At 70.9% G+C, this 56598-nt stretch carries 49 protein-coding genes and 2 tRNA genes (1 of these 51 only partly in view); 12 read left to right on the top strand and 39 right to left on the bottom strand.

Features of this window, described 5'->3' with window-relative positions; genetic code table 11:
- From murA to leuC, 3 genes are all read right to left on the bottom strand, one after another.
- Positions 1–995, bottom strand: the 5' portion of a protein-coding gene (gene murA / locus VF289_RS12520) for a UDP-N-acetylglucosamine 1-carboxyvinyltransferase (RefSeq protein WP_330884224.1). It extends 328 nt beyond the left edge of the window; only the first 995 of its 1323 coding nucleotides appear in the window; it begins with the start codon at positions 993–995; the stop codon falls past the left edge of the window.
- Positions 996–1110: 115 nt separating this feature from the next.
- Complete coding sequence (leuD, locus tag VF289_RS12515) at positions 1111–1725, bottom strand: 3-isopropylmalate dehydratase small subunit (protein ID WP_330884223.1); 615 nt, start codon at positions 1723–1725, stop codon at positions 1111–1113.
- A gap of 32 nt (positions 1726–1757) precedes the next feature.
- On the bottom strand, positions 1758–3197 hold the full coding sequence (leuC, locus tag VF289_RS12510) for a 3-isopropylmalate dehydratase large subunit (RefSeq protein WP_330884222.1): 1440 nt from the start codon (positions 3195–3197) through the stop codon (positions 1758–1760).
- A gap of 141 nt (positions 3198–3338) precedes the next feature.
- On the opposite strand from leuC, the gene VF289_RS12505 reads away from it, so the two are divergent.
- Positions 3339–4073: an IclR family transcriptional regulator gene (locus VF289_RS12505; RefSeq protein ID WP_330884221.1), complete on the top strand. Its 735-nt coding sequence runs from the start codon at positions 3339–3341 to the stop codon at positions 4071–4073.
- A 33-nt stretch (positions 4074–4106) separates the two neighbouring features.
- On the opposite strand, the gene VF289_RS12500 is transcribed toward VF289_RS12505, so the two are convergent.
- The 5 genes from VF289_RS12500 to VF289_RS12480 form a co-directional block, all read right to left on the bottom strand.
- Positions 4107–4925, bottom strand: a complete 819-nt coding sequence (locus VF289_RS12500) for a universal stress protein (protein ID WP_330884220.1) — start codon at positions 4923–4925, stop codon at positions 4107–4109.
- 82 nt (positions 4926–5007) lie between these two features.
- Positions 5008–5080 (bottom strand) — tRNA-Glu (locus tag VF289_RS12495).
- A 35-nt stretch (positions 5081–5115) separates the two neighbouring features.
- Positions 5116–5187, bottom strand: a tRNA-Gln gene (locus VF289_RS12490).
- Positions 5188–5369: 182 nt separating this feature from the next.
- Complete coding sequence (gene gltX / locus VF289_RS12485; protein ID WP_330884219.1) at positions 5370–6899, bottom strand: glutamate--tRNA ligase; 1530 nt, start codon at positions 6897–6899, stop codon at positions 5370–5372.
- Positions 6900–6946: 47 nt separating this feature from the next.
- Positions 6947–7723, bottom strand: coding sequence for a fumarylacetoacetate hydrolase family protein (locus VF289_RS12480; RefSeq protein WP_330884218.1), 777 nt, complete (start codon positions 7721–7723; stop codon positions 6947–6949).
- Positions 7724–7845: 122 nt separating this feature from the next.
- On the opposite strand from VF289_RS12480, the gene VF289_RS12475 reads away from it, so the two are divergent.
- A complete protein-coding gene (locus tag VF289_RS12475; protein ID WP_330884217.1) occupies positions 7846–8721 on the top strand; it encodes a hypothetical protein in 876 nt (291 codons plus the stop codon).
- 4 nt (positions 8722–8725) lie between these two features.
- Here the strand turns inward: VF289_RS12475 and VF289_RS12470 are convergent, their stop codons facing one another.
- Complete coding sequence (locus VF289_RS12470; RefSeq protein ID WP_330884216.1) at positions 8726–9775, bottom strand: hypothetical protein; 1050 nt, start codon at positions 9773–9775, stop codon at positions 8726–8728.
- Positions 9776–9932: 157 nt separating this feature from the next.
- Between VF289_RS12470 and VF289_RS12465 the strand changes: the two genes are divergently transcribed.
- Positions 9933–10457, top strand: coding sequence for a PH domain-containing protein (locus VF289_RS12465; RefSeq protein WP_330884215.1), 525 nt, complete (start codon positions 9933–9935; stop codon positions 10455–10457).
- Between the two features lie 63 nt (positions 10458–10520).
- Here VF289_RS12465 and VF289_RS12460 read toward each other — a convergent pair whose 3' ends face one another.
- A complete protein-coding gene (locus VF289_RS12460; protein WP_330884214.1) occupies positions 10521–10844 on the bottom strand; it encodes a DUF4333 domain-containing protein in 324 nt (107 codons plus the stop codon).
- 270 nt (positions 10845–11114) lie between these two features.
- On the opposite strand from VF289_RS12460, the gene VF289_RS12455 reads away from it, so the two are divergent.
- Both VF289_RS12455 and VF289_RS12450 read left to right on the top strand, forming a co-directional pair.
- A complete protein-coding gene (locus VF289_RS12455; protein ID WP_330884213.1) occupies positions 11115–12188 on the top strand; it encodes an LLM class flavin-dependent oxidoreductase in 1074 nt (357 codons plus the stop codon).
- Positions 12189–12343: 155 nt separating this feature from the next.
- On the top strand, positions 12344–13300 hold the full coding sequence (locus tag VF289_RS12450) for a 3-methyladenine DNA glycosylase (RefSeq protein ID WP_330884212.1): 957 nt from the start codon (positions 12344–12346) through the stop codon (positions 13298–13300).
- A 50-nt stretch (positions 13301–13350) separates the two neighbouring features.
- On the opposite strand, the gene VF289_RS12445 is transcribed toward VF289_RS12450, so the two are convergent.
- Together VF289_RS12445 and VF289_RS12440 are read right to left on the bottom strand one after the other, a co-directional pair.
- The gene (locus VF289_RS12445) at positions 13351–14322 is read right to left on the bottom strand and encodes a trypsin-like serine peptidase (RefSeq protein ID WP_330884211.1); all 972 of its coding nucleotides are present in this window, start codon (positions 14320–14322) and stop codon (positions 13351–13353) included.
- A 135-nt stretch (positions 14323–14457) separates the two neighbouring features.
- On the bottom strand, positions 14458–14715 hold the full coding sequence (locus VF289_RS12440) for a hypothetical protein (RefSeq protein ID WP_330884210.1): 258 nt from the start codon (positions 14713–14715) through the stop codon (positions 14458–14460).
- A 76-nt stretch (positions 14716–14791) separates the two neighbouring features.
- On the opposite strand from VF289_RS12440, the gene VF289_RS12435 reads away from it, so the two are divergent.
- Positions 14792–17353 carry a DEAD/DEAH box helicase gene (locus VF289_RS12435; protein ID WP_330884209.1) on the top strand — a complete coding sequence of 854 codons (2562 nt, stop codon included), beginning with the start codon at positions 14792–14794 and terminating at the stop codon, positions 17351–17353.
- 108 nt (positions 17354–17461) lie between these two features.
- On the opposite strand, the gene VF289_RS12430 is transcribed toward VF289_RS12435, so the two are convergent.
- From VF289_RS12430 to VF289_RS12380, 11 genes are all read right to left on the bottom strand, one after another.
- Positions 17462–17740 (bottom strand): hypothetical protein, encoded by a 279-nt coding sequence (locus VF289_RS12430; protein WP_330884208.1) that lies wholly within the window; start codon positions 17738–17740, stop codon positions 17462–17464.
- 221 nt (positions 17741–17961) lie between these two features.
- On the bottom strand, positions 17962–18507 hold the full coding sequence (locus VF289_RS12425) for a glycine cleavage system protein R (RefSeq protein WP_330884207.1): 546 nt from the start codon (positions 18505–18507) through the stop codon (positions 17962–17964).
- A gap of 49 nt (positions 18508–18556) precedes the next feature.
- On the bottom strand, positions 18557–20206 hold the full coding sequence (cimA, locus tag VF289_RS12420; RefSeq protein ID WP_330884206.1) for a citramalate synthase: 1650 nt from the start codon (positions 20204–20206) through the stop codon (positions 18557–18559).
- Positions 20207–20210: 4 nt separating this feature from the next.
- Positions 20211–21302, bottom strand: a complete 1092-nt coding sequence (locus VF289_RS12415; RefSeq protein ID WP_330884205.1) for a branched-chain amino acid aminotransferase — start codon at positions 21300–21302, stop codon at positions 20211–20213.
- A 50-nt stretch (positions 21303–21352) separates the two neighbouring features.
- Positions 21353–22429, bottom strand: coding sequence for a 3-isopropylmalate dehydrogenase (locus VF289_RS12410; RefSeq protein ID WP_330884204.1), 1077 nt, complete (start codon positions 22427–22429; stop codon positions 21353–21355).
- A gap of 28 nt (positions 22430–22457) precedes the next feature.
- Complete coding sequence (serA, locus tag VF289_RS12405; protein WP_330884203.1) at positions 22458–24065, bottom strand: phosphoglycerate dehydrogenase; 1608 nt, start codon at positions 24063–24065, stop codon at positions 22458–22460.
- A gap of 178 nt (positions 24066–24243) precedes the next feature.
- Positions 24244–25275, bottom strand: a complete 1032-nt coding sequence (gene ilvC / locus VF289_RS12400; RefSeq protein ID WP_330884202.1) for a ketol-acid reductoisomerase — start codon at positions 25273–25275, stop codon at positions 24244–24246.
- A 102-nt stretch (positions 25276–25377) separates the two neighbouring features.
- Positions 25378–25893, bottom strand: coding sequence for an acetolactate synthase small subunit (gene ilvN / locus VF289_RS12395; protein ID WP_330884395.1), 516 nt, complete (start codon positions 25891–25893; stop codon positions 25378–25380).
- Positions 25894–25967: 74 nt separating this feature from the next.
- Positions 25968–27725: an acetolactate synthase large subunit gene (locus VF289_RS12390; RefSeq protein ID WP_414644481.1), complete on the bottom strand. Its 1758-nt coding sequence runs from the start codon at positions 27723–27725 to the stop codon at positions 25968–25970.
- A 363-nt stretch (positions 27726–28088) separates the two neighbouring features.
- Positions 28089–29921 carry a dihydroxy-acid dehydratase gene (gene ilvD, locus VF289_RS12385; RefSeq protein WP_330884200.1) on the bottom strand — a complete coding sequence of 611 codons (1833 nt, stop codon included), beginning with the start codon at positions 29919–29921 and terminating at the stop codon, positions 28089–28091.
- 79 nt (positions 29922–30000) lie between these two features.
- Positions 30001–30498: a GyrI-like domain-containing protein gene (locus VF289_RS12380; RefSeq protein ID WP_330884199.1), complete on the bottom strand. Its 498-nt coding sequence runs from the start codon at positions 30496–30498 to the stop codon at positions 30001–30003.
- Here VF289_RS12380 and VF289_RS12375 point away from each other — a divergent pair.
- Positions 30497–30979 (top strand): hypothetical protein, encoded by a 483-nt coding sequence (locus VF289_RS12375; protein WP_330884198.1) that lies wholly within the window; start codon positions 30497–30499, stop codon positions 30977–30979. The genes VF289_RS12380 and VF289_RS12375 overlap by 2 nt on opposite strands.
- A 199-nt stretch (positions 30980–31178) precedes the next feature.
- Here the strand turns inward: VF289_RS12375 and gatB are convergent, their stop codons facing one another.
- From gatB to VF289_RS12355, 4 genes are all read right to left on the bottom strand, one after another.
- On the bottom strand, positions 31179–32690 hold the full coding sequence (gatB, locus tag VF289_RS12370) for an Asp-tRNA(Asn)/Glu-tRNA(Gln) amidotransferase subunit GatB (protein WP_330884197.1): 1512 nt from the start codon (positions 32688–32690) through the stop codon (positions 31179–31181).
- Positions 32690–34201 carry an Asp-tRNA(Asn)/Glu-tRNA(Gln) amidotransferase subunit GatA gene (gene gatA, locus VF289_RS12365; protein ID WP_330884196.1) on the bottom strand — a complete coding sequence of 504 codons (1512 nt, stop codon included), beginning with the start codon at positions 34199–34201 and terminating at the stop codon, positions 32690–32692. The genes gatB and gatA overlap by 1 nt, the downstream gene beginning before the upstream one ends.
- Positions 34202–34218: 17 nt before the next feature.
- Complete coding sequence (gene gatC / locus VF289_RS12360; protein ID WP_330884195.1) at positions 34219–34515, bottom strand: Asp-tRNA(Asn)/Glu-tRNA(Gln) amidotransferase subunit GatC; 297 nt, start codon at positions 34513–34515, stop codon at positions 34219–34221.
- Positions 34516–34690: 175 nt separating this feature from the next.
- A complete protein-coding gene (locus VF289_RS12355; protein WP_330884194.1) occupies positions 34691–35509 on the bottom strand; it encodes an N-acetyltransferase in 819 nt (272 codons plus the stop codon).
- Positions 35510–35619: 110 nt separating this feature from the next.
- Between VF289_RS12355 and VF289_RS12350 the strand changes: the two genes are divergently transcribed.
- Positions 35620–35838: a hypothetical protein gene (locus VF289_RS12350; RefSeq protein WP_330884193.1), complete on the top strand. Its 219-nt coding sequence runs from the start codon at positions 35620–35622 to the stop codon at positions 35836–35838.
- A gap of 27 nt (positions 35839–35865) precedes the next feature.
- On the opposite strand, the gene VF289_RS12345 is transcribed toward VF289_RS12350, so the two are convergent.
- The gene (locus tag VF289_RS12345; protein ID WP_330884192.1) at positions 35866–36768 is read right to left on the bottom strand and encodes a hypothetical protein; all 903 of its coding nucleotides are present in this window, start codon (positions 36766–36768) and stop codon (positions 35866–35868) included.
- Positions 36765–37343 carry a hypothetical protein gene (locus VF289_RS12340; RefSeq protein ID WP_330884191.1) on the bottom strand — a complete coding sequence of 193 codons (579 nt, stop codon included), beginning with the start codon at positions 37341–37343 and terminating at the stop codon, positions 36765–36767. The genes VF289_RS12345 and VF289_RS12340 overlap by 4 nt, the downstream gene beginning before the upstream one ends.
- 185 nt (positions 37344–37528) lie before the next feature.
- On the opposite strand from VF289_RS12340, the gene VF289_RS12335 reads away from it, so the two are divergent.
- On the top strand, positions 37529–39760 hold the full coding sequence (locus VF289_RS12335; RefSeq protein ID WP_330884190.1) for a RecQ family ATP-dependent DNA helicase: 2232 nt from the start codon (positions 37529–37531) through the stop codon (positions 39758–39760).
- A gap of 43 nt (positions 39761–39803) precedes the next feature.
- Here the strand turns inward: VF289_RS12335 and VF289_RS12330 are convergent, their stop codons facing one another.
- From VF289_RS12330 to VF289_RS12285, 10 genes are all read right to left on the bottom strand, one after another.
- Entirely contained in the window at positions 39804–42278 is a 2475-nt protein-coding gene (locus tag VF289_RS12330) for an NAD-dependent DNA ligase LigA (protein ID WP_414644491.1), read from the bottom strand.
- Positions 42279–42543: 265 nt separating this feature from the next.
- Complete coding sequence (locus VF289_RS12325; RefSeq protein ID WP_330884188.1) at positions 42544–43668, bottom strand: hypothetical protein; 1125 nt, start codon at positions 43666–43668, stop codon at positions 42544–42546.
- Positions 43665–44762: a tRNA 2-thiouridine(34) synthase MnmA gene (mnmA, locus tag VF289_RS12320; protein ID WP_330884187.1), complete on the bottom strand. Its 1098-nt coding sequence runs from the start codon at positions 44760–44762 to the stop codon at positions 43665–43667. The genes VF289_RS12325 and mnmA overlap by 4 nt, the downstream gene beginning before the upstream one ends.
- 123 nt (positions 44763–44885) lie before the next feature.
- Positions 44886–46103, bottom strand: a complete 1218-nt coding sequence (locus VF289_RS12315; RefSeq protein ID WP_330884186.1) for a cysteine desulfurase family protein — start codon at positions 46101–46103, stop codon at positions 44886–44888.
- The gene (locus VF289_RS12310; protein ID WP_330884185.1) at positions 46097–47056 is read right to left on the bottom strand and encodes a hypothetical protein; all 960 of its coding nucleotides are present in this window, start codon (positions 47054–47056) and stop codon (positions 46097–46099) included. Before VF289_RS12310 ends, VF289_RS12315 begins: the two co-directional genes overlap by 7 nt.
- Positions 47053–48048, bottom strand: a complete 996-nt coding sequence (locus tag VF289_RS12305; RefSeq protein WP_330884184.1) for a vWA domain-containing protein — start codon at positions 48046–48048, stop codon at positions 47053–47055. The genes VF289_RS12310 and VF289_RS12305 overlap by 4 nt, the downstream gene beginning before the upstream one ends.
- Positions 48048–49070: a hypothetical protein gene (locus VF289_RS12300; RefSeq protein ID WP_330884183.1), complete on the bottom strand. Its 1023-nt coding sequence runs from the start codon at positions 49068–49070 to the stop codon at positions 48048–48050. The genes VF289_RS12305 and VF289_RS12300 overlap by 1 nt, the downstream gene beginning before the upstream one ends.
- Positions 49061–49591: a hypothetical protein gene (locus VF289_RS12295; protein WP_330884182.1), complete on the bottom strand. Its 531-nt coding sequence runs from the start codon at positions 49589–49591 to the stop codon at positions 49061–49063. The genes VF289_RS12300 and VF289_RS12295 overlap by 10 nt, the downstream gene beginning before the upstream one ends.
- Positions 49578–50474 (bottom strand): DUF58 domain-containing protein, encoded by an 897-nt coding sequence (locus VF289_RS12290; protein ID WP_330884181.1) that lies wholly within the window; start codon positions 50472–50474, stop codon positions 49578–49580. The genes VF289_RS12295 and VF289_RS12290 overlap by 14 nt, the downstream gene beginning before the upstream one ends.
- Before the next feature lie 41 nt (positions 50475–50515).
- A complete protein-coding gene (locus VF289_RS12285) occupies positions 50516–51664 on the bottom strand; it encodes a MoxR family ATPase (RefSeq protein WP_330884180.1) in 1149 nt (382 codons plus the stop codon).
- 258 nt (positions 51665–51922) lie between these two features.
- Between VF289_RS12285 and glgX the strand changes: the two genes are divergently transcribed.
- The 3 genes from glgX to VF289_RS12270 all read left to right on the top strand — a co-directional run.
- Positions 51923–54175, top strand: coding sequence for a glycogen debranching protein GlgX (glgX, locus tag VF289_RS12280; RefSeq protein ID WP_330884179.1), 2253 nt, complete (start codon positions 51923–51925; stop codon positions 54173–54175).
- A gap of 63 nt (positions 54176–54238) precedes the next feature.
- Positions 54239–56266: an alpha-1,4-glucan--maltose-1-phosphate maltosyltransferase gene (locus VF289_RS12275; RefSeq protein WP_330884178.1), complete on the top strand. Its 2028-nt coding sequence runs from the start codon at positions 54239–54241 to the stop codon at positions 56264–56266.
- A 3-nt stretch (positions 56267–56269) separates the two neighbouring features.
- Positions 56270–56598 (top strand): GlgB N-terminal domain-containing protein (locus tag VF289_RS12270; RefSeq protein ID WP_414644480.1); only part of this gene is annotated, 329 nt, incomplete at its 3' end.

Raw genomic sequence — 56598 nt, 5'->3', positions numbered from 1 at the left:
GTCTCGTGGAGGATCGAGATGCCGTCGGCCTGGGTGAGGGCGACGACGAGCGGCTGCTGCCAATCGGTCATGAACCCGGGGTGGACGTCCGTCTCCAGGGCGATCGCCTTCAGCGGCGTGCCGGGATGGTAGAAGCGGATCCCGTCCTCGCGGATGTCGATTCCGCCGCCCACCCGTCGGAAGACGTTCAGGAAGGTCGCCATCGGCTTCTGCTGGGCGCCGCGCACGAAGACGTCGCCCTGGGTGACCAGTGCCGCGCAGGCCCACGATCCGGCCTCGATCCGGTCCGCGAGAGCGGTGTGCTGGTAGCCCTCGAGGCGGTCGACGCCCTCGATGGTGATCGTGCGGTCGGTCTGCAGGGAGATGAGGGCGCCCATCTTCTGCAGCACCGCGATGAGGTCCTCGATCTCCGGCTCGACCGCCGCATTGGTGAGCTCGGTGATGCCCTGGGCGCGGACCGCGGTGAGCAGCACCTGCTCGGTCGCGCCCACGCTCGGGTACTCGAGGTGGATCTTGGTGCCCTTGAGGCCGTTCGGCGCGGTGATGTAGATGCCCATCTCGCGCTTGTCGACCACGGCGCCGAAGCTGCGCAGCACATCGAGGTGGTAGTTGATGGGGCGGTCGCCGATCCGGCAGCCGCCGAGGTCGGGGATGATCGCCTCGCCCAGCCGGTGCAGCAGCGGCCCGCAGAACAGGATCGGGATGCGGGAGCTGCCGGCGTGCGCGTCGATGTCCACGACGTGCGCGCTCTCGACGTTCGACGGGTCCAGCTCCAGCGTGCCGCCGGCGACATCGTGCTCGACCTTGACGCCATGGATCGAGAGCAGGTTCGAGACGATCCGCACGTCACTGATGTCGGGCACCGAGCGCAGCACGCTCGCGCTCTCCCCCAGCAGTGCCGCGACCATCGCCTTCGAGACCAGGTTCTTGGCACCGCGGACGGTGATCTCACCGTCGAGCGGGCGGCCTCCGCGCACGTGGAAAGTCGAGCTCATGGTGTCCTCACCTCGAAGGTGGGGCGTGCTGGACGCCCGCATCTGACCGGGTCACCATACCGGAGCGACCTCCACGACGACCGGGCCGGGCGGCGTCGGCTCAGGCGGTGTCAGCTCAGGCGGTGTCGGCGGTGCGGGCCGGGAGCGTCTTCGGCATCCAGGAGGGTCGCTTCGCCTCGAAGTCGGTGATGTCCTGCTCATGGCGCAGAGTCAGGCCGATGTCGTCCAGGCCCTCCATCAGGCGCCAGCGCGTGTAGTCGTCGACCTCGAAGCGGAACGTCGCATCCCCGGCGTGCGCCTGGCGGTTCTCGAGGTCGACGGTCACCTCGGTGCCCGGGTTCTCCTCGAGGATCTTCCACAGCTGCTCGAGGTCGTCCTGCGAGAGGATCCCGGCGACCAGTCCCTGCTTGCCCGCGTTGCCGCGGAAGATCTCCGCGAAGCGGGTGGAGAGCACCGCCTTGAAGCCGTAGTCGCGCAGGGCCCAGACGGCGTGCTCGCGGGAGGATCCGGTGCCGAAGTCGGGACCGGCCACCAGGACCGACCCCTTCGTGTAGGCGGGCCGGTTCAGCACGAAGTCGGGATCGTTGGTGCGCCAGGCGTTGAACAGGCCGTCGTCGAAGCCGGTCTTGGTGACGCGCTTGAGATAGACGGCGGGGATGATCTGGTCGGTGTCGACGTTGCTGCGGCGCAGCGGGACGCCGATGCCGGTGTGGGTGGTGAAGGCTTCCATGGCGGTGCTCCTGGTGCTCCTGGTACGGCGGGTCAGGCGACGGGCTGGAGATCGGACGGGGCGGCGTCCGCTCCGAGGTCCGACGGGGAGGACAGGGTGCCGCGCACGGCGGTGGCGGCCGCCACCACGGGCGAGACCAGGTGGGTGCGTCCGCCCTTGCCCTGGCGGCCCTCGAAGTTGCGGTTGGAGGTGGAGGCGGCACGCTCGCCCGGGGCCAGCTGGTCCGGGTTCATGCCCAGGCACATCGAGCAGCCGGCCTGTCGCCACTCCGCGCCGAAGGCGAGGAACACCTGATCCAGGCCTTCCTGCTCGGCCTGCAGGCGCACCCGCGCGGAGCCGGGCACGACCAGCACGCGCACGTCGGGATGCTTGCTGCGACCCTCCAGCACCGAGGCGAAGGCACGCAGGTCCTCGATCCGGCCGTTGGTGCACGAGCCCATGAAGACGGTGTCGACCTTGATGTCCTTGAGCGGAGTGCCCGGGACCAGGTCCATGTACTCCAGCGCCCGCTCGGCCGCGAAGCGGTCGCTCTCGTCCACGAAGTCCTCCGGGGCGGGGACCTCGGCGGACAGCGGGAGCCCCTGGCCGGGGTTGGTGCCCCAGGTGACGAACGGCTCGAGCTGGTCGGCGTCGATGAAGACCTCGGCGTCGAAGACGGCGTCATCCTCGGTGCGCAGGGTCTTCCAGTACTCGACGGCCTCGTCCCAGTCCTCGCCCTGCGGGGCGTGGGGACGGCCCTGGACGTACTCGAAGGTGGTCTCGTCCGGGGCGATCATGCCTGCCCGGGCGCCGGCCTCGATGGACATGTTGCAGATCGTCATGCGTCCCTCCATGGAGAGGGAGCGGATGGATTCGCCGCGGTACTCGAGCACGTAGCCCGCACCGCCGCCGGTGCCGATCTTCGCGATCACGGCGAGGATGATGTCCTTCGCGGTGACGCCCGGCTTCAGGGAGCCGGTGACGGTGATCGCCATGGTCTTGAAGGGGTTCAGGGGCAGCGTCTGGGTGGCCAGCACGTGCTCGACCTCGCTGGTGCCGATGCCGAAGGCGAGGGCGCCGAAGGCTCCGTGGGTCGAGGTGTGGGAGTCTCCGCACACCACGGTGATGCCCGGCATCGTGAGCCCCAGCTGCGGGCCGACGACGTGCACGATGCCCTGCTCCTTGTCGCCGAGCGAGTGGATGCGCACGCCGAACTCCTCGGCGTTGCGGCGCAGGGTGTCGATCTGGGTGCGCGAGGTGATGTCCGCGATCGGCTTGTCGATGTCGATCGTGGGGGTGTTGTGGTCCTCCGTCGCGATCGTCTGATCGATGCGACGGGGCGTGCGACCCTCCTGGCGCAGGCCGTCGAAGGCCTGCGGGCTCGTCACCTCGTGCAGCAGCTGGAGATCGATGTACAGCAGGTCCGGCTCGCCGTTCTCACCGCGACGGACCACGTGATCCGCCCAGACCTTCTCTGCGAGGGTCCCCGCCATGTCGATCCTTCCCTGCGCCCGTCGTGGGGGCGCGTTCCTGAATGCTGAGCAGCGTCCGGGGTGCGAACGCTGGGTCCATGGTCGGTGGGTCCACGATGCGGCGCACTTGCGTCTCACCAAATAAGACGGCAGTATCGGACCATGGACAAGACCTCGGAGGAGAACGGCAGCGGCGTCGGCGTGCTGGACAAGGCGGCGATCGTGCTCGGCGCCCTGGAAGCAGGCCCGGCGACGCTCGCCCAGCTCGTGCAGTCGACCGGCCTCGCCCGCCCCACGGCGCACCGCCTCGCGGTGGCGCTGGAGTTCCACCATCTCGTCGCTCGGGACATGCAGGGGCGCTTCATCCTCGGCCCGCGCCTGGGCGAGCTGGCCGCAGCGGCCGGCGAGGATCGCCTGCTGGCCTCGGCCGGCCCGGTGCTCGCCGCGCTGCGGGACCACACCGGCGAGTCGGCCCAGCTCTACCGCCGCCAGGGCGATCACCGCATCTGCGTCGCCGCCGCCGAGCGGCCGATCGGCCTGCGCGACTCCGTGCCGCTGGGCGCGGCGCTGACCATGCGTGCGGGCTCCGCCGCGCAGATCCTGCTGGCCTGGGAGGAGCCGGATCGCCTGCACCGCGGTCTGCTCGGCGCCCGGTTCACCGCCACCCAGCTCTCGGCGGTGCGGCGGCGCGGCTGGGCTCAGTCCATCGGGGAGCGCGAGCCCGGCGTGGGCTCGGTCTCCGCGCCCGTGCGCGGGCCCAACGGGCGCGTGGTCGCGGCGCTGAGCATCTCCGGGCCGATCGAGCGCATCACCCGCCAGCCCGGGCGCCTGCACGCCGCCTCCGTGATGAGCTCGGCGAACCATCTCACCGAGCTCCTGCGGCGCGCGGGCGCCTGACGCACCGCGAGAGCCGCCGGATCGCGGAGGGCGTCAGTCCCGTTCGATCCAGACCGGTGTATTGGCGAAGCGCAGCACGTTGACCAGCTGACGCGGGGCGGCGACCTTGCCTCCCGCCCCCGGGGACCGCTCCCCTGCGACCACCATCAGGCAGGCGTCCTCGCTCGCCCGGACCAGCTGCTTGGGGTTGTCCGACACGGCGATCGTCACATCGCGCACGAACACCGAGGGGTGGGTCAGTGCGACCCGCTGCGCGACCCCGTCGAGGATCTCCTGCGCCTCCCCCGGCGTGGTCTCGGGCCGCACGACCAGGTGGATGTCCCGTCCATAGGCCTCTGCGAGATCCGCCGCCCGAGTGACCACCTCGCTGGCCAGCTCATGGTGCACGAGTCCGATGGGGCCCTGTCCGTCCACCTTGCCCCGCACCACCACCACCGGGCAGTGCGCGCGGGCCGCGAGCGCCAGGCTCTTGGAGCCGACGATCAGGGTCATCAGCCGCCCCATCCCGCGACCGCCGAGGACCAGCAGATCCGCCTCGCGGCTGGCTCCGACCAGGACAGGGACGGCATTGCCATCGGCGACCTCCGAGGTCACGGGGATGTCGACCCGGCATTCGCGGACTATCGCCGCCGCATCCTCGATGAGGGTGTGGGCGGCGCTGCGGAAGCCCGATCCCGCCATGCCGGAGATCGGCTCGATGTTGACGTCCAGCTCGGTCCAGACGAAGGCGTGGACGAGGTGGAGGCTGCCGCCGACGGCGGCGGCGTGGCGAGCGGCCCAGCGGACCGCCTGATCGGATTCGTCGGCGTCGAACACGCCGACCGTGATGCGGGGACCGGTGCTGTGCTCCATGTCACGACGATACTCCGCGGCACGAGGACCTGACCAGGAAATGCAGAAGGAGCCGGCACCCGTAGGTGCCGGCTCCTGCGTGTACCCCGTACCGGATTTGAACCGGTGTTACCGCCGTGAGAGGGCGACGTCCTAGGCCGCTAGACGAACGGGGCGCGGACTGCACAACCTCCGAGGAGGTGGTGAAGCGCTGGGGTACCAGGACTCGAACCTAGAACGACGGTACCAGAAACCGCTGTGTTGCCAATTACACCATACCCCATGGTGAGAAGTACTTTCCGTAGAATTTCCCGTTCCGTTCCCCGGTGGTTTCCGTGGACTTTCCGAGCTGTTCTGCGTGCCGTACCGAGGTAAGACTCTAGCGGGTTCTCGCGGCGAGCACAAAGCGAGAGGGCCCCTGAGCGCTGTGAGGCTGAGCACCTCACCCCACAGCGCTCGGACGGCTCAGCCCTGCACGGCGAGCCGGTCCCGCAGGGAGCGCAGGCGGGTCAGGCTCGAGGCCTTCCCCAGCAGCTCCATCGATTCGAACAGCGGCGGCGAGATGCGTCGGCCCGAGATCGCGCTGCGCAGCGGCCCGAAGGCCAGACGAGGCTTGATGCCCATCTCCTCGATGATCGCCGCGCGGAGGGCCTCCTCGAGCGCGGGTGCGGCGAAGGCGGCCTCAGGGACGGCACCGATCTCGGTGATCGCCCGGTCGAGCACGGCGACGGGGTCGTCGCCGAGCTTCTTCAGCGCGTCGTCCTGGACCACCAGGTCCTCGTCCGCGACGAAGAGGAAGCCCATCAGGTCCGGTGCCTCCCCGAGCAGGTTCATGCGGGTCTGGACCAGCGGGGTGGCGGCGGCGACCAGCGCCCGCTGCTCCTCGGTGATCTCCTCGCCGAGCACACCGCCGGACTGCAGGTACGGGAGCAGACGCTCGGCAAGCTCCGCCTCGGGGAGCCGCCGGATGTGGTCGGCGTTGATCGCGGTGGCCTTCTTCAGGTCCACGCGGGCGGGGTTGGGGTTCACGTCGGAGGCGTCGAAGCGCTCGATCAGCTGTGCGCGGCTGAAGATGTCCTCGTCGGCGCTGAAGCCCCAGCCGAGCAGGGCCAGGTAATTGACCATGCCCTCCGGGATGAAGCCCTGCTCGCGGTAGAGGAAGAGGTCCGCCTGAGGATCACGCTTGGAGAGCTTCTTGCTGCCCTCCCCCATCACGTACGGCAGGTGGCCGAACTCGGGGACCCGCTCGGCGACACCGACCTCGATCAGCGCCCGGTAGAGCGCGATCTGGCGCGGGGTGGAGGAGAGGATGTCCTCGCCGCGCAGCACGTGGGTGATCCGCATGAGCGCATCATCGATCGGGTTCACCAGCGTGTAGAGCGGCTTCCCGTTGGCCCGCACGACCACGAAGTCCGGGGTGGAGCCGGCCTTGAAGGTGATCTCGCCGCGCACCAGGTCGGTGAAGGTGAGGTCCTCCTCGGGCATGCGCATCCGCCAGGTGGGCTCGCGACCCTCTGCCCGGAAGGCGGCTTTCTGCTCATCGGTGAGGTCGCGGTCGTAGCCGTCGTACCCGAGCTGCGGGTCTCGACCGGCGGCCTCGTGCCGCTGGACGATCTCCTCGGCGGTGGAGAAGGACTCGTAGATGTGGCCCGAGGCCCTCAGCTTCTCGATCACGTCCTGGTAGATCTCACCGCGCTGGGACTGGCGGTAGGGACCGTCGGGGCCCCCCACCTCGACGCCCTCGTCCCAGTCGATGCCGAGCCATCGCATCGCCTCGAGCAGCTGGTGGTAGGACTCCTCGCTGTCCCGCGCGGCGTCGGTGTCCTCGATGCGGAAGATCAGCCTGCCGCCGTGATGGCGGGCGTGCGCCCAGTTGAACAGGGCGGTGCGCACCATGCCGACGTGCGGAGTGCCGGTGGGGCTGGGGCAGAAGCGGACCCGGACCTCGTCAGCGGGGGCGGTCGAGGCTGCGGGTGTTGCGGGGGCGATGGTCACGCGGGGGACTCCTGGAGGGTCTGGATGGTGGGGCGTCGGCGCCGGACTCAGCGGCGCACGATCGGGTTCGACAGGGTGCCGATGCCCTCGATGGTGATGTCGACGGTGGAGCCTGCGGGGACGGTGCGCACTCCGGCGGGGGTCCCGGTGAGCACCAGGTCGCCGGGCAGCAGGGTGACGACGGAGGAGATCTCGGCGATCAGGTCGGCGACGGAGCGGACCATGTCCGCGGTGGTGCCCTGCTGGGCGATCTCCCCGTCGACAGTGCTGGAGATCTGCAGTGCGGACGGGTCGAGGTCGGTCTCGATCCAGGGGCCGACGGGGCAGGAGGTGTCGAAGGCCTTGGCGCGGAACCACTGGTTCTCCGCCCGCTGGGCGTCCCGCGCGGTGAGGTCGTTGGCACAGGTGTACCCGAGCACGTGGTCCGCGACCTGCTCCGGGGTGAGGTCCTTGGCCATCCGCTTGATGACCACGGCGAGCTCCGCCTCGAGGCTGACCTCCTCGGAGTAGGAGGGCATCACGACGGGGTCGCCGGGACCGACCACGGCGGTGTTGGGCTTGAGGAAGAACAGCGCCTGCTCCGGCACCTCGCCACCCATCTCGGCGGCGTGCGCGGCGTAGTTCTTGCCGACGCACACCACCTTCGAGCGCGGGATGACCGGGGCGAGCAGGCGCACGTCCTCCAGGGGGACGATGGTGCCGGTAGGTCGGATCTCCGTGTACAGGGGGTCGCCGGTGAGCCCGTAGACCATGTCCTGGCCGTCCTTCTCCTGGACGATGCCGTACATGGGGTCGTCACCGGTGGTGAATCGAGCGATGCGCATGGGCGCCAGTCTAGGTGGTCGCCCGCCGGCGCACCGGCGGGGAGGACCTGCCCCGCCGCGGCCTCCCGCTACGATTCCGGGAGCGTCACATGTCAGGCGCCACATGCCAGGGGAGGACGTGCATGACGACCTATCAGATCTCCGAGCAGGAACGGTCGCTGCTGGCCGCGGGGGCGCTCGCCGGCGACCTGGGCCCGACGCCCCGACTGCTGACGACCCTCACCGACGAGGAGCTGCTCGCGCTCACCGGGCCGGATCGGCCGGTGAACCGGCTCCCTTGGCTCGACGGGCTCCGGGAGCGGGTGCCGGGCTACGGCTTCGAGGAGGCCGTGCTCGCCGGAGCCCGGTCGCTGCGCGCCCGCGGCCTCACCGCTCCCGAGGAGGCACTCGCGGCGATCGAGAGCCGCGACCGTATCGGCGACGGCTCGGCCGTGCGCGCCGGACTGGTCGTGACCGGCATCATCTCCCGCCGGGCGGCTGCTCGCCGACGTCTCGCACTGCGCCGCGAGAGCGATCCGCAGGGGCTCTCGGTGGCATTCCATGTGGACTCCGACGGCACGATCCTGCAGGAGCAGGTCTCCGGGGAGGGGCTGCACCACTTCCTGATCCAGGACCTGAGCTCAGCGCTGCGCGCTCTGCACAGCCTCCTCGAGGACGACGAGGACACCGACGACTCGGGGGGCGCTGATCAGGGCGAGGAGCGCAGCCTCGTCTCGGGCACCTGGCACCAGGTCAGCGTCGCGCTCGACATCGCCGATCGGACCACGGTGACGCGGCTGGACCTCGTCGATCAGGCCGCCGGGGCGAGCGAGACCCTGTGGATCGCGCGGTCCCCCGAGGGGCCGGTCGTGCTGCGGGCCGCGGACGGGGACGAGACCGGCACCGCGCCCGACGGCACCGCGCTCGACGGGGCTGCGCTCGAGGCGACCCCGCTGAACGCTCCGGAGCGGGACGAGCTGCTCGAAGAGATCCTCTCCGGGGGTCGTTCCGCAGGGTGAGGCGTCACCACGGCATCCGGTCACGGATCCATTCGTTCGCGTCCGTCGCCGTGCCCTCGATCCAGTCCTGCGCTCGCGAGGGGATCACGTTCTCCACGGCGTGCTGAGGCATGTCGATGATCGGATCGATGATCGGGACGGCGTCCCGGAGGGTCTCGGACCCCCACCCGAAGCCGTCCTCCATGACGCCGGTCACCGTGTCGGTGGCGTCGGAGAGGGTCGAGTTGCCAGTCGCCTGCTCGATCGCCCATCCGGGCATCTCCAGCAGGAACCGGCTCGCGGATCCCTCGCCGGGCCCGCCGGCGATCGCCGAGATCTGCGCCTGGGCGGTGAGCGCGGACCACGCCATGTCAATCGTCCCGGTGGCGAGCCCCAGCCCCTCTCCGACCACCTTCACCGGCGGGTAGGGGACCATGGAGAGCACCCCGGCCGGGATGTCGAGGAGGTTGACCCCGGCGGTCACGAGTCCGTCGAAGGTGCCGAAGGGGTCACCGTCCTGGAAGGACTGGGCGGCGTCGTAGAGTCCGATGCCGGCGGACATCGCATCGATCGCGAGACCGATGCCGGCGGCGACGCCCGTCGGCTCCGGGACCAGCCCGGCGACGTCACCCGCGATCGAGACGCCGCTCCATCCGAGGTTCCCCCAGTAGCCCGCCTCAGGTCCCCCCAGCAGATCCCCGAAGAAGCCGTCGCTCTCCTTCGCCTCGTAGTTCTCCAGCCAGTCGGTGACGACGTCCCACGGCGACCCGTCCCGGCCGCCCCCGCCTCCGTCACGGCTGCCGCCCGACCCGTCCTCACTGCAGGTGTCCTGCTCGTCCGCGTCCTCCTCGAGGAGGGCGGCGCGCCGCTCCAGCTGCGCACAAGCCTCGGTGCTGCTCGTGCGCACCTCCGTGTCCCAGCGCTGGAGGAAAGCCTCCGCATCGGGGCCCACCCACTGGACGGACCGCACCGCCCCGTCGAGTCCCTGGATCAGCTCCTCGAGTCGGCGACCGCCCTCCTTGGTCCTGGTGCCGTGCTCACGCAGCTGCTGCGTGTCCGCTCCGAGAAATGCCATCCCCACCCCACCCCTCCCCTCCTCGCGCCCGTGGGCGCTGCCGTGCCTCGTCGTGGCGATCCTAGGCAGGTGAGAACCTCGGCCGCCACGGGGAGAACTCCCCATCCCCGCGCCGGTACGATGGCCGCCGTCATCCACCGAGGCGAGGAGCACAGTCGTGAGCACACCCGCAGCGGGGCGAGGGGGCGGGGAGCAGCTCGTCTACCGCGCCGGCGCCTCGCTCCTCTACCGGCTCCTGCTCGGTCTGGTGCTGGCAGTGCTCACGGTGACGCTGCTGGGCGGGATGCTCCTGGCTCTGCTGGTCCCGGAGCGACCGCACCTCCTGCTCGCCGCGGTCGCGCTCGTGATGCTGCTCGTCCTCGCCGGAGGGATCGCCCTTCTGCTGCGTCCCTCCTTCCGGGTGACGACCCAGGGTCTGCAGGTGCGCGGCCCCCTCTCGACCCGTCGCCTCGGCTGGTCCGAGGTGGCCGTGGTCGAGATCGACCGCTCGCTGACGAATCGCGGTGCCGTCGTGATCGTCGCCAAGGACGGACGCCGGATCACGAGCGCGCTGACGGGATCGCGCTTCGCCCTGTACCGCGGGGAGCCGATCTCCGATCACGGTCACGACCTGCTGCAGCCTGCACGACCGGCGCGCGCCGCGATCGACACCCACCGCCGCTGGCTGCACGGCGCTCTCTGAGCCCCACGGCCCCGCGCCGCGCGCTCGAGGGCGGGATCACGGGGCCGGTGAAGATCTGCGGGGTCAGTTGACCTCGTCGGCCACCTGGATGTCGAAGTTGACGTCGCTGCCGTCGACGGAGGTGACCGTGACCATGACGTCGATGGTCTCGCCGCCGGCGCTCAGCACGCAGGTCATCTCGGCACCCTCCTCGGCGGGGAGATCATCGGGGCAGGAGACGTCCTCGGGCTCCTGGCCGACGAGCTCGGTGAGCTGCTCGGTGACCTGGGTCTCGACGTCCTCTGCAGGAATGGACCCGCCGCCGAGCATGCCGCAGCCGGCGAGCGCGAAGGCCGCGGCAGCGCCCAGGACGAGCGGACGGGCGAAGGTGCGGTGACGGTTCGACATGAGGTCCTCCTGATCGGGGTGCGGCCACCGTGACGCGCCGATGCGCACCGGAGACCTGCTGACCCTCCCCATCCTGGTCGACGCGGGCGGGGACGTCGATGGGGAGAGCTCCCCATAGGACGGTCGGCCACAGCGGCCACCTGGTCGCCGCGCGGGACAGTGCCGTGCTGGCCGGCGCCGTGCTGGACAGTGCTGCCCTGGACAGCACCGCACCACCACCGTATGCTTGAACCGTCAATCACTTCTCGGGACCTCTGGAGCGCACCGCCGATGACCATCGATCCGCAGTCCATCACCTTCGGCCTGGACACCTTCGGTGACGTCACGGTCGACACCGAGGGCACCCCGGTCCCCGCCTCGCACGTGCTGCGCGACATCGTGGCGCAGGGAGAGCTCGCGGACCAGGTGGGCATCGACCACTTCTCCCTCGGGGAGCACCACCGGCCCGACTTCGCCGTCAGCGCGCCCGACGTGGTGCTGGCGGCCCTCGCCTCGCGCACCGAGCGGATCACGCTGGGCACAGCGGTGATCGTGCTGAGCTCCGATGACCCGCTGCGAGTGGTCGAGCGCTTCTCGACACTGGATGCGCTCTCCTCCGGCCGGGCCGAGCTGACCGTGGGGCGCGGCTCCTTCACCGAGTCGTTCCCGCTGTTCGGGTTCGCGATGCAGGACTACGAGACTCTCTTCGAGGAGAAGCTCGATCTGCTCGCGGCGGCGATCACCGGGGAGCCGATCACCTGGACCGGCGCCACGCGACCTCCGCTGAAGGAGCAGTCGCTCTACCCCCCGCTCGAGAGCACGCTGCCCACCTGGGTCGCGGTGGGCGGCAGCCCGAACTCCGTGGTGCGAGCAGCCCGGCACGGGCTGCCGCTGATGCTCGCGATCATCGGCGGACCGGCACAGCGCTTCGCCCCGTACGTGCAGCTGTTCCACGAGGCGAACGAGAAGCTCGGCAATGCGCGCCTCCCCGTCGGCGTCCACTCCCCCGGCCATATCGCAGTCGACGACGCGACGGCTCGAGAGCAGCTGGCACCGCACTGGATCCACAACCGCAACGAGATCGGTCGCGAGCGCGGGTGGGGCCCCTCCGGGATCGCCGAGTTCGACGGGGAGATGCAGCACGGCGCGCTGTACGCGGGCTCGCCCGAGACGGTGGCACGCAAGATCGCCGGGACGATCAGCGCGCTGGGCGTGAACCGCTTCGATCTCAAGTACGCGAGCGGCCCGATGCCGCATGAGCAGCTGATGGAGTCGATCCGGCTGTACGGCACAGTGGTCATCCCTCGGGTGCGGGAGCTGCTGTCCGAACAGGTCGAAGAGGCCTCCGCCGTCGACGGAGACTGAGCGCGCGCCCTCCTCCGGGGCTCACCTCTCCTGCTCTGCCGGCAGCATCGATCGCCGAGGCGGCCCGGCCTCCTCTGGGGAGGAGCGGTGGGGCTCGTAGGATGGCGCGGTCGTCACAGGACGCCGTCATCCGCCCCGAGCACCAGGAGGTCACCGTGAGCACGCCGCACCTGGTCGCTCCGGCACGCGTGCTCACCGCCCCCGAGGCCGCTGCGGCGCGCCGCGCGCACGAGGCACGCGCCGACGCCCTCACCGCCGCCCACCGGGCGCGCAGAGCTCGGGGCGAGAAGCACGCCGTCGAGGACTTCCTGTTCACCTATTACCCGTTCTCCGCCGCCCGACTGCGCCGCTGGCACCCGGGCTGGGAGGTCGCCTACGACGCCGCCGCCGACGTCGACGAGGACGGTGCGAGCCTGATCGCGGACGTCGACGAGGCGAGCCGCCGCTCCTGGTATGTCGACTCCCCCGGACCGGTCAGGCTGCGCCGCGCGGACGTCGAGCGCTACGTCACCGAGCGCTCTGATGCACTGGACTTCATGACGCGACTGCTCTCCGCCTCCTCGCTCGCGCGACGGCGGCCCGAGTTCGGCTGCTTCGGCCTGCACGAATGGGCGATGGTGCATCGGGTGCCGGACGGCGAACAGCGCCATGAGGACCTCCCTCTGCGGCTCTCCCCCGCCGAGACCGACGCCGTGGTGGAGAGGGAGAACCTGGTGTGCTCCCACCTCGACGCCTTCCGCTTCTTCACGCCGTCGGCCGCGCCGCGCAATGCGCTCGCCCCCACCCGCGCGACCCAGGTCGAGAACGACAATCCGGCCTGCCTGCACGTGGGCATGGATCTGTACAAATGGGCCATGAAGCTCACGCCGCTCGTGCCCTCCTCCTTGGTGCTGGACTGCTTCGAGCATGCGCGCGAGACGCGGGTGCTCGACATGGAGGCGAGTCCCTATGACGTGCGACCGCTCGGCTACGGCGTGGTGGCGATCGAGACGGCGGCGGGCAAGGCGGAGTACGTGCGCCGACAGCGGGCGCTCGCCGTTGGAGCCGACGCCCTGCGGGAGCGGGTGCTGGCCGCCGTACGAGGGCTGGGCTCCGTGGCGTGCACCGCATGACGGGCCGGCACCCCGAGGGATGCCGGCCCGTCCGCACGGGAGACAGGTGCTCAGAGTGCGGCGGCCTCCGCGTAGGCGTCCTGCGCGTCCTCACCGAAGTAGGGGCCGTACATGACGTTGCTCTGGGTGGTGTAGCCGAAGCTGTTCACGGAGTTCTGCGCTCCGTCATCGAGGAACCAGGGGCCGCCCGAGGAGCCTCCGGTCATGTCGCAGTCGATGCCCTGGGACATGGTCCCGCCGAAGGTGTCGTCGAAGGCCGTGCCGGTGCAGGACTCGAGGGACTCGCCGTCGAAGGGTGAGGCGGCCGGGTAGCCGTAGGCCGTGTAGTGCTGGCCGCGCGCCTGGTTGAAGGCGATGCCGGTGGTGCCGACCACCGACTCCAGAGTGCCTGCGCCGCTCTCCGGGACGACTGTCGCGAAGGCGACGTCATAGCTGATGTCCTCCTGCTGCACCCACTGGTCCGTGGAGACCAGATCGGTCGCCGCCCAGGTGCCGTACGGCGCCGTGCCGTGGTCGTAGCCGGGGACGAACACCCAGTTGGTGGCCCAGGTGCCGGCGTCGTTCACGCAGTGACCGGCGGTGGCGACGGTGGATCCGTTGCCGGAGGCGACCGCATTGCCGGAGCAGACGTAGTCCTGCCCTCCCTGGGTGAAGAAGACCTTGCCGACGGTGTCCTGCGCGGCGGCCGCGTTCTGCTCGGGCTTGCTCTTGCCCTCGGACGCGCCCTTCTGCGCGGGCTGTGCCGCCTTCTGCCCCGGGATCGTCGTCGGGGTGCCGACCTCGACGTCGGCGCTCACCTCCTCGCCGGAGGGGGCGAGCTCGGCGGCGGGGCGGGCCTGCTGCATCCGTTCCGAGGTCCAGTAGTCGTGGGCGCCGTCCTGCGAGGAGGAGGAGACGGTGGCGCGCTCGGTGTCGCCGGGCCCGTCGGCGGTGGCGAGGCCCGCACCGCCCAGGGTGAGGACGGCGGCGAGGGAGACGCCCCCCAGGGTTCGGGTGCAGCGTGCGAGGAGTGCTGTGCGCATCGGGGCGATGCCTTTCTGCGGGGGTAGGGACGGCGCGGTCACGCCGTGGCGGCACGCTATGCCATGTGATCCCCGCCACGGAGTCCGATGATTCCGGAACGCACCGATCGCCCGATTCGATGCTCACCCTCGAAGCTACTGATCAGTAGATGACTCCCCTCGGGCCGCGCCGTCAGCTCGCTGGTCGTCGATGCAGGTCTGCGGCGCACCATCCTCTGCGCCGACATCGTCCGGCGGCAGGCCCTCGGGGCGATGGTCACGATTCGGTAACGGTCGCTCGAGCGGGACGGGATCGGCGCGGCGCCGCCGCTCCTCGTCCCAATGCTCGAGCGCCCCCTCCCCGGCGCGCTCGGCCGGAGTGAGCGAGAGATCCTGGGAACGTCGTGCGGGCATGGTGGTCCTTCCGTCGTATGTCGACAGTAGCGGGCGCGAGCGGGGCCCCGTCGGACCTGCCTGGCAGACTGGTGCCATGCCGACCCTGATGCCGTTCCTGCCCGAGAGCTCCGCCGATGCCGGACAGGACACGATCGTCGACGCCTTCGTCGAGGCCCAGGAGTCCATCGGCCGCACCCTCTACGCGCATCAGGAGGAGGCGCTGCTGGCGATCGCGGCCGGGGACCACGTCATCGCCGCCACCCCCACCGGATCGGGCAAGACGACGATCGCCTACTCCGCCCTCTTCGCGGCGATGGCCCGCGGGGAGCGCTCGTACTACACCGCCCCCATCAAGGCGCTGGTGAGCGAGAAGTTCTTCGACCTGGTGGCACAGTTCGGCGCCGAGAACGTGGGCATGATGACGGGCGACTCCGCGGTGAACCACGAGGCGCCGATCATCGTGTGCACGGCCGAGATCTTCGCCAACCATGCCCTGCGCGACGGGCCGGGCAGCGAGGTGGGCCTCGCGGTCATGGACGAGTTCCACTACTACGGGGACCCGCAGCGAGGCTGGGCCTGGCAGGTGCCGCTCGTCGAGCTGCCCGACTGCCAGTTCGTGCTGATGAGCGCGACCCTCGGGGATGTCAGCGGCTTCGTCGAGGACCTCGAGGACCGCACCGCGCGCGACGTGACCGTCATCGATGACGCACCGCGCCCGGTCCCGCTGGACTTCCGCTGGTCGCTGGAGCCGCTGCCGGAGACCATCGAGACGATCCTGACCGACCGCGACGCCCCCGTCTACATCGTCCACTTCACCCAGAAGGACGCCCTCGAGCAGGCACAGGCGCTGCAGGGCCAGAAGATCCTCTCCACCGAGGAGAAGGTCCGGATCCGCGAGATCATCGGAGACTTCCGCTTCTCCAAGGGTTTCGGGCAGATCCTCTCCCGCCTGGTGCGCGAGGGGATCGGTGTGCATCACGCCGGGATGCTGCCGAAGTATCGCCGTCTGGTGGAGAAGCTCGCCCAGTCCGGGCTGCTGAGGATCATCTGCGGCACCGACACCCTGGGCGTGGGCATCAACGTGCCGATCCGCACCGTGCTGCTCACGGGCCTCGCGAAGTTCGACGGCAGGCGGATGCGCCTGCTGAACGCCAGAGAGTTCCACCAGATCGCCGGCCGCGCGGGCCGGGCCGGCTACGACACCATCGGCCACGTGGTGGTGCAGGCGCCGACCTGGACCATCGAGTTCGAGAAGGAGCGGGCGAAGCAGCGTGCGCGGGAGGAGTCCGGAAAGGTCTCCAACAACGCGAAGAAGCGCAAGAAGGAGCCCAAGCCCCGCGTCCCCGACGGCGCGATCTCGTGGTCCGAGGCGACCATGACCAAGCTGGTCGAGAACGCACCGGAACCGCTGCGACCGCACCTGAAGATCACGGCCGGGATGGCGCTGGCGCTGATCGCGCGCCCGGGCGATGCGATCGCCTCCGGCCGTCACCTGATCATGACCAGCCATCAGACCACCTCGCAGAAGCTGAAGCTGGTCAAGGACGCCGTCGAGATCCTCCGCGGCCTCAAGGAGGCGGAGATCATCGAGGTGCTGGACGCACCCGACCATCTCGGGCGGCGATTCGCCCTGGTCGAGGACCTCCAGCTGGACTTCACGATGAACCAGCCGCTGGCCCCCTTCGCGATCGCGATGATCGACACCCTCGACGAGGAGTCCGACTCCCTCACCCTCGACACCGTTTCGATCATCGAGGCGATCCTCGAGGACCCGCGCCAGATCCTGCTCGCTCAGCAGAACTCCGCCAAGGGCGAGCTGCTGGCGGAGCTCAAGGCCGACGGGGTCGAGTACACCGAGCGGATGACACGTCTTGACGAGGTGTCCTGGCCGAAGCCCCTCGAGGAGGATCTCGAGGCGGCACTGGAGATCTACGCGCGCACTCGACCATGGGTGCAGGCCGCGGACCTCTCCCCCAAGTCGGTGGTGCGCGAGATCTACGAGACCGGCCAGACCTTCAGCGAGTTCGTGCAGCGCTATGGCCTGCAGCGCTCCGAGGGCATCGTGCTGCGTTATCTCTCCGACGCATACCAGGCGATGCGCCGCACCATCCCCCAGGACCTGCGCACCGAGGCCCTCGAGGACATGATCGAGTGGCTCGGCGTGCTGGTGCGCGGCATCGACTCCTCGCTGCTGGACGAGTGGGAGGCGCTCACCCACCCGGAGGACCTCGAGGCCGACGGCGCCTCCGAGATCCGGCCCAGCACACCGCGGGCGCTCTCCGCCCAGACCAAGGTGCTGCGCACCATGGTGCGCGCCGCCATGTGGCAGCGGATCGAGCACTTCGCCTTCGAGCGCGAGGCACGCCTGGCCGAGCTCGACGGGTCCTCAGGCTGGGACCGGTCCCGGTGGGCCGCGGCGATGGACGACTACTACGACACCTACGACCACGTGGGCATCGACGGTCCGGCCCGCTCGCCGCAGCTGCTGCAGATCACCGAGGAGTCGAAGGTGTGGAGGATCCGCCAGGCCTTCGCGGACCCCGAGGGCCATCACGACTGGGCGATCGAGGCCGAGCTCGACCTCGAGGCGACCGACGAGGCCGGCGAACCGGTCCTGTCGATCACGCACGTCGGCGAGGCCTCGACGCGGGACTGAGCTCGGTCGCCGCACGCTGGTGCGCAGGGCGGCGGGCCGGCACCTCGAAAGGTGCCGGCCCGCTGCGGAACCGATGCGACGCCTGCTCTCGCCGGCGTCAGGGGCGGGTCACTGAGGGTTGACCTCGATCGCACGCTTCTGCGGGTTCACCTCGATCTGCGGGTTCACCTCGATCGCACGCTTCTGCGGGTTGACCTCGACCTGCGGGTTCACCTCGATCATCCGCTGCGAGAACGCCTGCGGGTTCACCTCGACGGCGCCCGCGGCACCGGCGCCGGCGATCCCGAGCCCTGCGGCGAGAGTCAGCCCGCCGGCAACGCGAGCTGCGCGCCCGCTCCAGCGACGGAAGGCAGAGCCTCCGCCCATCACATCCTTGGTAGTGCTCACAGCAATCATCCTCCAGAGGGGTTGTGGGGCGGCGACGAGTGCGGCTCCGCCGCGCTCAGGATACCCGGTGTGAGGGTCCCCACAAGAGAAGAGCGGGAGACAGAGGACGGGAGCTCGAGGGCTCACCGGCGACCACCTCGAGGGGAGCGCTCGACCCCCACGACGTCGGCCCGCCCGTGCAGCGACCGATCGAGGTGCCCGCGAGCCGCCCGTCGGGGCTCTCATTCGGGCCCGTCGAGCTCCAGATCCACCATCAGCTCGGCGGCGATGGTCTCGAGCGCCTCGCGCACCCCGTCCTCGCCCGCCGTCGCGGGCAGGCGCAGCTCCGCCTCTGCCTCGAACAGCATGCCGCCACCCTCGGGAGCCTCTCGGGTCCAGCTGCGCAGACCGTCGATGGTGGCGCCCTGCGCGCGCAGCGCCGAGGTCACCTCGCGCACCATGCCGGTGCGGTCCTGACCCAGCAGATGCAGCCGCAGCGCGCTGCTCGGCGGCTCCCTGTCGGCGTTGCGGACGCCCGCCGTCGCCTCGACCGACAGGCCCACCTCGTCGGCGAGGGCGGGCAGGGCGTCCAGGAAGGACTGCGCCCGGTCGGGAGGCAGATCGACCTGGACGATCCCGGCGAACTTCCCCGCGAGCAGGGCCAGCTGGCTGTCGACCCAGTTCCCACCGTGCTCGTCCACAGCGGCGGCGAGGGCGGCGACGAGGCCCGGGCGATCATCGCCGATGGCGGTCAGCACGTAGGCGGTGGTGGGTTCATGGATCGTCATGTGACCAGGGTAACTCCCCTGACGGGACAGAGGGCCGCACGGCCCGCGCTCACACGCCGGATTTGAACAGCCCGTAGGTGTAGGCGTCGTAGATCGCCTCCCAGGAGGCCTCGATGACGTTGGGGCCGACCCCGACGGTCTGGAACTCGAGACCGCGCCCGGAGGTGCTCACCAGCACCCGTGTGGTCGCGTCGGTGCCGTGCTGGGCATCGAGGATGCGCACCTTGAAGTCCCGCAGCTCGAACTCGTCGACCTCGGGATGACGCTCCCTCAGTGCCGCGCGCAGGGCGAGGTCCAGGGCGTTGACCGGACCGTTGCCCTCGGCGATCGCCACCCGCCGCTCGTGGGGCCCGTCGCCGTCGGCGAGGAGTTTGACGGTCGCCTCGGTCTCGAGGGTGCCGTCCCTCCCCAGCTGCGAGGTGGCGCGCCAGGACTCCACCGTCGAGTAGCTGGGCACCTGGCCCAGCAGGTCCAGCAGCAGCAGCTCGAAGGAGGCGTCGGCCGCCTCGTAGGAATAGCCGACCGCCTCGCGCTGCTTGACGGTGGCGGCCAGCTGCGAGAGCAGCTCGGGCTCGCCGGCGAGGTCGAAACCGAGTTCGCGGCCCTTGAGCTCGATCGAGGCCCGGCCGGCCATGTCGGAGATGATCATCCGCATGTCATTGCCGACCAGCTGGGGATCGGTGTGCTGATAGAGGTCCGGATCGACCCGGATCGCGCTCGCATGCAGCCCCGCCTTGTGGGCGAAGGCGCTCGCCCCGACGTACGGGGCGCGCGGGGTCACCGGCATGTTGACGATCTCGCCGATCGCGTGGGCGATCCGGGTGGTCTCGGAGAAGGTCTCGGACGGGACCAGGTCCATGCCGAGCTTCAGCTGCAGATCGGCCATCAGGGTGACCAGGTCGGCGTTGCCGGTGCGCTCCCCATAGCCGTTGATGCATCCCTGGACGTGGGTGATCCCCGCGCGCACGGCGGAGATCGCGTTGGCCACCGCGCAGCCGGTGTCGTTGTGGGTGTGGGCCCCCAGGCGGGCCTGCCCGGCACCAGCCTGCTCGAGCCGATCGCGCAGCTCCTCGACGATCTCGGTGACCTGGTGCGGGAGCATCCCGCCGTTCGTGTCGCACAGCACCAGCACTCCGGCGCCGGCCTCATGGGCGGCCACCAGCACGGAGGTGGTGTAGTCGGGGTCGTGGAGGAATCCGTCGAAGAAGTGCTCGGCATCGACGAACACCTCCCTGCCGAGGCCCACCAGGTGGGCCACGGTGTCCCGCACCATGGCGAGGTTCTCCTCGGCGGTGGTGCGCAGCGCTCCGATGACATGGCGCAGATCCGACTTCGCGACCAGGGTGATCGTCGGCGCCCCGGCGTCGACCAGTGCCGCGACCTGGGCATCCTCCGTGACAGGAACCCCGGCCTTGCGAGTCGCGCCGAAGGCCGCGAGCCGAGCATGGTGCAGCTCGAGCTCCCCCGCCGCCCGGGCGAAGAACTCGGTGTCGCGCGGGACGGCGCCGGGCCAGCCGCCCTCGATATAGGTCACGCCGAGCTCGTCGAGGTGGCGGGCGACCGCGAGCTTGTCGGCGACCGAGAGGGTGAGCCCCTCCTGCTGGGAGCCGTCGCGCAGCGTCGTGTCGTAGAGATGGAACGACGGGATGGGGATGTTCCTCATCGGTGCAGTGCTGGTCATCGGCGCAGTGCTGGTCATCGGCTCAGACCAGCCGGGTCAGCCAGCCGTGACGGTCCGGGATCCGGCCGTACTGGATATCGGTGAGCTCCTTGCGCAGCGCCAGGGTGGTCTCGCCCGACCCGCCGTCGCCGATGGTCCAGGAGCCGCCGCGGGCGCGCAGTTCCCCGATGGGGTTCAGGACCGCAGCGGTGCCGGCGGCAAACATCTCGGTGATCTCCCCTCGGTCGACCTGTCCGAGCACCTCGCTCATCACCAGCTGCTGCTCGACGACCTCGAGTCCGCGATCGGCCGCGAGGCGGAGCACCGACTCCCGGGTGACGCCCTCGAGGATCGACCCGGTGAGGGCCGGGGTGAGCAGGCGACCGTCGGAGGTGACGGCGAAGACGTTCATCCCCGAGAGCTCATCGATGCTCGAGTGGGTCTCGGAGTCCAGGAACATGACCTCGTCGGCCCCGTTCTCGGCGGCCTCCCGCTTGGCGAGCAGGGAGGAGGCGTAGTTGCCGCCGCACTTCGCGGCGCCGGTCCCGCCGGCGCCCGCACGGGCGTACTCGTCGGTGATCCACACGACCAGCGGCTGCACGCCGCGGGGGAAGTACGGTCCGGCCGGGGAGGCGATCACGTAGTAGTCCACGGTGTGGGAGGCCCGCACACCGAGGAACTCCTCGCTGGCGAACATGAAGGGACGCAGGTACAGCGATTCCTCGCTGGTGGCCTCGGGCACCCAGGGCTCATCGGCGGCGACCGCTGCGGTGAGAGATGCCAGGAAGTCATCGACCGAGAGCTCCGGCAGAGCGAGCCGGCGGGCTGAGCGCTGCATGCGCTCGGCGTTCTTCTCGGGACGGAAGGTCCACACCGAGCCGTCCGCGTGACGGAAGGCCTTGAGCCCCTCGAAGATCTCCTGGCCGTAGTGGAGCACGGCGGAGGCGGGCGATATCTGCAGCGGACCATAGGGGATCACCGCGGACTCCGTCCAGCCGGCCTCCTCGGTCCACCGAGCGTGGGCCATGAAGTCCGTGAACCGGCTCCCGAAGCCGGGGTCGGCGAGGATCTGCGCGCGCTCGTCATCGCCGACGCGACGTGTGGTGCTGGTCTGGGTGAAGTCGAGCGCGCTCACGGGGTTCTCCTCGGTGCAGGGGGCGATGTCAGTGTGTCAGTGTCCGAAGCTCAGCGCCCGGAGATCGCGGCGACCAGGGCGTCACCGATCTCCGAGGTGCCGCGGCCGGCGAGCTGAGCGGACTCGGCGCGGGCGGCGAGGTCGTTCTCGACCGCGGCCCGCACCGCGGCGGCCGGCTCGAGATGGCCCAGGTGGTCCAGCAGCAGCGCGACCGAGAGCACGGTGGCGGTGGGGTCGGCGAGGTTCTTCCCGGCGATGTCGGGAGCCGAGCCGTGGACGGGCTCGAACATCGAGGGGAAGGCCCCGGTGGGGTTGATGTTGCCGCTCGCGGCCAGGCCGATGCCACCGCCGACGGCCCCGGCGAGGTCGGTGACGATGTCGCCGAAGAGGTTGTCGGTGACGATCACGTCGAAGCGCGCAGGATCCTGGACCAGGTAGATCATCATCGCGTCGACGTGGGCGTAGTCCACCTCGACCTCCGGGAACTCGGCGCCGACCTGCTCGACGATGCGGCGGTAGAGGTGCCCGGCGTGCACCAGCACGTTGTGCTTGTGGACCAGGGTGAGCTTCTTCCGGCGGCGCTCGGCCTGCTCGAAGGCGTAGCGCACCACGCGCTCGACGCCGACGGCGGTGTTGAGGGAGACCTCGGTGGCGACCTCGAGCTCGGTGCCGGTGCGCAGCGAGCCGCCGTTGCCGACGTACGGGCCCTCGGTGCCCTCGCGGACCACCACGAAGTCCATCTCGCCCGGGTTCGTCAGCGGAGAGGTCACTCCGGGGAACAGCCGGGTGGGCCGCAGGTTCACGAAGTGGTCGAAGGCGAAGCGGAGCTTCAGCAGCAGTCCGCGCTCGAGCACCCCGGAGGGCACCCCGGGATCGCCGACGGCGCCCAGGAGGATCGCGTCGTGCTCGGCCAGACGCGCCATGTCCTCGTCGGTGAGGGTCTCGCCGGTGCGGTGCCAGCGTCCGGCGCCGAGGTCGAAGTCGGTCGTCTCGACGGTGACGCCGGCGGGCTCGAGGGCAGCGCGCAGGGCGCGCAGGCCCTGGGGGACGACCTCCTTGCCGATGCCGTCGCCCTCGATCACGGCGAGGTGCAAGGTGCTGTCGGTGCGGGGTGCAGGGGTGCTCATGGGTGTCCTCCTCGGTGAGGTGCGGGGGTCAGTAGACGAGGTCGACGGCGTGGATCGAGCGGGCGTCGATCGCCTCGCCGAGCTCCTCGGCGAACTCGCGGTCGACGGCCTCGTCCAGGTTCAGGACGACCAGCGCCTCGGCGCCCCGGACGCTGCCGGCGCGGGAGACCTGCATGCCGGCGATGTTGATGCCGGCCGCGCCGAGCCGCTGGCCGTAGGTGCCGATCAGACCCGGGCCGTCCTCGTAGCGGATGATCAGGAGGTGATCGCTCATGGCGAGATCCAGGGCGTGGCCGAAGACCTCGGTGAGCTTGTGCTCCTGGTCCACGCCGCTGAGCGTGCCGGAGACGGTGACGACGGTGCCGTCGCGCAGGGTGCCGCGCAGGGTGATGACGTTGCGGAAGCGCTCGGAGGACTCGTCCTTGACGAGCTGCACGGTGATGCCCCGCTCCTCGGCGAGAACCGGTGCGTTGACGTAGCTGACCTGCTCGGTGACCACGTTGCGGAACAGTCCGCGCAGGGCCGAGAGCTTGAGCGCAGTGACGTCGCGGGTGGCGATCTCGCCGTGCACCTCGATGTCCAGGAGCTCGGGGGCCTCCCCCGCCAGGGTGGTGAAGAGCTGGCCGAGGCGATCGGCGAGAGCGACGCCGGGGCGCACCTCGTCGTCGATCGCGCCGCCGGCGACGTTGACGGCGTCGGGGACCAGCTCACCGGCCAGGGCCAGGCGCACCGACTTCGCCACGGCGACACCGGCCTTCTCCTGGGCCTCGGCGGTCGAGGCGCCCAGGTGCGGGGTGAGGGTGATGTTGTCGAGCGCGAGCAGTGCCTTCGCGGTGTCGGAGGCGGCCGGCGGCTCGGAGGAGTACACATCCAGTGCGGCCGCGGCGATCTGGCCGGTGCTGAGCGCCTCGAAGAGCGCCTCCTCGTCGATCAGGCCGCCGCGGGCCGCGTTGACGACGTGCAGGGACGGCTTGGCGAGAGCGAACTGCTCGGCGCCGATCAGGCCGGTGGTCTCGGGGGTCTTCGGCATGTGCACGGTGACGACGTCCGACTCGCGCATCAGCTCGTCGAGCTCGACCACGCGCGCTCCGAGCTCGGCGGCACGGGCGTGGTTGACGTAGGGGTCGTAGGCCAGCAGGTCCACGCCGAAGCCGCGCAGCCGCTCGGCGACCAGCTGGCCGATGCGGCCGAAGCCCACCACGCCCACGGTCTTGCCCAGCAGTTCGACGCCGGCGAGCTGCTTGCGCTCCCACTTCCCAGCCTTCACCGAGGCGTCGGCACGGCCGACGTTGCGCAGGGAGGCGAGGATCAGTGCGACCGCCAGCTCCGCGGCGGACGTGATGTTCGAGGTCGGGGCGTTGATGACCATGACGCCGGCGCTGGTGGCCGCCGCCACGTCGACGTTGTCCAGGCCCACGCCGGCGCGGGCGACGACCTTCAGCTGCGTGGCCGCGGCATAGACCTCGGCATCGACCTGGGTCGCGGAGCGGACCAGGAGCGCGTCAGCGTCCTTCACCGCCTCCAGCAGCGCGCCGCGGTCGGTGCCGTCCACGCTCCTGACCTCGATCTCGGACCCCAGGACCTCGACGGTCGCAGGCGACAGCTCTTCGGCGATGAGCACGACGGGACGCGTCACGGGAACTCCTCCGGTAAGGATGGTTGTCGTCGCACGCATCCTCGGGGGCGACGGGTACCGGGACAGCTTAGACCGCTGTCCGCCATGCGGTCACACCTGTCAGGATGCGAGATGGGGACATGGCGACGGCGGATGCACCCTGAGGTGCACCCGCCGTCGTCCGTCGCCCCGAGGTGACTCAGCGCGCGGCGCTGCCCTCGACGTAGTCGGTGTCGATCGCCTGGGCGCTCCAGGAGAACATCTTGCGCAGGTCCTTGCCGACGACCTCGATCTGGTGCTTCGCCTCGGTCTCGCGCAGCTCCTTGAACTCGGGCGCGCCCGCGTCCTGGTCGTCGATGAAGCGCTTGGCGAAGGCGCCGCTCTGGATGTCCGCGAGGACGTCCTTCATGGCCTGCTTGGTGTCGGCGGTGACGACGCGGGGGCCGGAGACGTAGTCGCCGTACTCGGCGGTGTCCGAGATCGACCAGCGCTGCTTGGCGATGCCGCCCTCGAACATGAGGTCGACGATCAGCTTGAGCTCGTGGAGCACCTCGAAGTAGGCGATCTCGGGCTGGTAGCCCGCCTCGGAGAGGGTCTCGAAGCCGGCCTGGACGAGGTGGCTCATACCGCCGCAGAGCACGGCCTGCTCACCGAACAGATCGGTCTCGGTCTCCTCGGTGAAGGTGGTCTTGATGACGCCGGCGCGGGTGCCGCCGATGCCCTTGGCGTAGGAGAGCGCGAGGTCCCAGGCGGAGCCGGTCGCGTCCTGCTCCACGGCGACGATGTCGGGGATGCCGCGACCGCCGACGAACTCGCGGCGCACGGTGTGGCCGGGGGCCTTCGGGGCGATCAGCAGCACGTCGATGCCCGCGGGGACCTCGATGTAGCCGAAGCGGATGTTGAAGCCGTGGGCGAAGGCGAGCGCCTTGCCCTCGCTCAGGTGCGGCTGGATGGACTCGGCGTAGACCTTGCGCTGGTCCTGGTCGGGGGTGAGGATCATGATCAGATCCGCCCACTCGGAGACCTCGGCGACGGTGCCGACGGCGAGGCCCTCCTCCTGCGCCTTGGCGGCGGACTTCGAGCCCTCGCGCAGGCCCACCCGCACCTCGACGCCGCTGTCGCGGAGGTTCAGCGCGTGGGCGTGGCCCTGGGAGCCGAAGCCGACGACGGCGACCTTCTTGCCCTGGATGATGGACAGGTCGGCGTTGTCGTCGTAGAAGATCTCAGCCACGATGTGCTCCTTCGTTGTGGGGTGCGGGCGACAGGTCGATCCTATCGCCGGTTGTCTTACGTCGTGAGAGGGCGTCTCAGGGGTGGAGACGGGGTCGGGAGTTCAGCCCAGCAGGCTGCGATCCGTGATCGCGCGCCCGCCGCGACCGATGGCGACCTCGCCGGACTTCACGATCTCGCGGATGCCGAAGGATTCGAGCATCCCCAGCAGCGCGGTGAGCTTGTCCTGGGTGCCGGTGGCCTCGACGGTCACGGAGTCCGCGGCCGCGTCGACCACCTTGGCCCGGAACATCTGCACGATCTCCAGCACCGAGGTGCGGGTGGAGTTGTCGGCGGTGACCTTGATGAGGATCAGCTCGCGCTGCACGGTCGAGCGGGCGTCGAGCTGGACGATCTTGAGCACGTTGACGAGCTTGTTGAGCTGCTTGGTGATCTGCTCGAGCCGGTGCTGCTCGACGTCGACCACCACCGTGATGCGGGAGATCTCCGGGTGCTCGGTCGGTCCGACCGCGAGCGAGGAGATGTTGTACCCGCGGCGGGAGAACAGCGCGGTGACGCGGGTGAGCGCGCCGGGCTTGTTCTCCACCAGGACCGAGAGGGTCTGGCCGTCCGGCGTCATCACGTAGTCCGTGGTGCTCGCCGACGGCGCCGGTGCGGTGCTCTGGCTGGTCACGTTCGTGTTGCTGGTCATGATCAGATGTCCCTCTCCCACTCGGGGCTCATGCCCTGCGCGATCTGGATCTCGTCGTTGGAGACGCCGGACGGCACCATGGGCCAGACCATCGCGTCGGCGCTGACGGTGAAGTCGACGACCACCGGGCGGTCGTTGATCTCCATCGCCTGGGCGATGGTGGCGTCGATGTCCTCGTCCCGCTCGCAGCGCAGACCGGCGCACCCATAGGCGTCGGCGAGCTTGACGAAGTCGGGGACGCGGCGGGAGCCGTGCCCGGTGTTGAGCTCCGTGTTGGAGTAGCGCTGGTCGTAGAACAGGTTCTGCCACTGGCGCACCATGCCGAGGCTGGAGTTGTTGATGACCGCGACCTTGATCGGGATGTCATTGATGACGCAGGTGGCGAGCTCCTGGTTGGTCATCTGGAAGCAGCCGTCGCCGTCGATGGACCACACCACCTTGTCCGGCTGGCCGACCTTCGCGCCCATCGCCGCGGGCACCGAGTAGCCCATGGTGCCCAGGCCCCCGGAGTTCACCCAGGTGTAGGGGTTCTCATACTTGATGAACTGGCTGGACCACATCTGGTGCTGACCCACGCCGGCCACGAAGATCGACTCCGGCCCGGAGATCTCACCGATCCGGGAGATCACCTTCTGAGGGGCGGTGAAGCCGTCCTCGGTCTCGGTCCATCCCAGCGGGTAGTTGTCCCGGAGCATGTCCAGGGTGTTCCACCAGTTCTCGTAGCTGCGGGTGTCCGCCACGGCGAGACGCTCCTGCAGCTCCGCCGTGAGGGCACGGGCGATCTCGGCGGCCTGGCCCACGATCGGGACGTCCGCGGTGCGGTTCTTCGAGATCTCCGCCGGATCGATGTCGGCATGGACGACCTTCGCCCCCGGGGCGAAGGAGTCCAGCACCCCCGTGACGCGGTCGTCGAAGCGGGCGCCGATGTTCACGATGAGGTCCGAGCGCTGCAGCGCGGAGACCGCGGCGACCGTGCCGTGCATGCCGGGCATCCCCAGGTGGCTGGGGTGCGAGTCGGGCAGCGCGCCGCGGGCCATCAGCGTGGTGACGAACGGCGCCCCGGAGGCCTCGACGAGCTCGCGGACCTCCGCGGTGGCCCGCCCGCGCAGCACACCGCCGCCGAGCAGGAACACCGGTCGCTGCGCCTCCAGCAGCATCGAGGCCGCCTCGCGGATCTGCTTGTGGTGCGGGCGCGGGGCGGGGCGGTAGCCGGGCAGGTCCAGGGCCTCGGGCCACACGAAGGTCGTCTGCGCCTGCTGGGCGTCCTTGGTGACGTCCACGAGCACCACGCCGGGGCGACCGGTCGAGGCGATGTGGAAGGCCTGCTTGATCACCTTGGGGATCTCGGCGGCGTCCTTGACCAGGAAGTTGTGCTTGGTGATCGGCATGGTCATGCCGACGATGTCCGCCTCCTGGAAGGCGTCCGTGCCGATGAAGGCGGAGCCGACCTGGCCGGTGATCGCGACCATCGGGATCGAGTCCATCTGGGCATCCGCGATGGCGGTGATGAGGTTGGTGGCGCCCGGGCCGGACGTGGCCAGGCACACGCCGACCTTCCCGGTCGCATGGGCGTAGCCGCTGGCCGCGTGGCCGGCGCCCTGCTCGTGGCGGACCAGCACGTGGCGCAGGCCCTCCGCGTCCATGAGCGGATCGTAGGTGGGCAGGATCGCCCCACCGGGAAGGCCGAAGACGACCTCTGCCCCGGCATGCTTGAGGGACTCGACCAGCGCCTGCGCGCCGGTCATCTGCTGTCCATTCATCGGAACTCCTTCGTCGTCTCGGACGGTGGGCGTGGCGGGCAACTGCTGCATCGACCTCCGCCTCCCTCCGCCGTGCCGGTCCGGCGCACGAAAAAGCCCCTCCGCCTGGGGCTCGGGAGGGGCGCGGATGACAGCTCGTAGTGACGAGTGGGCGTCAGCCGCGCTCGGTAACTACGAGAAGGATCGTCCTGTGCATGGGAACACGATATCCGGTCCCCCGGCGTGTTCACGCACCGTCCGCCATGCGGACACGGCATCCACCTGGCCGTCACCTGACAAGGTCAGACCGTCGTGCCGGTGGACCGTCGTCCACCGGCACGACCTTTGCCCGGTGCTCTCCGCAGGCGGTGAGTGCGCGGGCTGTCAGTCCAGCGGCCGACGGGTCGCGCCGTAGGTCGCCGAGCGCACCAGATGCGCGTAGACCTTGAGGGCCTGGGAGACCTGGCGCTCTCGGTGCGCGGGGCGCCACGGCAGCGGACCCTTCGCCTCTCGGCGCCGGGCGAGCTCGTCCTCGGGCACCTCGAGCTCGAGCAGGCGCTTGTCGACGTCGATGACGATCCGGTCGCCATCCTCGATGAGGCCGATCAGCCCGCCCTCGGCGGCTTCCGGGGAGATGTGCCCGATGGAGACGCCGCTGGTGCCGCCCGAGAAGCGGCCATCGGTGATCAGGGCGCAGGTCTTGCCGAGGCCGCGACCCTTGAGGAATGAAGTCGGGTAGAGCATCTCCTGCATGCCCGGGCCGCCCTGCGGTCCCTCGTAGCGGATCACCACGACGTCACCGGCCTTCACCGTCTTGTCGAGGATCTTCTGGACCGCCTCCTCCTGCGAGTCGCAGACCACCGCCGTGCCCTCGAAGTGGAAGAGGTCCTCGGTGATGCCGGCGGTCTTGAAGACCGCGCCGTCCCGGGCGAGGTTGCCCTTGAGGACCGCGAGACCGCCGTCCTTGCTGTAGGCGTGCGGGACGGAGTGGACCACGCCGTTCTCGTCGTCGAGGTCGAGCTCGTCCCAGGTGTTCGTCGTGGAGAAGGCCTGGGTGGTGCGCACCCCGCCGGGGGCGGCGTGGAACAGCGCCTCGGCCTTCTTCGAGGCCGTCCCCCCGCGCACGTCCCACTCGGCGAGCCAGCTGGACAGATCCGGCGAGTGCACGGTGTGGACGGTGTGGTCCAGCAGCCCGGCGCGGTCCAGCTCGCCGAGGATCGCGGGGATCCCACCGGCGCGGTGGACGTCCTCCACGTGGGCGGTGCCGTTGGGGGCGACCTTGGACAGCGTGGGCACCAGGCGGGAGATGCGGTCGATGTCGTCGAGGCCGAAGTCGACTCCGCCCTCGATCGCGACGGCGAGGATGTGGAGGATGGTGTTGGTCGAGCCGCCCATCGCCACGTCCATCGCCATGGCGTTGGAGAAGGCCGCCTTGGTGGCGATCGAGCGGGGCAGCACCGACTCATCGCCCTCCTCGTAGTAGCGCGTGGCGAGGTCGACGATCGTCCGACCTGCCTCGAGGAAGAGCTCCTTGCGGAAGGCGTGGGTGGCCAGGGTGGTGCCGTTGCCGGGCAGGGACAGGCCCAGCACCTCCGTCAGGCAGTTCATGGAGTTCGCGGTGAACATGCCCGAGCAGGAGCCGCAGGTGGGGCAGGCGTTCTCCTCCACTTCGGCGAGCTGGGCATCGGTGATCGATTCGTCGGCGGAGAGCGACATCGCATCGACCAGGTCGATGCGGTGCTCGGTGACGCCCTCGACGGGCTTGCCGGACTCGGACGGGCCGCCGGAGACGAAGATGACCGGGATGTTCAGCCGCATCGCGGCCATCAGGTGCCCGGGGGTGATCTTGTCGCAGTTCGAGATGCACACCAGGGCGTCCGCGGTGTGGGCGTTGACCATGTACTCGATCGAGTCGGCGATGATGTCGCGGCTGGGCAGCGAGTAGAGCATGCCGCCGTGGCCCATCGCGATGCCGTCGTCGACGGCGATGGTGTTGAACTCCTTGGAGACGCCGCCTGCCTCGGCGATCGCCCCGGCGACCAGGTCTCCCATGTTCTTCAGGTGCACGTGGCCGGGAACGAACTGGGTGTAGGAGTTCGCAATCGCGATGATCGGTTTGCCGAAGTCGCCGCTCTTCATGCCGGTGGCGCGCCAGAGGGCGCGGGCGCCTGCCATGTTGCGGCCGTGGGTGGAGGTGCGGGAGCGGAGCTGGACCATGCCGTCATGCTACGCCGCCATGCGAGATGGTGGTGTCAGCATCCGGACGGCGGACGTGCGGTCGGCGGTGGTCCGCGGCTCAGCCGACCACCTTGATGGCCACCTCGTTGAGCCAGGTCGCTGGGTCCGGGTCCTCCTCCGGCCCGGTGAGGAAGAGCTCGATCCGGCTCGCGAAGGCATCGCCCTCGGGGGTGTCCCAGCGGTCCCACATGTGTCCCTGCTCCCGGCCCCAGTCGAGCAGGGCGGCGTTTCCCGCCACCCCCTCGCGCACGTCGCGATAGGTCGCGGAGCCGTAGGTGCCGCCCGGCAGCGTGTCCAGGACGAGGGAGTCGGGTGCCCCGGCGAGGTCCGCCACCGGCCAGCCGTTCTCGATCTGCAGGAGGCCGTCCATGTCGATCACGCGGTAGCGGATCAGCGGCGGGCCGATCGGAGCGATGCCCCGTGCCGCGAGTCGGGCGGCGACCTCGTCCAGCGCGGCCGGGATCACCGTGTCCAGCTCGGCCATCGTCACGGACGCCGCCAGGGCCGCGTAGGGGGTCGGCGCTCGCTGCACCAGGGTGGGCGGGATGGTGATCATGGTGGCCCCTTCCTCGGTCACCGGGACGCGGACGCCCGGCACCGGGCCATTCTCCGCGCGACGGCCGCACGGCGCCAGAGTCCCGCAGCCGTACGGGGTTGTCCATCTCTCCCGCGAAGAGCAGCGAGGAGGCCAGGTCCCCGAGGTCCACCCTCTGCAGGGTGGTGCGCTGTGGCCGGTCACGCCCACCCGTCGGCGCGCAGGAACCGCCCATGAACCGGGCTCGCGCCACGGTCGACAGCGCTTCAGCTGGATCCACCTCGACGACGTCCTCGCCATCCTCGATGTCCTCGAGGCAACCCCGTCGCTCGCCGGGCCGGAGAATCCCTCCTCGCCCCATCCGGAGGACAACGCCGAGCTCATGCGCGTGGTGCGCGAGACCCTGGGCGTCCGGGTGGGGATGCCGACGCCGCGCTGGATGCTCGAGGTCGGAGCGATCGGCCTGCGCACCGAGACCGAACTGGTCCTCAAGAGCCGCTGAGTGCTTCCCGAACGGCCCCTCGCCGCGGGTTGCACCTTCCGTCGTCCCCTGCTGCGCGGTGCGGTCGCGGCGTCCTTCGCCGACGGGGGCGCCGCTCACGGAACCCGTTCCTGAGCGGGCCCTCGGGAGCCCGCGACGCACAGGACGGGCCGCCTCGTGCACGAGGCGGCCCGTCCTGGATGCGCGGTGCGGCGAGGGCTCAGCTCACGCCGAGCTTCTCCATGATGATCTCGCGCACGCGGCCGGCGTCGGCCTGCCCGCGGGTGGCCTTCATGATCGGGCCGATGAGGGCGCCGATCGCCTGGACCTTGCCGCCCTGGATCTTGGCGACCACATCGGGGTTGTCGGCGATCGCCTGGTCGACGGCGCCGGTGAGGACCGAGTCGTCGGAGACGACGGCGAGGCCCTCGGACTCGACGATGGCGGATGGGTCGCCCTGGCCGTCCAGCACCTTGGTGAGGACCTGCTTGGCGATCTTGTCGTTGATCTTCTTGCCGTCGACCAGGCCCTGCAGCTCGGCGACCTGCGCCGGCGTGATCGCGAGCTCCGGCAGCTCGGCCTCGCGGTCCTTCGCGATGCGGGCCAGCTCGCCCATCCACCACTTGCGGGCGCTCTGGGCGCTCGCTCCGGCGGCGACGGTGGACTCGATGAGGTCGAGGGCGTCGGCGTTGATGGCGTCGCGCATCTCGAGGTCGCTGAAGCCCCACTCCTCCCGCAGCCGGCGGCGACGGGCCGCGGGCAGCTCGGGCAGCGCGGCGCGGATCTCCTCGACCCACTCACGGCTGGGGGCGACCGGCACCAGATCGGGCTCGGGGAAGTAGCGGTAGTCCTCCGCGTCGGACTTCGGCCGGCCCGAGGAGGTGCCACCGGTGTCCTCGTGGAAGTGGCGGGTCTCCTGGAGGATCGACCCGCCGGCGTCGAGCACGCCCGCGTGGCGGGAGATCTCGGAGCGGACCGTCCGCTCGATCGAGCGGAACGAGTTCACGTTCTTGGTCTCGGTGCGGGTGCCCAGCGGTGACTGGGGCGTCTCGCGCAGGGAGACGTTGATGTCGGCGCGCACGTTGCCGCGCTCCATCCGCGCCTCGGAGACGTCGAGCGCACGGAAGATGTCGCGCAGGGTGCGCACGTAGGCGGCGGCGACCTCGGGAGCACGGCCCTTCGTGTGCGGGATCGGCTTGGTGACGATCTCGACCAGCGGCACGCCGGCGCGGTTGTAGTCGACCTGGGAGTGGGTGGCGCCGTGGATGCGCCCGGTGGCGCCGCCGACGTGGGTGTTCTTGCCGGCGTCCTCCTCCATGTGGGCGCGCTCGATCTCGACCCGGATGATCTCCCCGTCCTCGAGCTCCACGTCGACCCAGCCGTCGAAGGCGATGGGCTCGTCGTACTGCGAGGTCTGGAAGTTCTTGGTGAGGTCCGGGTAGAAGTACTGCTTGCGCGCGAAACGGCAGGTCTCGGCGATCGAGCAGTTCAGCGCCAGGCCGATCCGGATCGCGTACTCGACGGCCTTCCCGTTGACGACCGGCAGGGAGCCGGGCAGCCCCAGGGAGGTGGGGGTGATCGCGGTGTTCGGCTCGGCGGCGAAGATGTTCGGCGCCCCGTCGAACATCTTGGTGGCGGTGCCGAGCTCGACGTGGACCTCGATGCCGAGCACCGGGTCGTAGCGGTCGATCGCGTCGTCGAAGTCGACGAGGTCGATGTCGGTGGCAGTCATCAGTGTGCTCCTCCGGTGAGCTCGGGGGCCTTGGCCAGCAGCGGACCGCCCCAGGAGTCCTCCAGCAGCGCCTCCAGGGCGCCGCCCACCCGGTACAGGCGCTCGTCGGCGCGGGCCGGGGCGAGGAACTGGATGCCGGCGGGCAGGTCGTCCTCGGCGAGACCGCTGGGCAGCGAGATGCCCGGGACGCCGGCGAGGTTGGCGGGGATGGTGGCGATGTCGTTCATGTACATCGCGGTGGGATCGTCGACCTTCTCCCCGAGCCGGAAGGCGACGGTGGGAGCGGTGGGCGAGGCGAGCACGTCGACCTGCTCGAAGGCTGCGGCGAAATCTCGCTGCACGAGCGTGCGCACCTTCTGGGCGCTGCCGTAGTAGGCATCGAAATAGCCGGCCGAGAGGGCGTAGGTGCCCAGCAGGATCCGGCGCTTGACCTCGTCGCCGAAGCCGGCCCCGCGGGTCGCCTTCATGACGTTCTCCGCAGTGGGGTGGTCCTCGGGGACCACCCGCAGGCCGAAGCGCATGCCGTCGAACTTCGCGAGGTTCGAGGAGGCTTCCGAGGGCATGATCAGGTAGTAGGCGCCGAGGGCGTACTCGAAGTTCGGGCACTTCACACGCACGATCTCCGCGCCGGCGCGCTCGAGCTGGTCGAGGGACTCGGTGAAGCGGGCCCGGACCTCGGGGGCGAAGCCCTCCCCCTCGAGCTCCTCGATGACGCCCACGCGCAGCCCCTTGACGTCCTGGCTGCGGGCGGCCGCGGCGAGATCGCCGACGGGATCGGGCAGCGAGGTCGAGTCGTGGGGGTCGTGGCCGGCGATCAGCTGGTGCAGCAGCGCCGAGTCCTCGACGGTGCGGGTGACGGGACCGGCCTGGTCCAGCGAGCTGGCCATGGCGATCAGCCCATAGCGGGACACGGAGCCGTAGGTGGGCTTGACGCCCACGGTGCCGGTGACGGCGCCGGGCTGGCGGATCGACCCGCCGGTGTCGGTGCCGATCGCGAGCGGGGCCTCGTAGGCGCCGACGGCCGCCGCGGAGCCACCGCCGGAGCCGCCCGGGATCCGGTCACGGTCCCAGGGGTTGCGGGTGGGGCCGTAGGCGCTGGACTCGGTGGAGGAGCCCATCGCGAACTCGTCCATGTTGGTCTTGCCCAGCATCGGCAGTCCCGCGGCGCGGAGCTTCTGCACGAGCGTCGCGTCGTAGGGAGGGATCCAGCCCTCGAGGATCCTCGAGCCCGCGGTCGTGGGCTGGCCCTCGGTGACCACGACGTCCTTGACGGCGATGGGCACCCCGGCGAGGGCGTGCAGCTCCTCCCCGGCGGCGCGACGGGAATCCACGTCACGAGCCACGGAGAGGGCCTCGTCGGTATTGACGTGGAGGAACGCGTTCAGGTCGCCGTCGACGGCGGCGATGCGGTCCAGATGGGCGCGGGTGAGCTCCTCGGAGGAGACCTCCCCGGCACGGAGCGCGGCGGCCTGGGCCGACGCGCTGCGGCGGATCATGTCGGTCTGGTTCATAGGGCTGCTCACACTCATCATTCTTCGCCGAGGATCTGCGGGACGGCGAAGCGGCCGTCCTGCGCCTCAGGAGCGCCGGCGAGGGCCTGCTCCTGGGTCAGCGTGTTCTCGACGACGTCCTCGCGGAAGACGTTGGTCATGGCAATGGGGTGGGACGTCGCGGGGACTTCCTCGGTGGCGACCTCGGAGACGGAGGCGACAGCGTCCATGATGGAGTCGAACTCGCCGGCGAACCGGACGATCTCCTCCTCGGTGAGCTGGATCCGTGCGAGGTCGGCGAGGCGTGCGACGTCATCTCGTCCGATCGAAGGCATGGGGCTCATTCTAGGCCGGTCGACGTACTGGTGAGGAACGAGCCGGTAGGAGACGGGCAGACAGACCGAGTCGGTCGACGTACTGGTGAGGAACGAGCCGGTAGGAGACGGGCACACAGACCGAGTCGGTCGACGTACTGGTGAGGAACGAGCCGGTAGGAGACGGGCGCGCGGCTCAGGACGGGTCCTGGGGTGTCCGGCCCACCCGGTAGTGATAGCCGCCGATCCGGCGGAAACCGAGGTCCCGGTACAGGGTGCGCGCCGGGGTGTTGTCGGACTCGACCTCGAGCAGCACCCGGCGTGCTCCCTGGACCGCGGCGAGCGCGAGCAGGGTGCTGGACAGGGCGCGGCCCAGACCGCGGCGACGATGTGCGGGGTCCGCCGCGATCATGTTGAGCACGACCAGGGTCTCCTTCCCGGCGGTGACCAGGGCGGCGCGACCGACGGCGGCGTCCGCGACGTCTCCCGCCGGGAGCCGGACCTGGATCGCCGGGGTGCCGGCGAGGATGTCGCGCAGCGTCTCCCGCGCCTGGGGCCCCTCGCGCGGGGCCAGTCGCCAGGCGGCCTCGAACCACTCCTCGTCCAGCCCGCCGGTCGCGATCACGGCGGCGGGATGAGGGCGCGGCAGCGTGCCGGTCAGCGGCAGCTCCAGGATCTCGCTGTGGCCCACCGCCTCGTCCCCGCGAGCGGCGAGCAGCTCATCGAGCGCGGAGGGCGCGACCCCCTCGATGATCCGGTGCGTGGGCCGCTCCCCCGCCGCCGCGGCCAGGGCCTCCACCCGCTCCAGCGCGCTGGCGAGGCCATCGGGCGAGGTCGGGGGATCGAGCGCGAGGATGCTGTGGGCGCGCCGGGTGATCCCGCGCGAGCGCAGCAGGGCGAAGCCGTCGACATCGAGTCGCTGCATCGGACGCCAGCCGGCGATCAGCGCCTCGGCGAGGCGGGCGCCGGCGAGCGGGCGCAGGGACGGGGACGAGTCTCGGGAATGACGGGGCACGCGGGCGAGCCTACTCAGCGCTCCGGCTGACTCGACGCTCCGCCGGAGGTGGTCGTTAGACTGTCTCCTCCCGATCCGCCGCAGGCCGCCCGTCACGAAGGGACCTCGACATGACCGTCGATCCGCACAGCGACTACCACTCCCACGATCCCGAGGACAGTTCGGAGCGCTCGGAGGATCCGGCGATCCGTGAGGCGCAGGAGCTCGAGGAGCGGATGCGGCGCGCCCTGGCCACCAAGGAGGATCCGCTGCGCGATGGCGAGTCGACCTCGGAGCGGCTGCGCCGACTCGATGCCCAGGGCGTGGACGGGGAGTCCGCGGGCTCCTGAGCGCCGCCGCCCTCCGGGCGGTCGGTCTCAGCCCTCGCGCGACTCCGGCGGCGGCATCAGCAGGAACGGCAGGTAGAGCACGCCCGAGAGGTTGTACGGGAACGTGATGCGCATGATCGCCTTGATCCCCCAGTGCATCGAGAACGCGCCCAGCGCGAACAGCTTTCCCGCCCGGTGATCGAGCACGGCCAGCGGCGCACCCAGCTCGACCACCAGGGAGGTCGCCGCCATCAGGGTGAACAGCTCCTTGCGCGGGTACAGGGCCCTGCCCAGCGGGGAGGACTCCTCCCCCAGCATCTCCTTGCGCAGGGAGTCGAAGGCGACCTGCCCGCGCATGTTCGCGCCGTCCGCCCAGGACGCTCCCGCCCCGCCGGTGAACTTCGCGATCCCGGCGAGGAGATAGGTCAGGGAGACCGCGGCATTCATCGCGGTGGGGGTTGCGCCGTACATCCAGGAGCGCCGCGACGGGCGCAGCTGCCCGTCGCGCAGCAGCGCGTCGACGCTCAGCGCGTCGGCCGTCGGTGCCGCACCGAGCACCATGGTGTGCAGGACGAGATTGTTCTCGTGGTGATAGACCATCGACCACGAATTGCGGTACGAGAAGTTCCAGGTCTGCAGCGCGGAGTGCAGCGGCCCGACCACGCGGTGGCCGATCCCCGCCGTGAACAGTGCCCCGGTGACCAGGGACGCGTCCAGCAGGCGATCCGCGACCACGGGCGGCAGCGGCCGGCGCAGGACGCGGGCAGGGCCCACCGGCTCGAAGCTCGCCGGATCGGTGCGGTGGACACCGCGGTAGAGCTTCCGCCGCCTCCCCACGTGCCAGAGGTGGTAGCCGCCGACCGCGATCCTCAGCAGGGCGGGGGTCGTGGCAGTGGCCCGCGGTGCCAGGCGCCGACGTGCCGCGTGGGCCAGAGTGCGAAGAGTGCTCATGCCCTCGCCCCCTCGGTGACGCCCAGAGGGTCCTTGCCGGCGCGCAGGATCGCGCGGCCGGGCACCTCCGCCGACCCGCTGACCGTGAGCTTCGTCGTGAACTCCGCCCGCTCCGCGCCGCGCATGAAGGGATCCACGAGGTAGCGTCCGCGCACCACGTGCACGCGCAGCACTCCGCGGTCCACCGGGCGGTCCCGGTGGGCGATGAGCGAGGCGGCGTGCTCGGCGAGCACCGGACCGTCCCCGTCGCGCACGCGGCGGCGCACCTGCCGGCGCACGGCGTTCAGCCCGCCCGTGCCGAGATACGAGTAGTGCAGGGGCCGTGCGGTGCCGTCGGCCTCGATGCCCAGGAGGTGGGTGACCCAGTAGTGGTCGGCCCGCTTCGAGGAGAACATCGGGTAGTGGCTGAAGGGGAACGAGTCGCGCACCTCCTGCGGGGCCCGACCCAGGCGTCGTGCGGGCAGGGCGATCGCGGTGAGCAGCGCTCCGGTCAGCAGACCGGTGAGCACTCTGGTGGTCGTGGTGTCGGGGATGGATGCGCCCGGCGGGCGTCGGAAGGTGGCGTCCTCGCTCATGGGCCCACCGTAAAGGGGTGGAATGAGACAGATGTCCACGGAGATGAGAGCCCGATGAGAGTGGTCTCAGACTTCGTGCGGGGCCAACACCCCTCGGGGGACGGCGACGGTTCCTCCCCAGTCCCCATCGTCCACAGCGGGCGTCGTGGCGCCCGTGCGTCGGCGCTCCTTGCGACACTGGGGGCATGGACTCCTCTTCCGCGCCCGTCCCCCTCTCTCCTGCCGGCACCGGCGGTTCCGCGCTGCAGGTCGAGGCGCTCGAGGCCCTCCGCGCCCTCACCGGGAGCGCCGAGGCGAGCTTCCACGAGGGGCAGTTCGAGGCGATCGCCGCACTGGTCGAGGAGCGGCGTCGCGTGCTGGTGGTGCAGCGCACCGGCTGGGGGAAGTCCGCGGTCTACTTCCTCTCCGCACTGCTTCAGCGGCGGCGGGGCTCGGGTCCCGCCCTGATCATCTCGCCGCTGATCGCCCTGATGCGCGATCAGGTCGCCGCCGCACGGCGCGCCGGGGTGCGTGCGGAGGCGATCAGCTCGGCGAACCCCACCGAGTGGGCGGACATCGAGAGCGGGCTCGCGGCCGACGAGATCGACGTGCTGCTGGTCTCCCCCGAGCGTCTGGTCAATCCCCGGTTCCGGGAGGAGCAGCTGCCGCGCCTGGTGGAGCGCTGCGGACTGCTGGTGATCGACGAGGCCCACTGCATCTCGGACTGGGGCCACGACTTCCGCCCCGACTACCGACGCCTGCGGGACCTGGTCGGCGAGCTCGGTCCCGAGGTGCCCGTGCTCGCGACCACCGCGACCGCGAACAGCCGCGTCGTCTCCGACGTCGCCGAGCAGCTCGAGGTACCGGGCAGCGAGGTGCTGACCCTGCGCGGCGCCCTCACCCGGGACTCACTGAGGCTCGGCTGCCTGACTCTCGAGGACGATCGCGCGCGACTGGCCTATCTGGTGGAGCACCTCGATCAGCTGCCGGGCTCGGGCATCATCTACACGCTCACGGTCTCCGCCGCCGAGGACCTCGCTGATCTGCTGGACCGGCCGGGACGACGCGTCGCCGCGTACACCGGCCGCACCGACGCCGAGGAGCGGGCTGAGCTCGAGCGGGCGCTGAAGCACAACGAGGTCAAGGCGCTGGCCGCGACCAGCGCGCTGGGCATGGGATTCGACAAACCGGATCTGGGCTTCGTGGTGCATCTGGGAGCGCCGAGCTCCCCGGTCGCCTACTACCAGCAGGTGGGGCGTGCCGGACGTGCCACGGACACCGCCGAGGTGCTGCTCCTGCCCGGCCGTGAGGACCGTGCGATCTGGGAGTACTTCGCCACCGCCTCGATGCCCTCGCAGGAGAGCGCGAGCGCGGTGCTGAGCGCGCTGGCCTCGTCCGATCGGCCGCTGTCCACCCCAGCGCTCGAAGCCCGGGTGGACGTGCGTCGCACCGCGCTCGAGCTGCTGCTGAAGGTGCTCGCCGTCGACGGAGCGGTGCAGAACGTCAAGGGCGGCTGGATCGCGACCGGGGTCCCGTGGAGCTACGACGGCCCGCGGTACGAGAAGGTGGCCCGCGCGCGCCGCGAGGAACAGCAGGCGATGCTCGAGTACGAGCGGCTCGAGCCCGGGGATCCGGCGCAGTGCCGGATGATGTTCCTGGCCCGTCAGCTCGACGACGGGACCGCACGCCCCTGCGGTCGCTGCGATGTGTGCACCACCCCCTGGTATCCCGCGCCGGGGTCCGGCGCGCATGGCGCTGAGGGAGGATCCGCGGGCGCCGCCCAGCAGGTCTCCGCCGTCCTGGATCGCGTCGGGGTGCCGGTGGCGCCGCGGGCGCAGTGGCCCCAGGGCCTGGACAGGCTGGGAGTGACCGATGAGGACGGCAGGACCCCGCGCGGCAACATCCCCGCCGCCCTGCGTGCCGACGAGGGCAGGGCGCTGGCCCGCACCTCCGATCTCGGCTGGGCGACCCTGCTGCGTCAGGTGCTGCGCACCGACGAGGACGGACGCCCGATCGACTCCGAGGTCCCGGACGCCCTGGGACAGCGCATCGTCGAGGTGCTCGCGGCCTGGGACTGGCAGCAGCGCCCGGAGGCAGTGGTCGCGGTCCCCTCGGTGACGCGTCCCGGGCTCGTCGGCGCCCTCGCCGCAGGCATCGCCTCGGTGGGACGGCTCCAGCACCTCGGCGCCCTCGACCTCGCCCCCGACGCCGCGCCGCTGCGTCCGGGCGGGAACAGCGCCTTCCGCCTGGCGGATCTCTGGGACCGCTTCACGCTATCCGCCGAGCTGCAGCAGAGCCTCGCGGCGCTCGACGGCGCCCCGATCCTGCTGGTGGACGACTCGATCTCCTCCCGCTGGACCATGACCGTCGCCGCGCGTGCGCTGCGCCGTGCGGGCGCCGGTCCCGTGCTTCCTCTCGCGCTCGCACTGGACGCCTGAGCCGGCGGCAAGCACCAGCCGACCTCAGCCGCTCGTCAGCGGCTCAGTCCGCGTCCTGGCCCTCGCCCTCGCCCTGCTCGGCGCCCGCCTCAGCACCCGGCTCCTCGGCATCCGGCGCCCCGGCGTCCGCCGCGTCCTCGATCGCGACCGCCTCGGCGCCGCCCTCGAGCAGGGCGACGAAGCCGGCCTCATCGAGGATCCGCAGCCCCAGGTCCCGGGCCTTGGTCTCCTTGGAGCCGGCGTTCTCGCCGACGACCACGAAGTCGGTCTTCTTCGAGACGGAGCCCGAGGCCTTGCCGCCACGGGTGATGATCGCCTCCTTGGCACCGTCGCGGGAGAACCCGTCGAGCCCGCCGGTGACCACGACGGTCAGGCCCTCGAGGGTCTTGACGAAGCCCTCCTCGACCTCGTCGGCCATGCGCACGCCGGAAGCGGCCCAACCATCGACGATCTCGCGGTGCCAGTCCGTCTCGAACCACTCCACCACGGCCTCGGCGATGATCTGTCCGACGCCGTCGGCCTCCGCGAGCTGCTCCACGCCCGCCTCGCGGATCGCGTCCATCGTGCCGTAGGCCGTCGCCAGTGAGCGGGCCGCGGCCGGGCCGACGTGCCGGATCGACAGCGCCACCAGCACCCGCCACAACGGCTGAGCCTTCGCCTTCTCGAGCTCCGCGACGAGCTCCTCGGTGGTCTTCAGCGCCGTGGGCTCCTTGACCTGCTTCCACGAGTTCTGGCGCTTGTAATGCCGGAACTGGGGGCGGGTCCAGAAGGCGGGCTGGACGCGCCAGTCGCCCGTCGGCACCCCGTCGCGCCGTTCCGGCTGCCACACGACCACCTCGGCGAGTGCATCGGCGGTGAGGTCGAACAGGTCGGCGCCGGTGTCGATCACGGGCTGCTGCACGCCGGGCAGCAGCGGATCCTCCGCCGAGGTGATCCGCAGCAGCGGCACCCCGTCGGTCCCCTCGACCACGTCGCCGTTCTTCACGACCACGAAAGCGTCCAGCTCCGTGTCCGTGATGTCGCGGATCGGGAGGTAGATCGCATGGTCCTCGGTCAGCGCCGCGAGGGCCTCGGGACGGCGCTTGTCCGGGTCGGTCAGCGCGATCGCGCTCTCCTCGCCGAGGGACTCGATGTCGAAGGCGCCGCGGGAACCGGCATGCTCGACCCGGCCCGTGACCTGGGCGGGGCAGTCGCGACGGTTCGGGCAGCGCCAGTCCTTGTCCCCCTCCTTCTCGGGGCGGATCTCCGTGCCGCAGGCGGGGCACTCGGCGGGCATGACGAAGGGGCGCTCGGTGCCGTCGCGCAGCGACTCGACCGGGCCGAGGATCTCGGGGATCACGTCCCCGGCCTTGCGCAGCACGATCGTGTCACCGATCAGCACGCCCTTGCGCTCGACGTCGAACTGGTTGTGCAGCGTCGCCTTCTCCACGGTGGAGCCCGCGACCGTGACCGGCTCCATGATCCCGAAGGGGGTGACGCGGCCGGTGCGGCCCACCTGCACCTGGATGTCCAGCAGCTTGGTCGTCACCTCCTCGGGCGGGAACTTCACCGCGGTCGCCCAGCGCGGGGCGCGGGAGGTGGAGCCCAGCGCCCGCTGCTGCGCGAAGGAGTCGACCTTGACGACGATCCCGTCGATCTCGTGCTCGAGGTCGTGACGGTGCCCGCCATGGTGCTCGACGTAGGCGGCGACCTGATCGACGGTGTCGGACACGCCGAGGTGCGCGCTGGTGGGCAGGCCCCAGGACTTCAGCAGCTCGTACATCTCGCTCTGCGAGCCGACCGGCGGGTCCGGCCAGGCGCCGAGCCCGTGGACGGTCAGGCGCAGGGAGGCCAGGCGCGCCTCGCCGGCCTCACGCTCCAGGCCCTCCTTCTTCTCGAGCTGCTGGCGCAGACCGCCGGCGGCCGTGTTGCGGGGGTTGGCGAAGGTGGGGAAGCGCCGTATGGCGGCGAGCTGCTCGCGCTCCTCGTCGAAGGGACGCCTGCCGCTCGCGGCCCGCGACTCCCAGCGGGTGCGGGCCTCGGCGACGGCGCGCTCTCGCAGCTCGACCTGCAGCTCGTTCAGCCGTGCGAAGTCGTCGGTCGGCATGAACACCTCGCCGCGCACCTCCACCAGCGGCGGGTGCCCCTCGCCCTCCAGGCGCTGCGGGATCCCCTCGATGCGCAGGGCGTTGACGGTGACGTCCTCGCCGGTGCGGCCGTCGCCGCGGGTCGCGGCGGTGACCAGCTCGCCGTCCTCGTAGCGGAGATTGATCGCGAGCCCGTCGATCTTCAGCTCGGTGAGGAATCGCGTCCGACCGCCGAGCTCTGCAGCGGCGTGTGCGCACCACTCCCGCAGCTCCTCGAGGGAGAAGACGTTGTCCAGGCTCTGCATCCGCTCGGCATGGTCGATCGTGGGCAGCCCCGCCGCGAGCGCGCCGCCCACGGTGCGGGTGGGCGAGTCCTCAGCCGCCAGCTGGGGATTGGCCTGCTCGAGTCCGCGCAGCTCCTGCTCCAGCTCGTCATACTCGGCATCGGCCATGGTGGGAGCGTCGTGCTCGTAGTAGTCGACGCGCGCCTGCTCGATCCGGGCGGTGAGCTCGGCGATGCGCTGCTGAGCGGAGCTGTCGGAGCCGGCAGGACCCTCGGCGGCGGTATCGGTCGGCGCGTCGGAGTCAGCCGGAGCTGCGGTATCGGTCGACGCGGCGGAGTCGTCGGTGGCGCGGGGTCCCTGCTCGTTCGTGGTCACCGGAACATTGTGACGCACGGGGCCGACGAGCGCCCGTCCCCGCGGGGTGGGAGAGACCTCAGCGGACGAGGCGCTCCGCCCACGCCGGCGCCTGGCGCAGCAGCGCCTCGAGCGCCGACTCGTCGAGCAGGGTGGAGGTCTCCGGCTGCGTGGAGGGGTCGATGCGACCGGAGTGGACAGCGTGGGAAGCCCCGGTGTGCGCGATGGCGGCGACGCCCGCGGCATCGGCATCGGAGTGGCCCAGCCGCCGCCAGGTCTCCAGCATCATCTCGAGCTCGGGGCCGAGGTTCCCGCCAGGGCGGGGATCGACCACCACCTCGAGCACGGCGCCGTCGTCGCAGGCCTCGGCGATGCCCTCCCAGAGCGCGCGACCGGTCTCGGTGGTCAGCGGAGGCAGCCGCCGCGGGGCGATCGCCAGCCGCCGGATCCCGGCATCGCGGGCGGCGCGGAGCAGTCGCAGATCTGCGCCGACGCCGACGGTGACCTGGTCCGGGCCGAGGCCGAACTCCTCGAGAGCGACCATCAGGATGCGCCACAGCATCCCCACCTCGGGGGCCGGGACGGGGTCGTAGAGCCGACGGCCCGACGGGGTGGGGATCCGGCCCTCGTGGACCGCCGCCAGCGCGTCCTCCCGCAGCAGCACGTGCTGCTCGGCGCCCGGAACCCGTTCGGCGAGGATCCCGAGATGCTCGACCAGACCCTCCGCCAGCAGCATCGGCAGATCCCGCACCGCGCCGGGATCACCGAGTGTGCGCTCCCCCGACTGCAGGAAGGTCGCTGCGGACAGGGTCGCGGGACCCAGCGCGGTGGTCATCAGCGGTCCCTCGTAGCCCAGCAGCGCGATCCGAGCGGCGTCGAGCATCCGCTCCCGCAGCTCGCGGGCGTGCCGCCAGGCCTGTCCGGTGCCGGTGCCGAGGCGCCAGCCGTAGCTGACCAGGTCACCGGTGGTGTCGGCGAGCAGGGCGAGGGTCGCCGGGAGGAGGTGATCGGTGTCGTCCAGTCCCAGGGCCGAGGGCAGGTACATGCGCGTGGTGATCTGCTCCTCGAGGTCATCGCCCAGCAGCGCCCGCAGTCGCATCAGCGCGGCGAGGTGGGGGTCCGCCGGAAGTTCGAGGCGGAGCGACTCCTCCGGAGTGGGCGCCCGGAAGGTGCCGTCGCCGGTGAGGGTGACCAGTGGCTTCATGCGCGTCTCTCCAGGGTGGCGGCGGCGAGGACCCGGTCGGCGTCATAGAGGACGAGAGTCTGGCCGGGGGCGACGCCGCGGATGGGTGTGCTCAGCTCCACGCGCAGGACGGACCCGTCGGTGCCGTCCGTGGCGGGGGCCTCGAGGATCCGCGCCGGGGTCGCCTCGCCATGGGCACGGATCTGGGCGTGGACCTCCCTGCCCACCTCGAGCGGTTCGAAGGAGATCACGTCCGTGGCGACCAGCTCCCGGGTGGACAGCAGCTCGGCGGCGCCGATCACCACCTGGCGGGAGGTCGGATCGATGTCGACCACATAGCGGGGAGCACCGTCGGGTGCGGGCTGCTGGATGCCCAGTCCCCTGCGCTGGCCGATGGTGAAGCCGTGGGTGCCGCGGTGCGTTCCCAGGACCTCCCCGGTCTCGTCCACGACCTCCCCGGGCGATTCGCCGAGGTTCCGCTCGAGGAAGCCACGGGTGTCGCCGTCGGCGACGAAGCAGATGTCGTAGCTGTCGGGCTTGGTGGAGACGCCGAGGCCGCGGGTGCGCGCCTCGGCACGCACCTCGTCCTTGGTCGCGTACTCCCCGAGCGGGAACAGGGACCGGCCCACGGCCTCGGGGCCCATCACCGCGAGCACGTAGGACTGGTCCTTGTCCATGTTGCGCGAGCGGTGCAGCGACGGCGTCCCCTGCGGTCCGTCGGCGCGGATCGAGGCGTAGTGCCCGGTGCACACGGCGTCGAAGCCGAGCAGCGTCGCGCGCTCCAGGAGCGCGGCGAACTTGATCCGTTCGTTGCAGCGCACGCAGGGGTTCGGGGTGCGGCCGGCCGCGTACTCGGACAGGAAGTCCTCGACCACCAGGTCATGGAAGTCGTCCGAGAGGTCCCAGACGTAGTACGGGATGCCGATCTTCTCGGCGGCGCGTCGGGCATCGGAGGCGTCCTCGACGGTGCAGCAGCCGCGGGAGCCGGTGCGAGTCTGGTCCCGGTTCTTCGACAGCGCCATGTGCACGCCGACCACCTCGTGGCCGGCCTCGGCGGCGCGCGCCGCGGCGACGGCGGAATCCACTCCGCCGCTCATCGCTGCCAGCACCTTCATGCCCTGCCGCCTTCCCCGCTGATCTTCACAGTTCCTGCGCATCGAGTGTACGGAGGCGTGCGCCCGGGACGGGTGTCCGGTGAACGTGAGATGCGCCCCGTGCGGGCGGCGACGGGCGATCTCTCAGAGTGACAGCGCGCCCACGGCGCGGGCCCTGGCCAAGGATTCGGGCAGCGCCGCCAGCAGGATCTCGACGTCGCGGGCCGTGCTGGTCCAGCCCAGCGAGAGGCGCAGCGCTCCGCGCGATGCGCGATCGCTCACTCCCATCGCGGCCAGCACGGAGCTGGCCTGGGTCACTCCCGCGGAGCAGGCCGACCCTGCCGAGGAGTCCACCCCGCGCTCATCGAGCAGGAAGAGCAGCGCGTCGGAGTCCGCACCGGGGAACACGGCGTGCACGATGTGCCCGGACTGCGCGGCATCCGCCGGGAGCGTGAAGCGGACCTGCGGATCGATCTCCCGCAGTCCGTGACGGAGCCGCGAGGCCAGGGCCCGCAGTCGCGCGGACTCCTGCTCGCGCTCGGCGAGCACCTCCTCGAGCGCCGCGCAGAAGGCTGCGGCCTGGGCCGCGTCCAGAGTGCCCGAGCGCACTCCGCGCTGCTGGCCGCCGCCGGTGCTGAGCGCGGCGAAGGGGATCTCGGGCCGTGCCACCAGCACCCCCACCCCCACCGGGGCGCCGAGCTTGTGACCGGAGAGGGACATCAGATCCACGTCGTCCCAGCTCGGGAGCGCAACGTGGCCCACCCCCTGGACCGCGTCGGTGTGCACCAGGGTGCCGTGCGCCCGGGCCGTCCGTGCGAGCGCGGCGATGTCCTGCACGGCGCCGGTCTCGTTGTTGACCAGGGCGGCGCTGACCACTCCCACGTCCCCGCCGCCGAGCGCCTCGGCGATCCCGTCCGAGCGCAGCGCACCGACACCGTCCACCGGGAGCTCGCGCACCTCGAGCCCTGCGGTGCCGGCCGGTGCGGACAGGGACCGGGCGGTGGCGAGCACGGCGGGATGATCGCTCGCGGCCACCGCGACCGCCGTGCGCACGGGGTCCTTCTCCCGCAGCCCGAGCGGCACCGCGCGCAGCGCCAGGTTGTCCGCCTCGGTGCCGCCGGAGGTCATGAGCAGCCAGCTGCGCGGCACCCCGAGCAGCTCCGCGATCCGTGCGAGGGCCTCGTCGAGCACTCCTCGCGCCCGTCGGCCCGAGGTGTGCACGGAGGAGGGATTGCCGGGCACCGCGGAGGCCTCGAGGAAGGCGTCCCGTGCCGCCGGGCGCAGCACCGTGGTCGCGGCGTGGTCGAGATAGGCCCGCTCGTCCGCCCCGCCGGCGTGCTCTCCCGCGCCGACGCTCACCATGGCTTCACCGGATCGTCCTCGGATCCGCCGGGCTCATCCTCCCCGTCACCGCCCTGGGCATCTCGGTTGCGCTGCTCGAGCTCGTCGTCCTTCTGGTCCTCCTCGGAGTTCCCGTCGGTGGGAGCCTCCTCGTCGGGACCGTCGCCTTCAGGGTCCTCGCGGGTGGGGTCGCCGGGGTCCTGCTGGCCGGGGGTGCCTTCCTGCTCGTCACCGCCGCCCTGCTCCTGACCGCGGTCGTCGGGGTCGTTGCCGGCCTCCTCGTCGGCCTCCCGGCGCTTCTCCTCGACCCGCTCGCCGTTGTCCTCGGTGGTCTCGGAGTCCTCGTTGCCGGAGCCGGAGCCGCCTTCGCCCTCCCCCTCGCCGCCGCCTCCGCCGCCCGCGCAGGGGGCCAGCAGATCCTCGGCCTCGAAGAGGCGATCTGCCCGCGCCTGAGGGTCCTCGATCAGATCGGCCTGGCGCTCGATGGAGATCGCGAGGTTGTTGAGGATCTTGCACTGGGCGTGCAGCGGCGAGTTCAGATCGCTGTGGGCGTCCCATTCCTCCATCGCCGTGCGCAGCTCCTCCTCGGCAGCGGCGTCCTCGCCCTGCTGGAGCAGGGCGGTGCCCTTGGACAGGTGCGGCAGGTAGGGCTCGAACCAGTTGAGCCGCTCCACCGGTGCCAGGCGCTCGATCGCCGCGGGGTAGTCCTGCTTCTCGTAGGCGCCCAGATGCATCGCCTGCGTGATCGGCATCGAGACGAAGCGCACCGCCAGCAGCGCCAGCAGCACGATCAGCGGCGAGAGCACCACGAAGATGATGATCCGGGTCCGTCGCAGCCGCTTCACGTTCAGGCCGAAGTCCTTCGGGCTGCCGCTCGCCTCCTGCGCGAGCGCGGTGCCGGCTGCGCCGCCGGAGGCACCGGAGGGCCCGCTCGAGGCCGCGGGGCGGGGGTCCTGGGTCACCAGGGTGCTCATCTCTGCGCTCCTGAGATGTCGTAGCGGTCGAGCTTGCGCGGCAGGCGGTAGGTCATCTCTCCCAGCTCCCAGATCAGGAGCGCCGCCAGCGGGATGGCGGCGACCCAGTACCAGTCCTCGAAGCTCGCCACGCCGCGGCTGGACTCGGTCGGGATCGGCCGCAGCGTGATCCCCTCCATGGTCCCCTCGATCGCCGCCTCGGGGTCCTCGCGATGCAGATAGGGCACGCCCAGCTCCCCGGCGATGGTCTGCAGCTGCTCCTCGTCGATGCTCGAGATGCCCTGGCCGCCGTCCGGGCCGGTGATGTACTCGCCGTCGTCCGGGCCGCCCTGGGCCTTCATCGGGCCGCCCTCGGCGGTGCCGTAGCCGAGCACGCCCCCGCCATCGACGAAGCCCGCCGCCTGGCTGAAGGACTCCGAGTCCCGTTCATCGGTGTTCTCCCCGTCGGAGAGGAAGTAGACCAGCACGCTGGAGTCGGGGTCGTCGCGCTTGGCCTCGGAGATCTCCACCAGCAGCGGAGTCAGCGCGCGGTCCACGTTCGATCCGGTGGAGTAGGCGGTGGGCTCGGTGACCAGGGTGTCGATCCAGGCGCGCGCGGCACCGGCGTCCGTGGTGAGCGGCAGCTGCTGGGTGGCGGTCGAGTCGAAGGCGATGATCGAGTAGCGGGCGCCCTCGGTCATCCCCATGATCCGGTCCATGTCCGCCCGGACCCCGTCCAGCCGCGGCTGCTCGCCCGCATAGTCCTCGGCGTTCATCGATCCGGTGCGGTCCACCACGAAGAACACATTGGCGTTCATCCGCTCCGTCTGCTCCCCCTCGAGAGGGGTCACGGGTCGCAGCGCGACCACCAGCAGCAGCAGGACCATCAGCAGCCGGCGGCCCCACGCCACGCGCTGGCGGGGACGGCGCACCAGCAGCACGATGCACATCACCGCCATCGCGCCGAACAGGGGGATCGTGGCCCACAGGGGCATGAGGTGCTCGAGATACATCAGCGCGTCCTCCAGCCCAGCACCAGGATCCCCAGCAGGGACAGGAAGGTGAGCACGAAGCCCACGGCCGGATGGTCCGTCCTCAGCACGGTCGGCGTCGCACCCAGGACCTCTGCCTGGGTCTTCTGGATCTCCCCGATGATCGAGGGGATCGCGTCCGGATCGGAGGACTCGTACAGCGCACCGTCCTGATCCTCGGTGGCGCCCTCGAGCTCCTCGAAGCACTGGGGCCCGCACTCGTAGGCCCCGGGATAGAAGGTGTACAGGTCGATCTCTCGCGAGGACACCCGCTCGGTCGCCTCCTGGAGGGTGAAGATCGGCTCGCCGTTGACCTCGTTGTCGGTCGCGAAGATGATCGACCGCGAACGGTCCTCCTCCGCCTGGTCGAAGACCTGCGCGCAGGAGGCGAGGCCATCGGGCACGATCGAGGCCTCATCGGCGATGCCGCGGGTCCCCTCCACGAACTCGACGTACTGGCGCACCTTGTCCTCGGAGTAGTCCTGGGAGCCCAGCCGGTACCCGAACTCGTCGAAGTCGATCGCCTCGGCGCCGGCCTCGAGCTCGCGCTTGATGAGGTCGTAGTCGTTGGTCAGCGGGAACACGGTGCGGCTGGTCGAGTTGAAGATCGACAGCGCCACCCGCTCCCCCTCGAAGGTGTCGACCAGCTCGGCGAAGGTGGAGAGGATCTCGGTGTCGTACTCGTACATCGAGCCGGACACGTCCAGGCACAGCACGATGTCGCGGGAGGAGAACTCCGGGGTCGCGATGCGCTCGCTGGCGATCCTGCCCGAGAGCACCGAGGCGGAGATCACCGCGAGCACCGCGATCGCCACCTGCAGGACCCGCGCCACGCGGGCCGCCCGCTGGGCCCGCACGAAGCTCGGGATCCGGTCCATGTACTGAGAGTTCGCGACCAGCACCGGGGAGCGGCGCATGGCCCGCCGGTTCCAGAACGTGATCGCCCAGACCGCGAGCGCCGCCACCAGCAGCAGACCGGTGACCCACCAGAAGATCATGACCATGTGCGGATCACCTCCCGGGCCCGACGCACCGACTCGCGCAGATCGCGGTCCGAGGCCATCGCGAAGTCCGGCTCGTAGAGGTCCCCGATCAGCACGCCGACGGCGCGGGTCCGCTCATCCGCCAGCAGCGTCGCCAGATCCTGGCTGGTGACGTCATGCCCCGTGGTGCGCCGCACGAAACGTCGCATCACCCCGGTGAGCTCGTGGTGGCCCTCGCGGGCTCCCAGCTGGTCGGCCTCGTGGCGATCGGCGATGTCGTTGACCGCGCGCAGGAACTCCGCCTTCAGCGCCTCGACGTCGCTGGGGCGGCGCCGGAAGGCGATCCGCTTCTCGATGGCGCGGGTGATCTTCAGGGTGCCCACCACGAGCGCGAGGATCACCAGCACGCACAGCACCGCGAGGATCACCCAGGCGATCGAGTACTGGGGCGGAGCGATGATCTCGGGCGGCGCGGGATCGGCGCTCAGCGCGCCGCCGGCCCTGCCGAGCAGGGCTCCGGTGAGCCGGTCAGGCACGGGCATTGCGGTACTCCCTCGCCCGCAGCAGGGCGATCATGTCGTCCACGACGGTGGTCTCCCCCTGGGTGAGCATGTGGCTGACGTGCAGGCGATCCAGCATGTCGGAGATGCCCTCCCGGCGTGCCTCGCGGTAGGCGGCGACGTCGTGCGCGACCCGCTTCGAGGTGCGTGCCATCGAGCCGATCTCGCGGGGGGCGTCGACGTCCACGACGTCGTTCTCGAGCGCTGCGCCCTGCAGCGGATCGGCATCGGCGATCCGGATCACCAGCAGGTCGTGGCGGGTGGTCAGCCGGCGCAGCAGCGTGAAGTCCTCGACGCTCGGATGGGCCTCGTCGGTGATGATCGTCATCAGGGTGGGACGGGTGGTGACCCGGAAGGCGCGCTCCAGCAGCCAGGAGCTGCTGGCCGCACCGGCCGCCGTGGTGGTCGACTGCTGCACGGTGCGCAGCAGCAGCTCGAGATGCCCGTCGCTCGAGCGCGAGGGCAGCTGGATCGGCCGGCTCTCGTCGCCTGCGACCAGGCCCACCAGGTCGCCGTTCTTCTGCGCGAGGAAGCAGATCATGCCGGCGGCGAGGATCGCGGCATCGCGCTTGGAGCTTCCGTCGCCGGCGGTGGCGGCCATTGCCGCGGAGGTGTCCGCGACGATCGAGAGGTGCCGCACCCGCTCCTCGTTGAACTGCCGGATCAGCGGTTCGCCGGAGCGGGCGGTGGCCTTCCAGTCGATGTCGGAGATCTTGTCACCGGGCTGGTAGTACTTCAGGTCGTCGAAGTCCTCCCCGCTGCCCTTGAACAGCGAGCGGCCGCGGCCCTGGATCAGGCCGCGCGCCCGGTTCGAGGTATGCAGGTCGACTCGGGCCTTGACCCGGGTCAGCAGCGAGGTCGCCATGAGGTGGTGTCGCGCTCCGTCCGTCTCGTCCAGTGGGTCTCTCAGGGCATCGGCACGGCGTGGAACACCGCGTCGATGATCTGCTCGGGCTTGATGCCGCTGGCCAGGGCGTCGAAGGTGAGCACCAGGCGATGACGCAGCACTCCGTACCGCATGGCCCGCACATCATCGGGGGTGACATAGTCCCGGCCGCCCAGGAGGGCGTGGGCCTGTGCGACGCGCATCAGGGCGAGCGAGCCGCGGGGGCTCGCTCCCACGCGCACGGACTGGGTGAGGTTCGGGACCGGGCGCGGTCCGGAGCCGCGGGTGGTGAAGATCAGGTCGATGATGTAGCGCTTGACGGCAGGGTCCACGTACACCTGGTCGACCATCGCCTGGAGGAAGCGCACGTCCTCGAGGGTCACGGTGCCCACGGCCTCGCGCGGCCCGGTGAGGCTGCCGGCGGTGGAGCGGTCGAGGATCTCGTGCTCCTCGGCGGGGCGCGGGTAGGTGAGGATCTCCTTCATCAGGAAGCGATCCATCTGCGCCTCGGGGAGGACGTACGTGCCCTCCTCCTCGATCGGGTTCTGGGTGGCGAGGACCATGAACGGTTCGGGCAGCTTGTACACCTCGCCGCCGATGGAGGTCTGCCGCTCCTGCATCGCCTCGAGCATCGCGGACTGCGTCTTCGCGCTCGAGCGGTTGATCTCGTCCAGCAGCACCACGTTCGCGTGCACGGGACCGAGCTGCGTGGTGAAGGTGCCCGAGCCGTAGTTGAAGATCTGGGTGCCGATGATGTCGTTGGGCATCAGGTCCGGCGTGCACTGGATACGCGCGAAGGAGCCCGTGATCGAGGAGGCCAGGGCGCTCGCGGCGGTGGTCTTGGCCAGTCCCGGCACCGATTCCAGCAGCACGTGGCCACCGGCGGCGAGCGCGGCGACCAGGGTCATGCGCAGGTTCTCCTGTCCCACCACCCGGGACTGGAAGACCCCGGTGATGGTCCGGATGATCGCGCCGCTGCGCTCGAGGTCGCCGGGCGCGACCGCGGCGCTCGCGGGGGCGAAGTCCCCCGGGCGGCGCGAGGCCCCGCCTCCGGAGCGCCCGGGGCCCGGCGCAGAGGTGGCCGACGGTCCCGAGGCCGCAGGCGGCACGGCAGGCGGGGCTGCAGGGCGTCCCGGGTCTCCGGGATGCTGGCTGGGTGGGTTGCTCATGCGCTGCGGTTCCCCCGTCGTGCGTTCAACTCGTGCGGCTGGTGCTGCTGGTGCTCCCGCTCCGCGACCCGCGGCCGGCGACCCTCCCCCGAGGCGACCCGAGGCCGGACCGGCCGTGGCCGTGCGGATCCGCAGGGCGGATCTGTCGTGCGGGCGACCTCGCCCCGTCGGCGACGGATCGAGGACCACCGCGATGATCCTAGCGGCACCGGTCACCCCGAGGGCCATTCAGCCACGGCGCGGTGCGAGAATGCGCGGGTGCCAGCAGACCGTGACGATCGTGCGACTCCTCCCGTCGCCCCCACCTCTCCCGGCCTCGTGGTCGATGATCTGGGCCGGGGCACCTTCGCGGTCGCCGCGCCCCGCGCCGGCACGGTGGACCTGTGCATCCGCCGGGGCACCACCGAGCATCGTCAGCGCCTGCGCCACTTCGACGGAGGACTGCGCTGGGGCCACGTGACCGGGATGACCCCCGGGACCCGGTACGGGCTGCGGGTGGACGGTCCGTGGGATCCGGCGGGCGGGATGCTGTGCTCCCCGTACAAGCTGCTGCTGGATCCCTGGGGGCGCGGCGTCTCGCACTCCTCACCGCTGCTGAGCTCCTTCTTCCCCTTCGAGGTCGATGCGATGCTCGACCGCGTCGGGGACGGGTCGCGGCGCGACGAGGTCGACAACGGCGACGACGCGGTCTGGTCGGTCGTGGTCACCGACACCTTCGACTGGCAGGACGATCTGCGGCCGAAGGTCGACTGGGACTCCACCGTGCTCTACGAGATGCACGTGAAGGGCTTCACCGAGCTGCATCCCGATCTGCCGCCCGAGCAGCGCGGCACCTACGCCGGCCTCGGCCATCCGGCGGTGACCGGATACCTGCGCAGCCTGGGGGTGACCAGCGTCGAGCTGCTGCCGATCCATGCGGCGATGGACGAGGCGCACCTGACCCGGCTGGGGCTGACGAACTACTGGGGCTACTCGACGATGTCGTACTTCGCCCCGGACCCCTCCCTCGCCACCGCTGCGGCGCAGAACGCCGGGGCGCAGGCGGTGGTCGACGAGGTCCGGACCATGGTGCGCACCCTCCATGCCGCAGGATTCGAGGTCATCCTCGACGTGGTCTACAACCACACCGCCGAAGGGGGCGCCGACGGACCCTCCCTCTCGCTGCGCGGACTGGACAACCTCGAGTACTACTGGAGCGACCACGGTCGGTTCTTCGACGTCACCGGGACCGGCGGCACCCTGGACCCGCGCTCGGTGCACGTGATGGACCTGATCCTGGCCTCCCTGCGCTACTGGGTGCAGGAGATGCACGTGGACGGCTTCCGCTTCGATCTGGCGGCGACGCTGGGCCGTGACGACAGCGGCTTCCGCCCCGACCATCCGCTGCTGCGGGCGATCGCCACCGACCCCGTCCTGCGCGGGGTCAAGCTGATCGCGGAGCCCTGGGACGTGGGCACCGGCGGCTGGCAGACGGGAGGCTTCCCCGTGCCCTTCGCGGAGTGGAACGACGCCTTCCGCGACGACGTGCGCGCCTTCTGGCTCTCGGACCGGGCGATGCGCGAGCGCTCCGGGAACAGCGCCCTGGGAGGAGTCCGCGACCTCGCGACCCGGCTGGCCGGATCGAGCGACCTGTTCACGGCTCGCGACCCGCTCGAGCTGCCGCCGGGACGCAGCCTGCGCTCGCCCTGGGCCTCGATCAACTATGTCACCGCCCATGACGGCTTCACCCTGCGGGATCTCACCGTCTACGAGACCAAGCGCAACGACGCCAACGGCGAGGACAACCGGGACGGCACCTCGGACAACCGCTCCTACCACCACGGTCACGAGGGCGAGCTCCCGGACGGCGGCGAGGGCGTCGCCGGCGCACGGGAGATCGAGGCGGCGCGTCGCCGCACCGCACGCAGCATGCTCGCCACGCTGCTGCTGGCCTCCGGCACCCCGATGCTCACCGCCGGAGACGAGCGCGGACGCACCCAGCAGGGCAACAACAACGCCTACTGCCAGGACAACGAGATCTCCTGGGTGGAGTGGACCCGCAGCGCGCGGGCCGACGACCTGCGCGAGACCACCTCTCGGCTGCTCCGGCTGCGGGGCGAGCACCCCCAGCTGCGCTCGCCGCACTTCCTGCGCCCTGCGGAGCCCGCTGCGCTGGACGCCGGTCAGGTCGCCTGGTTCCGCGGCGACGGCCGGCCGATGACGCATGAGGACTGGATGGATCCCACGCAGCATCTGCTCGCGATGCTGCGTCCCGCGGTCCGCGGCCGTGAGGGCGCCGAGCACCTGCTCGTGATCCTCTCCTCCGAGGCCGCCGCGGTGCAGTTCCCGCTCCCCGAGGCGCCCTGGCCGCAGGGCGCCGCCCGGGTGCTGCTGGACACCGCCGCGGAGTCCCCCGGGTCGCTCGTCATCGCCCCGGTGGCCGACCGCACGGTCCGGATCGAGCCCGGAGCCGTGGTCGTCCTCGGGATCGCGGCCGACGCCGCAGGAGGTGCTCCCGAGCGGCTATCGTGAGGACCGTCACCGCGACCGTCGCAGAGCTGCTCGTCCAGGACGAGTGCTCAGGCAGGAGGGCCCATGTCCGAGACCACAGACCTCACGGGACTGGGAGCCGGCATCGGTCGGATCCCGATCATGGGGGTGCAGCCGGTGGTCGACGGCGGGCGGTTCCCCGCCCGCTGCGTCGAGGGCGAGACCGTGACGGTCAGCGCCAACGCCTTCCGTGAGGGGCACGACGCGATGGGGGTCCAGCTGGTGCTGGTCTCCCCCGACGGGCAGGAGAAGCGGCAGGCGCTGCGCTCGACCAACCCCGGATTGGATCTGTGGGAGACCACCATCCGCCCCGGGAGCACCGGGCACTGGTCCTTCCGGATCGAGGCCTATTCGGCGCCCTACGAGAGCTGGGCCCACACCGCCGAGGTGAAGATCCCCGCCGGGATCGACCCGGACCTGGTGTGCGCCGAGGGCGCCGTCGTGCTCACGCAGGTGCTGGCCGAGATCGAGGCCGGGACCCGCTCGGCGGCCGACGGCCCGGTGGTGCGCGCCGCTCTCGAGAGCCTGCGCTCCCCCGGACTGCCCGCCTCCTCGCGGGTCGCGCCCGCTCTGGCCGCCGACCTGCGCGGCATCCTCGCCGAGCGTCCGCTGCGCGAGGGGGTCACCGTCGCCGGTCCCTATCCGCTGATCGTCCAGCGGCCTCGGGCGCTGTACGGCTCCTGGTACGAGTTCTTCCCCCGCTCCGAAGGGGCGCACTTCGATCCCGAGCACGGCTGGACCTCCGGCACCCTGCGCACCGCCGCCCGCTCCCTGGACCGGATCGCCGCGATGGGCTTCGACGTCGCCTACCTCACTCCGATCCATCCGATCGGCACGACGTTCCGCAAGGGTCGCAACAACACCCTGGACCCTCAGCCCGGCGATCCGGGATCCCCCTACGCGATCGGTTCCCCCGAGGGCGGCCACGACGCGATCCACCCCGAGCTCGGCACCCTCGAGGACTTCGACGCCTTCGTCGCCCGGGCGAAGGAGCTCGACCTCGAGGTCGCCATGGACATCGCCCTGCAGTGCTCCCCCGACCATCCGTGGGTGAGCGAGCACCCCGAGTGGTTCACGGTGCGGGCCGACGGCACCATCGCCTACGCCGAGAACCCGCCGAAGAAGTACCAGGACATCTATCCCCTGAGCTTCGACACCGACTACGAGGGCCTGTACGCCGCGATCCGGGACATGCTCGAGCACTGGGTCGCGCACGGGGTGACGCTCTTCCGCGTGGACAACCCGCACACCAAGCCGGTGCGCTTCTGGGAGGAGCTGCTGGCGGAGTTCGATGCGAAGCACCCCGAGGTGATCTTCCTGGCCGAGGCGTTCACGCGCCCGACGATGATGCACACCCTGGGCAAGGTCGGCTACCACCAGTCCTACACCTACTTCACCTGGCGCGAGAGCGCGGAGGAGCTGCGGGAGTACCTCGAGGAGCTGGTGGTCTCCGCGCCGTACATGCGGCCGAGCTTCTGGCCCACCACCCACGACATCCTCACCCCCTACATGAGCTCGGGCGGGCGCAGGGCCTTCGTGCTGCGGGCGATCCTCGCCGCGACACTGGTGCCCACCTGGGGCATCTACAGCGGCTACGAGCTGGTCGAGGACGTCCCCCGGCCCGGCGCCCAGGAGCAGATCGACAACGAGAAGTACGAGTTCAAGCCCCGCGACCACGCCGGGGCGCTGGCACGCGGGGAGAGCCTCGAGCCGCTGCTGGCGAGGCTGAACCGGATCCGCCGCGAGCATCCCGCCCTGCAGACCCTCACCACGATCCGCTTCCACGAGGCCGCGGACGAGCAGGTGCTGGTGTTCTCCAAGCACCTCGACGCGGCCGCCACGGGCACCGGCTCCCCGGACACCGTGCTGGTGGTCTCGCTGACCGCTCACGATCGCGACGCCCGCACCTCCGTGCGTCTGGACCTCGACGCGCTCGGGGTCGGCGAGTCCTTCGAGGTCGAGGACCTGCTCACGGGTGAGCGGTTCCACTGGGGCCGCGAGCCCCACGTGATCCTGAGCGCGGCCGACCGGCCCGCGCACGTCCTGCGGATCGTCCACCCCGAGGAGACCTGAGACATGACCGAGATTCCCGACCGTTCCCGGGCCTCCCGCCCCTCCGCTCCCGCCGCCACCGGTGCCGCCGGTGTGCCGAATGCTCCCGATGGCGCCCCCGCCGGCTCCCCCGCCGTCGGCGGTCCCGTCGGCGGCTCCCCTGCCGTGCGCGCGACCGTGATGCCGCTGGGCGAGCACGAGCTCGGGGCGACCGCGACCGGCAGCTACCACGAGCCGCACTCCGTGCTCGGTGCCCACGAGTACGAGGGTCGCGTCACCGTGCGCACCCTCAAGCCGCTCGCCCAGGAGGTCGCGGTGGTGCTGCCCGACGGCGGCGTCCACACCATGGAGCA

This window comes from Brachybacterium sp. (assembly GCF_036379615.1).
GTDB lineage: Bacteria > Actinomycetota > Actinomycetes > Actinomycetales > Dermabacteraceae > Brachybacterium.
Note: the sequence above shows the minus strand (reverse complement) of the source record. Positions and strands in the feature narration are given on the sequence as shown.

Excerpts from the sequence above, each read along its gene's own strand:
- leuD (WP_330884223.1), bottom strand. The coding sequence starts at position 1,725 with ATGGAAGCCTTCACCACCCACACCGGCATCGGCGTCCCGCTGCGCCGC.
- leuC (WP_330884222.1), bottom strand. The coding sequence starts at position 3,197 with ATGGCGGGGACCCTCGCAGAGAAGGTCTGGGCGGATCACGTGGTCCGT.
- VF289_RS12505 (WP_330884221.1), top strand. The coding sequence starts at position 3,339 with ATGGACAAGACCTCGGAGGAGAACGGCAGCGGCGTCGGCGTGCTGGAC.
- VF289_RS12500 (WP_330884220.1), bottom strand. The coding sequence starts at position 4,925 with ATGGAGCACAGCACCGGTCCCCGCATCACGGTCGGCGTGTTCGACGCC.
- VF289_RS12480 (WP_330884218.1), bottom strand. The coding sequence starts at position 7,723 with ATGCGCATCGCTCGATTCACCACCGGTGACGACCCCATGTACGGCATC.
- VF289_RS12475 (WP_330884217.1), top strand. The coding sequence starts at position 7,846 with ATGACGACCTATCAGATCTCCGAGCAGGAACGGTCGCTGCTGGCCGCG.
- VF289_RS12470 (WP_330884216.1), bottom strand. The coding sequence starts at position 9,775 with ATGGCATTTCTCGGAGCGGACACGCAGCAGCTGCGTGAGCACGGCACC.
- VF289_RS12460 (WP_330884214.1), bottom strand. The coding sequence starts at position 10,844 with ATGTCGAACCGTCACCGCACCTTCGCCCGTCCGCTCGTCCTGGGCGCT.
- VF289_RS12455 (WP_330884213.1), top strand. The coding sequence starts at position 11,115 with ATGACCATCGATCCGCAGTCCATCACCTTCGGCCTGGACACCTTCGGT.
- VF289_RS12445 (WP_330884211.1), bottom strand. The coding sequence starts at position 14,322 with ATGCGCACAGCACTCCTCGCACGCTGCACCCGAACCCTGGGGGGCGTC.
- VF289_RS12440 (WP_330884210.1), bottom strand. The coding sequence starts at position 14,715 with ATGCCCGCACGACGTTCCCAGGATCTCTCGCTCACTCCGGCCGAGCGC.
- VF289_RS12435 (WP_330884209.1), top strand. The coding sequence starts at position 14,792 with ATGCCGACCCTGATGCCGTTCCTGCCCGAGAGCTCCGCCGATGCCGGA.
- VF289_RS12425 (WP_330884207.1), bottom strand. The coding sequence starts at position 18,507 with ATGACGATCCATGAACCCACCACCGCCTACGTGCTGACCGCCATCGGC.
- cimA (WP_330884206.1), bottom strand. The coding sequence starts at position 20,206 with ATGACCAGCACTGCGCCGATGACCAGCACTGCACCGATGAGGAACATC.
- VF289_RS12410 (WP_330884204.1), bottom strand. The coding sequence starts at position 22,429 with ATGAGCACCCCTGCACCCCGCACCGACAGCACCTTGCACCTCGCCGTG.
- ilvN (WP_330884395.1), bottom strand. The coding sequence starts at position 25,893 with ATGACGCCGGACGGCCAGACCCTCTCGGTCCTGGTGGAGAACAAGCCC.
- VF289_RS12390 (WP_414644481.1), bottom strand. The coding sequence starts at position 27,725 with ATGAATGGACAGCAGATGACCGGCGCGCAGGCGCTGGTCGAGTCCCTC.
- ilvD (WP_330884200.1), bottom strand. The coding sequence starts at position 29,921 with ATGGTCCAGCTCCGCTCCCGCACCTCCACCCACGGCCGCAACATGGCA.
- VF289_RS12375 (WP_330884198.1), top strand. The coding sequence starts at position 30,497 with ATGGTGGCCCCTTCCTCGGTCACCGGGACGCGGACGCCCGGCACCGGG.
- VF289_RS12380 (WP_330884199.1), bottom strand. The coding sequence starts at position 30,498 with ATGATCACCATCCCGCCCACCCTGGTGCAGCGAGCGCCGACCCCCTAC.
- gatB (WP_330884197.1), bottom strand. The coding sequence starts at position 32,690 with ATGACTGCCACCGACATCGACCTCGTCGACTTCGACGACGCGATCGAC.
- gatA (WP_330884196.1), bottom strand. The coding sequence starts at position 34,201 with ATGAACCAGACCGACATGATCCGCCGCAGCGCGTCGGCCCAGGCCGCC.
- gatC (WP_330884195.1), bottom strand. The coding sequence starts at position 34,515 with ATGCCTTCGATCGGACGAGATGACGTCGCACGCCTCGCCGACCTCGCA.
- VF289_RS12350 (WP_330884193.1), top strand. The coding sequence starts at position 35,620 with ATGACCGTCGATCCGCACAGCGACTACCACTCCCACGATCCCGAGGAC.
- VF289_RS12345 (WP_330884192.1), bottom strand. The coding sequence starts at position 36,768 with ATGAGCACTCTTCGCACTCTGGCCCACGCGGCACGTCGGCGCCTGGCA.
- VF289_RS12340 (WP_330884191.1), bottom strand. The coding sequence starts at position 37,343 with ATGAGCGAGGACGCCACCTTCCGACGCCCGCCGGGCGCATCCATCCCC.
- VF289_RS12335 (WP_330884190.1), top strand. The coding sequence starts at position 37,529 with ATGGACTCCTCTTCCGCGCCCGTCCCCCTCTCTCCTGCCGGCACCGGC.
- VF289_RS12330 (WP_414644491.1), bottom strand. The coding sequence starts at position 42,278 with ATGGCCGATGCCGAGTATGACGAGCTGGAGCAGGAGCTGCGCGGACTC.
- VF289_RS12325 (WP_330884188.1), bottom strand. The coding sequence starts at position 43,668 with ATGAAGCCACTGGTCACCCTCACCGGCGACGGCACCTTCCGGGCGCCC.
- mnmA (WP_330884187.1), bottom strand. The coding sequence starts at position 44,762 with ATGAAGGTGCTGGCAGCGATGAGCGGCGGAGTGGATTCCGCCGTCGCC.
- VF289_RS12315 (WP_330884186.1), bottom strand. The coding sequence starts at position 46,103 with ATGGTGAGCGTCGGCGCGGGAGAGCACGCCGGCGGGGCGGACGAGCGG.
- VF289_RS12310 (WP_330884185.1), bottom strand. The coding sequence starts at position 47,056 with ATGAGCACCCTGGTGACCCAGGACCCCCGCCCCGCGGCCTCGAGCGGG.
- VF289_RS12305 (WP_330884184.1), bottom strand. The coding sequence starts at position 48,048 with ATGTATCTCGAGCACCTCATGCCCCTGTGGGCCACGATCCCCCTGTTC.
- VF289_RS12300 (WP_330884183.1), bottom strand. The coding sequence starts at position 49,070 with ATGGTCATGATCTTCTGGTGGGTCACCGGTCTGCTGCTGGTGGCGGCG.
- VF289_RS12295 (WP_330884182.1), bottom strand. The coding sequence starts at position 49,591 with ATGCCCGTGCCTGACCGGCTCACCGGAGCCCTGCTCGGCAGGGCCGGC.
- VF289_RS12290 (WP_330884181.1), bottom strand. The coding sequence starts at position 50,474 with ATGGCGACCTCGCTGCTGACCCGGGTCAAGGCCCGAGTCGACCTGCAT.
- VF289_RS12285 (WP_330884180.1), bottom strand. The coding sequence starts at position 51,664 with ATGAGCAACCCACCCAGCCAGCATCCCGGAGACCCGGGACGCCCTGCA.
- VF289_RS12275 (WP_330884178.1), top strand. The coding sequence starts at position 54,239 with ATGTCCGAGACCACAGACCTCACGGGACTGGGAGCCGGCATCGGTCGG.